Annotated in this window: 45 protein-coding genes and 1 tRNA gene (2 of these 46 cut by a window edge); 25 read left to right on the top strand and 21 right to left on the bottom strand. The window is 63.7% G+C overall.

Annotation, left to right across the window (positions count from 1 at the left end):
- Positions 1-109 carry the final stretch of a PocR ligand-binding domain-containing protein gene (locus KP004_RS05780; protein WP_239026959.1) on the top strand. 2,972 nt of this gene lie to the left of the window's left edge, so only the last 109 of its 3,081 coding nucleotides appear in the window; its start codon lies off the left edge, out of view; it ends in the stop codon at positions 107-109.
- Here KP004_RS05780 and KP004_RS05785 read toward each other — a convergent pair.
- Positions 87-458 carry a hypothetical protein gene (locus KP004_RS05785; RefSeq protein WP_216801413.1) on the bottom strand — a complete coding sequence of 124 codons (372 nt, stop codon included), beginning with the start codon at positions 456-458 and terminating at the stop codon, positions 87-89. The genes KP004_RS05780 and KP004_RS05785 overlap by 23 nt on opposite strands.
- Positions 459-502: 44 nt before the next feature.
- On the opposite strand from KP004_RS05785, the gene KP004_RS05790 reads away from it, so the two are divergent.
- The 4 genes from KP004_RS05790 (at position 503) to KP004_RS05805 (ending at position 3,304) form a co-directional block, all read left to right on the top strand.
- Complete coding sequence (locus KP004_RS05790; protein WP_216801414.1) at positions 503-1,852, top strand: hypothetical protein; 1,350 nt, start codon at positions 503-505, stop codon at positions 1,850-1,852.
- Between the two features lie 94 nt (positions 1,853-1,946).
- Entirely contained in the window at positions 1,947-2,132 is a 186-nt protein-coding gene (locus tag KP004_RS05795) for a hypothetical protein (protein ID WP_216801415.1), read from the top strand.
- 52 nt (positions 2,133-2,184) lie between these two features.
- Positions 2,185-2,946, top strand: a complete 762-nt coding sequence (locus KP004_RS05800; RefSeq protein WP_216801416.1) for a YkgJ family cysteine cluster protein — start codon at positions 2,185-2,187, stop codon at positions 2,944-2,946.
- Positions 2,947-2,953: 7 nt separating this feature from the next.
- Positions 2,954-3,304 (top strand): toxin, encoded by a 351-nt coding sequence (locus KP004_RS05805; RefSeq protein ID WP_216801417.1) that lies wholly within the window; start codon positions 2,954-2,956, stop codon positions 3,302-3,304.
- A gap of 51 nt (positions 3,305-3,355) precedes the next feature.
- Here the strand turns inward: KP004_RS05805 and KP004_RS05810 are convergent, their stop codons facing one another.
- Together KP004_RS05810 and KP004_RS21095 are read right to left on the bottom strand one after the other, a co-directional pair.
- Positions 3,356-5,974 carry a CHASE domain-containing protein gene (locus KP004_RS05810; RefSeq protein WP_216801418.1) on the bottom strand — a complete coding sequence of 873 codons (2,619 nt, stop codon included), beginning with the start codon at positions 5,972-5,974 and terminating at the stop codon, positions 3,356-3,358.
- Between the two features lie 144 nt (positions 5,975-6,118).
- Positions 6,119-8,686 carry a response regulator gene (locus tag KP004_RS21095; protein WP_239026960.1) on the bottom strand — a complete coding sequence of 856 codons (2,568 nt, stop codon included), beginning with the start codon at positions 8,684-8,686 and terminating at the stop codon, positions 6,119-6,121.
- A 439-nt stretch (positions 8,687-9,125) separates the two neighbouring features.
- Here KP004_RS21095 and KP004_RS05820 point away from each other — a divergent pair, with 439 nt between their 5' ends.
- From KP004_RS05820 to KP004_RS05830, 3 genes are all read left to right on the top strand, one after another.
- The gene (locus KP004_RS05820; RefSeq protein ID WP_216801419.1) at positions 9,126-9,608 is read left to right on the top strand and encodes a VOC family protein; all 483 of its coding nucleotides are present in this window, start codon (positions 9,126-9,128) and stop codon (positions 9,606-9,608) included.
- Positions 9,609-9,754: 146 nt separating this feature from the next.
- Positions 9,755-10,060 carry a hypothetical protein gene (locus tag KP004_RS05825; protein ID WP_216801420.1) on the top strand — a complete coding sequence of 102 codons (306 nt, stop codon included), beginning with the start codon at positions 9,755-9,757 and terminating at the stop codon, positions 10,058-10,060.
- Positions 10,061-10,098: 38 nt separating this feature from the next.
- Entirely contained in the window at positions 10,099-10,944 is an 846-nt protein-coding gene (locus KP004_RS05830; protein ID WP_216801421.1) for an SDR family NAD(P)-dependent oxidoreductase, read from the top strand.
- A gap of 39 nt (positions 10,945-10,983) precedes the next feature.
- Here KP004_RS05830 and KP004_RS05835 read toward each other — a convergent pair whose 3' ends face one another.
- The 8 genes from KP004_RS05835 to KP004_RS05870 form a co-directional block, all read right to left on the bottom strand.
- Positions 10,984-11,421: a phosphate-starvation-inducible PsiE family protein gene (locus KP004_RS05835; protein WP_216801422.1), complete on the bottom strand. Its 438-nt coding sequence runs from the start codon at positions 11,419-11,421 to the stop codon at positions 10,984-10,986.
- A 70-nt stretch (positions 11,422-11,491) separates the two neighbouring features.
- On the bottom strand, positions 11,492-11,998 hold the full coding sequence (locus KP004_RS05840; RefSeq protein WP_216801423.1) for a peroxiredoxin family protein: 507 nt from the start codon (positions 11,996-11,998) through the stop codon (positions 11,492-11,494).
- A gap of 138 nt (positions 11,999-12,136) precedes the next feature.
- Complete coding sequence (locus KP004_RS05845; RefSeq protein WP_216801424.1) at positions 12,137-12,718, bottom strand: PEP-CTERM sorting domain-containing protein; 582 nt, start codon at positions 12,716-12,718, stop codon at positions 12,137-12,139.
- Between the two features lie 302 nt (positions 12,719-13,020).
- A complete protein-coding gene (locus tag KP004_RS05850) occupies positions 13,021-14,445 on the bottom strand; it encodes a phytoene desaturase family protein (protein ID WP_216801425.1) in 1,425 nt (474 codons plus the stop codon).
- A gap of 272 nt (positions 14,446-14,717) precedes the next feature.
- Entirely contained in the window at positions 14,718-15,014 is a 297-nt protein-coding gene (locus KP004_RS05855; protein ID WP_216801426.1) for a MoaD/ThiS family protein, read from the bottom strand.
- Positions 15,015-15,312: 298 nt separating this feature from the next.
- Positions 15,313-18,210 (bottom strand): FAD-binding and (Fe-S)-binding domain-containing protein, encoded by a 2,898-nt coding sequence (locus tag KP004_RS05860; RefSeq protein WP_216801427.1) that lies wholly within the window; start codon positions 18,208-18,210, stop codon positions 15,313-15,315.
- A 19-nt stretch (positions 18,211-18,229) separates the two neighbouring features.
- Positions 18,230-19,318: an enolase C-terminal domain-like protein gene (locus KP004_RS05865; RefSeq protein ID WP_216801428.1), complete on the bottom strand. Its 1,089-nt coding sequence runs from the start codon at positions 19,316-19,318 to the stop codon at positions 18,230-18,232.
- Between the two features lie 73 nt (positions 19,319-19,391).
- A complete protein-coding gene (locus tag KP004_RS05870; RefSeq protein ID WP_216801429.1) occupies positions 19,392-22,001 on the bottom strand; it encodes a glycoside hydrolase family 15 protein in 2,610 nt (869 codons plus the stop codon).
- 413 nt (positions 22,002-22,414) lie between these two features.
- Between KP004_RS05870 and KP004_RS05875 the strand changes: the two genes are divergently transcribed.
- From KP004_RS05875 to KP004_RS05895, 5 genes are all read left to right on the top strand, one after another.
- Positions 22,415-23,095: a response regulator gene (locus tag KP004_RS05875; protein ID WP_216801430.1), complete on the top strand. Its 681-nt coding sequence runs from the start codon at positions 22,415-22,417 to the stop codon at positions 23,093-23,095.
- On the top strand, positions 23,092-24,843 hold the full coding sequence (gene pnpS / locus KP004_RS05880) for a two-component system histidine kinase PnpS (protein WP_216801431.1): 1,752 nt from the start codon (positions 23,092-23,094) through the stop codon (positions 24,841-24,843). Before KP004_RS05875 ends, pnpS begins: the two co-directional genes overlap by 4 nt.
- Before the next feature lie 131 nt (positions 24,844-24,974).
- Positions 24,975-27,803, top strand: coding sequence for a cation-translocating P-type ATPase (locus KP004_RS05885; RefSeq protein WP_216802411.1), 2,829 nt, complete (start codon positions 24,975-24,977; stop codon positions 27,801-27,803).
- Complete coding sequence (locus KP004_RS05890; protein ID WP_216801432.1) at positions 27,800-28,450, top strand: potassium channel family protein; 651 nt, start codon at positions 27,800-27,802, stop codon at positions 28,448-28,450. Before KP004_RS05885 ends, KP004_RS05890 begins: the two co-directional genes overlap by 4 nt.
- Before the next feature lie 9 nt (positions 28,451-28,459).
- Positions 28,460-29,134, top strand: coding sequence for a potassium channel family protein (locus KP004_RS05895; RefSeq protein WP_216801433.1), 675 nt, complete (start codon positions 28,460-28,462; stop codon positions 29,132-29,134).
- On the opposite strand, the gene KP004_RS05900 is transcribed toward KP004_RS05895, so the two are convergent.
- Positions 29,131-32,145 carry an ABC transporter substrate-binding protein gene (locus KP004_RS05900; protein WP_216801434.1) on the bottom strand — a complete coding sequence of 1,005 codons (3,015 nt, stop codon included), beginning with the start codon at positions 32,143-32,145 and terminating at the stop codon, positions 29,131-29,133. The two genes, KP004_RS05895 and KP004_RS05900, sit on opposite strands and share 4 nt — an antisense overlap.
- Positions 32,146-32,197: 52 nt before the next feature.
- Positions 32,198-32,590 (bottom strand): PilZ domain-containing protein, encoded by a 393-nt coding sequence (locus KP004_RS05905; RefSeq protein ID WP_216801435.1) that lies wholly within the window; start codon positions 32,588-32,590, stop codon positions 32,198-32,200.
- 496 nt (positions 32,591-33,086) lie between these two features.
- Between KP004_RS05905 and KP004_RS05910 the strand changes: the two genes are divergently transcribed.
- The 8 genes from KP004_RS05910 (at position 33,087) to KP004_RS05945 (ending at position 46,932) form a co-directional block, all read left to right on the top strand.
- Complete coding sequence (locus tag KP004_RS05910) at positions 33,087-33,401, top strand: DUF1294 domain-containing protein (RefSeq protein WP_239026961.1); 315 nt, start codon at positions 33,087-33,089, stop codon at positions 33,399-33,401.
- Between the two features lie 392 nt (positions 33,402-33,793).
- Complete coding sequence (locus KP004_RS05915) at positions 33,794-35,392, top strand: ammonia-forming cytochrome c nitrite reductase subunit c552 (protein WP_216801437.1); 1,599 nt, start codon at positions 33,794-33,796, stop codon at positions 35,390-35,392.
- Positions 35,393-35,701: 309 nt separating this feature from the next.
- Positions 35,702-36,310 (top strand): CheR family methyltransferase, encoded by a 609-nt coding sequence (locus KP004_RS05920; protein ID WP_216801438.1) that lies wholly within the window; start codon positions 35,702-35,704, stop codon positions 36,308-36,310.
- Positions 36,311-36,313: 3 nt separating this feature from the next.
- Positions 36,314-36,910 (top strand): MBL fold metallo-hydrolase, encoded by a 597-nt coding sequence (locus tag KP004_RS05925; protein WP_216801439.1) that lies wholly within the window; start codon positions 36,314-36,316, stop codon positions 36,908-36,910.
- A 74-nt stretch (positions 36,911-36,984) separates the two neighbouring features.
- Positions 36,985-40,413, top strand: a complete 3,429-nt coding sequence (locus KP004_RS05930) for an MCP four helix bundle domain-containing protein (RefSeq protein ID WP_216801440.1) — start codon at positions 36,985-36,987, stop codon at positions 40,411-40,413.
- 49 nt (positions 40,414-40,462) lie between these two features.
- A complete protein-coding gene (locus tag KP004_RS05935) occupies positions 40,463-40,825 on the top strand; it encodes an STAS domain-containing protein (protein ID WP_216801441.1) in 363 nt (120 codons plus the stop codon).
- Positions 40,822-42,933 carry a chemotaxis protein CheA gene (locus KP004_RS05940; RefSeq protein WP_216801442.1) on the top strand — a complete coding sequence of 704 codons (2,112 nt, stop codon included), beginning with the start codon at positions 40,822-40,824 and terminating at the stop codon, positions 42,931-42,933. The genes KP004_RS05935 and KP004_RS05940 overlap by 4 nt, the downstream gene beginning before the upstream one ends.
- A gap of 135 nt (positions 42,934-43,068) precedes the next feature.
- Complete coding sequence (locus KP004_RS05945; protein ID WP_239026962.1) at positions 43,069-46,932, top strand: PocR ligand-binding domain-containing protein; 3,864 nt, start codon at positions 43,069-43,071, stop codon at positions 46,930-46,932.
- A 163-nt stretch (positions 46,933-47,095) separates the two neighbouring features.
- On the opposite strand, the gene KP004_RS05950 is transcribed toward KP004_RS05945, so the two are convergent.
- Both KP004_RS05950 and KP004_RS05955 read right to left on the bottom strand, forming a co-directional pair.
- The gene (locus tag KP004_RS05950; protein ID WP_216801443.1) at positions 47,096-48,061 is read right to left on the bottom strand and encodes a Tim44 domain-containing protein; all 966 of its coding nucleotides are present in this window, start codon (positions 48,059-48,061) and stop codon (positions 47,096-47,098) included.
- A 27-nt stretch (positions 48,062-48,088) separates the two neighbouring features.
- Positions 48,089-48,364, bottom strand: a complete 276-nt coding sequence (locus KP004_RS05955) for a ribbon-helix-helix protein, CopG family (protein ID WP_216801444.1) — start codon at positions 48,362-48,364, stop codon at positions 48,089-48,091.
- A 415-nt stretch (positions 48,365-48,779) separates the two neighbouring features.
- Between KP004_RS05955 and KP004_RS05960 the strand changes: the two genes are divergently transcribed.
- The 4 genes from KP004_RS05960 (at position 48,780) to KP004_RS05975 (ending at position 50,441) form a co-directional block, all read left to right on the top strand.
- Positions 48,780-49,331, top strand: a complete 552-nt coding sequence (locus KP004_RS05960) for a class I SAM-dependent methyltransferase (RefSeq protein ID WP_216801445.1) — start codon at positions 48,780-48,782, stop codon at positions 49,329-49,331.
- An 89-nt stretch (positions 49,332-49,420) separates the two neighbouring features.
- The gene (locus tag KP004_RS05965) at positions 49,421-49,798 is read left to right on the top strand and encodes a response regulator (protein WP_216801446.1); all 378 of its coding nucleotides are present in this window, start codon (positions 49,421-49,423) and stop codon (positions 49,796-49,798) included.
- 148 nt (positions 49,799-49,946) lie between these two features.
- Positions 49,947-50,021 (top strand) — tRNA-Gly (locus KP004_RS05970).
- An 81-nt stretch (positions 50,022-50,102) separates the two neighbouring features.
- A complete protein-coding gene (locus KP004_RS05975; RefSeq protein WP_216801447.1) occupies positions 50,103-50,441 on the top strand; it encodes a zinc ribbon domain-containing protein YjdM in 339 nt (112 codons plus the stop codon).
- Positions 50,442-50,773: 332 nt separating this feature from the next.
- Here KP004_RS05975 and KP004_RS05980 read toward each other — a convergent pair whose 3' ends face one another.
- The 6 genes from KP004_RS05980 to KP004_RS06005 all read right to left on the bottom strand — a co-directional run.
- A complete protein-coding gene (locus KP004_RS05980; RefSeq protein ID WP_216801448.1) occupies positions 50,774-51,880 on the bottom strand; it encodes an ABC transporter ATP-binding protein in 1,107 nt (368 codons plus the stop codon).
- Positions 51,861-52,544: a molybdate ABC transporter permease subunit gene (gene modB, locus KP004_RS05985; protein WP_216801449.1), complete on the bottom strand. Its 684-nt coding sequence runs from the start codon at positions 52,542-52,544 to the stop codon at positions 51,861-51,863. Before modB ends, KP004_RS05980 begins: the two co-directional genes overlap by 20 nt.
- Complete coding sequence (modA, locus tag KP004_RS05990; protein WP_216801450.1) at positions 52,541-53,392, bottom strand: molybdate ABC transporter substrate-binding protein; 852 nt, start codon at positions 53,390-53,392, stop codon at positions 52,541-52,543. Before modA ends, modB begins: the two co-directional genes overlap by 4 nt.
- Positions 53,379-54,602 (bottom strand): molybdopterin molybdotransferase MoeA, encoded by a 1,224-nt coding sequence (locus tag KP004_RS05995; RefSeq protein ID WP_216801451.1) that lies wholly within the window; start codon positions 54,600-54,602, stop codon positions 53,379-53,381. Before KP004_RS05995 ends, modA begins: the two co-directional genes overlap by 14 nt.
- Positions 54,603-54,619: 17 nt before the next feature.
- Positions 54,620-55,000, bottom strand: a complete 381-nt coding sequence (locus KP004_RS06000) for a winged helix-turn-helix domain-containing protein (protein WP_239026963.1) — start codon at positions 54,998-55,000, stop codon at positions 54,620-54,622.
- A gap of 166 nt (positions 55,001-55,166) precedes the next feature.
- Positions 55,167-57,671, bottom strand: the 3' portion of a protein-coding gene (locus KP004_RS06005) for a DUF1566 domain-containing protein (protein WP_216801453.1). Its footprint extends 99 nt past the window's final position; the window shows 2,505 of its 2,604 coding nt (coding positions 100-2,604); its start codon lies off the right edge, out of view; it ends in the stop codon at positions 55,167-55,169.

The raw sequence follows: 57,671 nt of genomic DNA on the forward strand, positions 1-57,671 counted from the left end.
GGACTTCATCCAGAACAGGGGGGTGTCGGAAGAGGGGATCGAGCTGATCATGAAGCCGGTGCAGCCGATGGAGCTGCTGCGCAAGGTCAGGGAGATGCTGGACCGCTGAGGCGGGAGGGACGGCTGTCCGGTTCCGGGAACAAGGGGCGTCTTTGCGGCACGCTCTCCTGCTCTGCTGCGCGCCTGGCGGCGCGTGCCTTCAGCTGTTCCCTCTCTTTTTCGACCCGGGCGTCGTGAAGGCTCTCGTATCCGGTGACGCAGGTGTAATAACAGTTTGTCGAGCCGCCGTGCAGATAGACCTGCTTAAGCCTTTCATACTGATCCATCTTTGCCTTGATCTCCCCTATCGGCATGTTCATCAGTTGCTCGTACTCGAAAGGCTGGCAGTCGCAGTCGTCGGCACGTGCCGGGCCGTACGATATCAGCAGCAGCAACGCCGACAGTGCAAGCATTTTCATGGTGTACCTCCCATAGCGTAACGATCAACGGTTAGGATTGGCTAATGTTATCAGGCTGTGGGGGCTACGCAAGCAAAACCAGGCAAGCAAGCAAAAGCGGTTACGCAAAGACACGAAGTATCCGCTATGAACGCGAAGGAAAACTTTTGTCGGGAAAAACCGATCGGGTTCTCTTTGCGGTCATCGCGCATACTTTCCGTTCTTCGCGTAACCGCTTTTCAGTGAGTAAGTGGGACTGGGTTGAGCAAAAGCCGCCTCCTCACGCAAGCGAAGCGATTACGAAAGCAAAAGCGGTTACGCAAAGACACGAAGTATCCGCTATGAACGCGAAGGAAAACTTTTGTCGGGAAAAAACCGATCGGGTTCTCTTTGCGGTCATCGCGCATACTTTCCGTTCTTCGCGTAACCGCTTTTCAGTGAGTAAGTGGGACTGGGCTGAGCAAAAGCCGCCTCCTCACGCAAGCGAAGCGATTACGAAAGCAAAAGCGGTTACGCAAAGACACGAAGTATCCGCTATGAACGCGAAGGAAAACTTTTGTCGGGAAAAAACCGATCGGGTTCTCTTTGCGGTCATCGCGCATACTTTCCATTCTTCGCGTAACCGCTTTTCAGTGAGTAAGTGGGACTGGGCTGAGCAAAAGCCGCCTCCTCACGCAAGCGAAGCGATTACGAAAGCAAAAGCGGTTACGCAAAGACACGAAGTATCCGCTATGAACGCGAAGGAAAACTTTTGTCGGGAAAAAACCGATCGGGTTCTCTTTGCGGTCATCGCGCATACTTTCCATTCTTCGCGTAACCGCTTTTCAGTGAGTAAGTGGGACTGGGCTGAGCAAAAGCCGCCTCCTCACGCAAGCGAAGCGATTACGAAAGCAAAAGCGGTTACGCAAAGACACGAAGTATCCGCTATGAACGCGAAGGAAAACTTTTGTCGGGAAAAAACCGATCGGGTTCTCTTTGCGGTCATCGCGCATACTTTCCATTCTTCGCGTAACCGCTTTTCAGTGAGTAAGTGGGACTGGGCTGAGCAAAAGCCGCCTCCTCACGCAAGCGAAGCGATTACGAAAGCAAAAGCGGTTACGCAAAGACACGAAGTATCCGCTATGAACGCGAAGGAAAACTTTTGTCGGGAAAAAACCGATCGGGTTCTCTTTGCGGTCATCGCGCATACTTTCCATTCTTCGCGTAACCGCTTTTCAGTGAGTAAGTGGGACTGGGCTGAGCAAAAGCCGCCTCCTCACGCAAGCGAAGCGATTACGAAAGCAAAAGCGGTTACGCAAAGACACGAAGTATCCGCTATGAACGCGAAGGAAAACTTTTGTCGGGAAAAACCGATCGGGTTCTCTTTGCGGTCATCGCGCATACTTTCCGTTCTTCGCGTAACCGCTTTTCAGTGAGTAAGTGGCACGGGCTGAGCAAAAGCCGCCTCCTCACGCAAGCGAAGCGATTACGAAAGCAAAAGCGGTTACGCAAAGACACGAAGTATCCGCTATGAACGCGAAGGAAAACTTTTGTCGGGAAAAAACCGATCAGGTTCTCTTTGCGGTCATCGCGCATACTTTCCATTCTTCGCGTAACCGCTTTGCATCGTTTCTGGGTGGCAATGCCTTCGGCGAAGAGGTCGTGCTTGCCCTATCCGGCACGATATGCTATGAGCTGAATGCTTTGCGGGAATGACCGCGGCTAACGCTGAACCACGGCCGGTAACGGCGGCAATCTAAGGAACGCTATGACAGAAAACAGCGACACCTTGCAGCAACTGCTCGATCAGGCGAAACAACAACAGATGTTCCTGGAAATGTTCGTCCGCTCCTGGGTCGACGACTACCGCTCGGGCGGCGGCTCCATCTGCTGCGGCAAGGGATGCCGCAACTGCTGCAGCCTCGCGGTCCACACGGGTTTCGCCGAGGCGCTGGCGGTGGCAAGACACCTGGATGAGGAACAGGGGAGAGCGGTCGAAAGATACGCCACGACGTTGCGCGACCTGGTGCAGGGGATACAGCAACTGCCGCAGTACCTGCGCCTGCACCGGGATAGCATGGGCTTTTGTCCGCTGTTGAACGCCGAGGGCGCCTGCAGCGTCTACCCGGTCCGCCCCCTGACCTGCCGCTCGCTCATCTCCACCCGCGACAGTGTCTGGTGCGGCGCCGACTTTGCCAGGATCGCGCCGGAGGAGCGGGAGGCGTTTCTCGCCGGCCTGGACCAAAAGGTGGTCTCGTTTCCGAGTCACTACGTGGCGGTGCTCCAGGAAAGCGGCAAGGAACTGGAGGAAGCGGGGGCGCAGCAGATGCGGTCGCTGCTCGGCTTTTCACTCTACGGCAACCTCGGGGTGCTGGTGCACTTGTGCCGGGCTCATGATCTGGCCGGCGCCGCTTTGCAGGGACGCGCACAGGCCGAGCGCGTGATCGCCGAGGCCGGGTTCGATCATCCGCTTTTGGTGACGCAATCACACCAAACCACCCAAACTCCTGCAGACTTCCCCTGCAGGTGAGGAGACCATGCCTACCTTTTCCTTTTTCCCGACTCCCGGTTTCGCAGCCAAGATGGACAAGATCCAGAAGCATGACCCGCCGGGCCACCACCGGATTCTCGACGTTATCGACCGACTCCTGGACAACCCCGGCGACGCGGACGGCTGGATGCATGGGGAGTACCAGGGGAAGCTCAAAAAGTACGTCGGACGCCGCGACTACAGGCTCATCTACCACTGGTGCGAACAGTGCCGGAAGGAAGGGAAAAAGCTGGAGGATAAATGCGGTTTCTGCCGGGAGGTCGGGGACAACAGTGTGATCTTCTTCGATATCTATCACAAGAACGAGGCGAACCGGGTGAAGCACCACAGGGGGTGAGGCTGACAAGGTCACCGACAGCTGACTGCAGCATCCCCGGTCACTTTTGCACTACGAGGCTTTCCGCATCACTTCCCGCAACACTTTCAACGAGTAGGGCTTCTGGATGAAGCCGGCCAGGGCCTTGCCGTCAAACTTCTGCACTACGTCCTGTTCGCTGAACCCGCTGGACATGATCACCTGCACGCTCGGGTCGAGCTGTCGCAGCTCCCGAAACGCCTCCTCGCCATCCATCCCGGGCATGGTGAGGTCGAGCAGGACGGCTTTTATATCGGGATTGTCCCGGTACACGGACAAAGCTTCTGCACCGCTTGCGGCCGTCACCGGGGTGAAGCCCAGTTCCCGCAACATGCGGGTGCCGATGCTGCGCACGGTCTCTTCATCATCCACCAGCAGGATCTTCCCTTCTCCCCTCCAGTCATCCCGGACCGGTTCCGCTTCGACTTCTTTGGTGGCGTCGGCAGCCGGCAGCAGCACCTTGAAGGTGGTGCCCCGTCCCGGCTCGCTGTAGATCCTGATGCCACCCCGGTGCCCGCGGACGATGCCGTGCACAGCGGCGAGACCCAGTCCGCGACCGGTGAACTTGGTGGTGAAGAAGGGGTCGAAAACCTTCTTCAGCACTTCTTCGTCCATGCCGCAGCCCGTGTCGACCACTTCCAGGAAGACATAGCGCCCCTGCGCCATGTTCTCCCCCAGGATGAGGTTCTTGACACCCTCCGGGTCCAGCGTCACTGACCCGGTACGGATGGTGATCTCTCCCTTCTGGTCCGCTATGGCCTCGGTGGCGTTTTGTACCAGGTTCATCAGTATCTGGCGCATCTGGCTCAGGTCAGCCTCTACGACGGGAAGCGGACGCGCCAGGTCGAGCTTCAGTTCCGCGTTGGGGGCGGCTCCTTTCAGCATATGGTGCAGGTCTTGGATCAGCTGGTTCAGGTCCGCCTTCTCGATGATGAACCTTCCCTTGCCGGAATAGGCCAGCATCTGCTTGGCGAGGTAGGCGGCGCGGTTCGCGGCCGTCTCTATGTTGCGCAGGTTTTCCGCGACGGGGGACGCCTCGGGAAGCTTCATCAGGGAAAGGTCGACGTTGCCGATGATCGCCATGAGGATGTTGTTGAAGTCATGGGCGATGCCGCCGGCGAGGACGCCGAGGCTTTCCATCTTCTGGGCATGCCGCAGCTGCTGTTCGTAACGAACCCGGTCCTCTTCGGCCTTCTTGCGCTCGGTGATGTCCTGGCCCACCGCCTGTACCTCGGCGAGCCTTCCCTGTTCGTCGAAGGTCCCCCTGTTGGTCCATTGATGCCAGATGACCCCGCCGTCGGGGCCGATGAAGGCGAGCTCCCTGGTCTCGGTCGGGTGCTCCGGGGTGAGATCGTCGAGTGTGTCCCGTACCGGCGCGCGGTACTCCGGAAGCAGGAAGTCGAGGACGTTGCGCCCTTGCAGTTCCGCCTGGGGCCTGCGCGCATTTTGGGCGAGGGCGGGGTTCACGTAGGTGAGCGTGCCGTCGGGAAGGTAGGTGCAGATGAAGGCGGGGCTGTCCTCGGAGATCTTACGGTAGCGCTCCTGGCTTTCCCTCAGGGCCAGCGCCGCCCTGATGGCGCTGGTGTGGGCGCTGCGGAGCATGAAGGCGATCACGGTCAGAAGAACGCTGACGATGAGACCTGCGGCGAGGTAGCTGCGCGATTGGTTCTTGCCCTGTTCGAGGGCGAAGTTCGGGAGCGACTGGAAGGTGAAGAGCCACTCCCGGCCGAACTTTTTCACCTTGCGGCTGGCCTGGAAGTCGGGTCGGTAGTCCCTGGGGAGGTTCATCTTCCCGTCGGAGACGCTGTCGAAAAGCAGGGCGGAGGAGGTCGGCTTGCCTTCGGTGTAGATCCTGAAGCCGATGTCGTGCGGCGGCCTGGGGAAGGACGCCGACATGAAGTCCTTGATGCGGATCGGGCTGTAGGCGTACCCCACGAGTGCGTCCCTGCGCTGTTCCTGGGTGGCACTCGGCTGCATCCGGTCATAGACCGGGAGATACATCAGTACCCCTTTTTGGCGGTCCTTCTCCGTTTCCTGCACCAGGAACACGGGGTCGGTGAGGGCCGAATCCCCGGTGTCGCAGGCCTTGGCCATGGCATCATGGCGATTGGACTCGGAGAACATGTCGTAGCCGAAGGCGCGCTGGTTGCGCCAGTCGAACGGCTCAAGGTAGACGATAGCGGTGTAGATCGGCCGCTCTCCTGCGGGCCAGATCCGGTAATTGGGGAAACCTTCCGCCCGCATGCGCCGGATGTGGCGCTCCCTGTCCTTCGGCTGCACCACTTCCGAGTAGCCCAGTCCCTGCAGCCCGGGATAGTTTTTGTCCAGGGAAAGCGACATCGCGTAGCGGTGCCATTCGTCGCGGGTGACACTGTCGCTGGCGTTGAAAAGCCCCACCGCTCCGCGCAGGACCTGCTCGTCATCGATCATCCGGCTCAGGAAACGGTCGACGATCTCGGCACTTCTGTCCTCGAAGGCGGTCTGAAAGCGGGAGGTAAGGCTGCGGTCGTACTGGCGCCAGAGGAAAAGGGTCATGGCCAGGGACAGGGTCATGACCAGGTAGGGAAGCAGGTTGACGGCTTTGCTCCAGGGGGAAACGCCGGGAAGCGGTGCAGCGGTACCTTCTTTTTTCTGGAGGGTATCTCTGGGCATCTATGATTCCCCGGCTCCGTTGGCAGGTGGCTTTCCCTGCTTTCGGCTGGATGATTAACTTTACAGGAGCTTTACAGAAACTTTACAGGAGTTGCGGCGGAATTCAATGCGACGGCCGACATATGCCGCCATTAATCGCAGCCGTTACAAAGCTTTGACCCCGAGACCGGCCCCCTTGATGACGTCGCGCAACGAGGAGAGAGTGTAAGGTTTTTGGATCAGTCCCGCGAGTCCCTTGCCCAGGAATTTCTGCGACACCTCGTGTTCGCTGAAGCCGCTGGACATGACGACCCGGACCGCCGGATCCACCTGGCGCAGCTCGCGGAAACACTGCTCCCCATCCATGTGCGGCATGGTGAGATCCAAAAGCACCAGGACGATGTGCTCATGGCGGCGGTACATCTCCAGCGCCTCGCAGCCGTCCGCAGCGGTGATGACCTCGAAGCCGAGCTCGCGCAACAGGTCGCTGCAGGTGCTCCGGATGGTTTCCTCGTCGTCGACCAGGAGCACGACTCCCTCGCCCCGCCACAGGTCCGCTTTCGCTTCCACGACCCGCTCCGCACCCCCCTCTGCCGCTGCGGGGAGGAGCACCTTGAAGGTGGTGCCGTGGCCGGGCTCGCTGTAGACCTTGATGGCGCCCTTGTGGCTTCGGATGATGCCGAGTACCGCCGCCATGCCCAGGCCGCGGCCGGTGAACTTGGTGGTGAAGAAGGGATCGAAGATCCTGGCGAGGGTTTCCCTATTCATGCCGCAACCGGTATCGCAGACCTCGAGCGCGACGTAGGACCCTTCGGGAATCGGGTCTATGACCCAGGCATCTTTTAGGTACGCCTCCTTGCACTCCTGGCAGCCGGTTGAGACGGTGATGACGCCGTCATGGTCTCCGATGGCCTCGGAGGCGTTGATGACCAGGTTCATGACGATCTGACGGATCTGGGTCGCGTCCACCTCAATCGCCGGGAGTTCCGGGGAGAGGTTGAAGCGCAGCAGGGCCTTTTTGGAGATGGCGACCTGCAGCATGTGCCCCATTTCCTGGAGCAGGCGGTTCAGGTCGATGGACTCGATGACGAATTTGCCCTTGCCGGAGTAGGCTAGCATCTGCCGGGCCAGGTCCGCGGCCCGCACGGCGGACGCCGCGATGCGCTGCAGGTTCTCCGTTGCGGGAGATTGCGGGGGGAGCCTTAGCTGGGCCAGGTCGGCGTTGCCGATGATGGAGGTGAGGATGTTGTTGAAATCGTGGGCGATGCCGCCGGCCAGGACGCCGAGGCTTTCCAGTTTCTGGGCGTGCAGGAGCTGCTGTTCGAGCCGGATGCGCTCCTCCTCGGCCTTCTTGCGCTCCGAGATGTTGCGGGCCACACCGATTACGGCAGGTTGTCCCTGGAAATCGATGCGCCGGACCTTCACCTCCGCCGGAAAGGTGGTGCCGTCCTCGCGACGGTGCACGGTTTCGAAGATGACCGAGGAGGAAGGGGGGAAGCTGTCGATCTGGCAGGCGACCTTGCCGCCATCGTCGTTGACCGCGTCGAGGTCGCAGATCCTCTTCGCCAAGAGCTCTTCCCTGGGGTAGCCGAGCTCGCGGCAGGCCTGGTCGTTGGCGTCGAGGATCCTCCCTTCAGCATCGGCGATGTAGACGGGATCGGCCACGTTCTGGAACAGTTCCCGAAAGCGCAGTTCGCTGGCGGCTACGGCCTGCTCCGAACGGGTCCGTTCCGCGACCTCCCGTTCGAGGTCGGCGGTACGCTCGCGGACCCGGTCCTCGAGCTGCACCGACAGGGCCTTCAGCGCCTGCTGCGCCTTTTCCCGCTCCCGCAGTTCTTCCTGCAGGGATTGGGTGCGGCTGCGGACCACCTTCTTCAAGGCGTAGTTGGCGTATGCCGCGCCTGCCAGCAGCAGGGCGAGCAGCACCGCGACGCTGCCGACGATGAAGGTCCTGGTCGGGCGCCAGTGCATGTCGTCGACATAGATCCACTTCTGCAGGGCGCTGCTGCGCTCCTGTTTGCCAATCGCCGCGAGCCCCTTGTTGAGGATCCCCTGCAGTTCCGGCCAGTCCTTGCGGATCCCTATCCCCCAGCGGTATTCGAAATCGGTCTTGCCTGCCAGCTGCAGGTTGGTTATGCCCGCCTCCTGGGCATAGAAGGTGGCGTTGGCCATGTTCTCCACGTAGAAATCGACCATGCCCAGGGAGGTCTTGGCCAGGGCCGTCGACACGTCGGGAACCACTTCCAGCCTGATGTCCGGGAACCTCGTGCGCAGTATGTCGTGGGAAGCGTAATTCGATACGACGGCGACCTTTTTCCCCTTGAGGTCGGCGAGGGTGAGGTCGGTCCGCGAGCCGCTGCGGGCGAAGATGCCGCCCGGCACGGCGACCAGGGTGTCGGTGAATAGGGCGAACTTCTCGCGGTTGGGGGTCTTCACCATGGCTCCCAGGAGGTCCACCTGGTGTGCCTTGAATTTCTCCAGCACCTCGTCCCAGTTGTGCAGGTGGACGACGGTGATGGTGATGCCGAGCTTTTGTTCCAGGAGCCGGATCATGTCCGCGGCGGCGCCCTGGTACTGGCCGTTGTCGTCGAAGAACTCGATCGGTTTGAAGTCGGGGTCAGGGGCGAGTCTGATGACGGGATGACGCTGGAGCCACTGCTGCTCCTCGGCGCTCAGGTCGACGCTGGTCGCGCCCGGTTCGGCGGCGCCGGCAACGGCTGAGAGCAGTGTCACAAGCAGCAAACAAGCTGTTACAACCAATCGGATACAAGTCATTTCGCCATCCTTCATTGGGTGAAGACGCGTCAACTGAGCCGGGTAACAGTTAATCCCTTTTCGGCTGATACAGCTGAAAGCTTTACATGTGATTTACAGGTATAAAGGGGATTAAGGGGATTAAGGGGATAAAGGCAAAACAGGGATGAAAGCAACAGAGACGATGAAGGCATACAGGGATAGAGGGGATGAAGACGATAGTTTGGAGATAAAGGCGATAATGCCGGGGTGAAAGGATTTCGGGGCAACCCTGTTGCTTCAGGGCGGGGGCGCCGGCAACGACGGACGATGGCACTGTGTTCTGAACCTGCGGCTTCCGCTATTGACATCGCCTGGGCCGAATCCTATCCTGAGAGGGTCGGGCCGGTGCAAATGCCTGACAGATAGGAGGTTTATCATGACAAAACCCATTCCGGAAGGATTTCGCAGTGTCACACCGATGTTCATGTTCAAGGACTGCCGCAGGGCGATCGATTTTTACAGGAACGCCTTCGGCGCAATTGAGAGATACGCCATGCCGGGACCGGACGGGGAGGGAATCATGCACGCCGAACTCCTGGTCGGTGACTCGATCATCATGATGGGGGACGAGTACCCCGGCGAAAACTGCAAGAGCGCGGAAACCCTGGGAAGCTCCCCGATCAGCTTCTATCTCTACGTGGAGAACGTCGACGCGGCCTTCAGACGCGCGCTGGAAGCGGGAGCCATCGAGAAGATGGAGGTCCAGGAGATGTTCTGGGGAGACCGTGCCGGAGCGCTGCAGGATCCCTTCGGCTACAGCTGGATGCTGGCGACCCACACCAGGGACTTGAGCCCGGAAGAGATCAGGGAAGGCGCCAAAAAGGCTTTCGCACAGATGCCCAAGGAAATAAAGTCGTAACGGGGATGGCAGAAGGGACTGGCTCCGTCAGGTGCCAGTCCCTCTAAGCGGAACGCTCCTTTCAGCTACGCCTGTAAGGGGACGTAAGGGTAAGGGGGACAGGCACCTGGCGGAGCCAGTCCCCTCCACGGGAAAGGTCGACCATCATGAAGAGCATGTTACGCATCATCGCCATCACCGCGCTCATGGGAGCGCAACTGGCCGGCGCCGAAACGGAGTGGTACGTAGGGGACCAACAGTGCCGGCCACCGAAGAATGACGGCACTTATTCGGCGCCCTACGACGCCAAGGAGCACCCCGGCGAGTTCCCGACCTTCCCCGGCGCGGACAAGCCGGGATGGTTCTGCAGCTATCAGCGGGAGGACGGGGTCCTGGTCCAGCACGGCAACAGCCTGACGCCGCAGCAGCAGTGGCTGGCGGTCTGGGCGGCCGGAGCCAACGACATGAATTGAGAGCAGGAGGACAGTAGGCCTCAACGAGGAGGTCCGCCATGAAAGACCTGGAAGGATACGTCATATTGATTACCGGGGCGACCGACGGTCTGGGTGCAAAGGTCGCCACCGATTTCGCCGCCCTGGGGGCGACGCTGTTGTTGCACGGCAGGGATCCTGAGAAAGGACGCCGGGTGGTCGATGCCATCAAAGACACCACCGGCAGCGACCGGCTGCACTACTACAACGCGGACCTCTCTTCGCTTGCCGCGGTGGAGGCCTTGGCCGATTCCATTGCCGCCGACTGGCGCGGACTGGACGTCCTGATCAACAACGCGGGGTTGGGGGCAGGGCCGGAACCGAAGCGGCGCGAGCTGAGCGCCGACGGTTTCGAGCTCCGCTTCGCGGTCAACTACCTGGCGCCGTTTCTGCTCACCTACCGGCTGTTGCCGCTGCTGCGCCGTCGGGCCGAAGAGGTCGGCGCAGCCAGGGTGGTCAACGTGGCCTCGGTCGCACAGCAGGAGCTGGACTTCCAGGACGTGATGCTGGAGCACGGCTATGACGGCATGCGCGCCTACGCCCAGAGCAAGCTGGCGCTGATCATGTTCAGCTTCGACCTGGCGCACGAGCTGGCGGAAAGCGGCATCACCGTCAACGCGCTTCATCCTGCCTCGCTGATGGACACCAAGATGGTGCGGGAGTGGTTTGGTTCGGCGCGGACTACGGTCGAGGAGGGGGCGCGCTACCTGGAGCGGCTGGCGGTGGACGACGAGCTGCAGGGGAGGACCGGGCTCTATTTCGACCAGGGGAGGGCGACGCGGGCGGACGATCAGGCGTACGACGAGGAGGCGCGGCGCAGGCTCAGGGAATCGAGCCTGAAGTGGATCAGCCGGCCGCACCCTTGAGCAAAAGGCTGACGCTCCGGCATCTGTCTGCTCCCTGCGTCACAACTCCTTCCTCGATCCGGCCGGCGAAAACCTCACCGCGACGATCCGGATCAAGGCCAGGGAAAGCACCAGCGCGATGGTCATGGCGACCTCCTGCCAGTCGATGTCCTTGTACCAGAACGCCATTACCTCGGTGAGCACGGTGACGATCACGGTGTCGATGATGTAGGTCACCTTCACCCGTCCTTCCGTGGAATACGCCAGCGCGGTGCGCAGCACCTCGATGATGGCGAGCACGGTCAGCAGGTCCACCATGATCTGCTTAGACGCGCCGTGGAAGTCCTCTTGGAAAACCAGGCGCAGGTCGTAGACGGTGCACCCGACGCCGGCCACGATGGCCAGCAGGATGGCGATGATCAGCAGGCACAACACCGCGCGTGCGGACATCTCGTAGAACCGGTTCAGCTTCAGATCGACGCTGTTTTCTCTCCACATCAATCAATTCTCCTCTGTTATGTTTGCGGCAAACTTAACAGAGGAACGTTACAGGCTGTTGAGCGCATTTCTACAATTGCGTGACATCCCCTTCTTCCTGCAGTTCGGCCAGCCGCGCCAAAAGCTTTGCGGTATCGGGAAAACCGCGCTGGATATAGCGGATGACGCCCGTCTTGTCGATGACGAAGGTGGCGCGGCCGGCGCCGTAGAGTTTCTGAACATTTCCCTTATCATCGGCCAGCAGGGGGAAGGAGATGTCGTGCTCCCCGGCGAAATCCAGGTGTGTCGCCAACGCGTCGCTGCTCACGCCCAGGACCTGGGCGTCCTGCTTCTCAAAAAGCGGCAACTCCTTTTGAAAAGCCTGCATCTCGCTGGTTCAAACCGGGGTGAAATCGGCGTAGTAAAAGGCGAGCAGCACGTGTTTCTTTCCCGCGTAATCGGCAAGACTTACCGGCCCCTTGGTTGACTCCGCCTCGAACTGCGGCGCCTGTTCGTCCACCCTCGGCAGCCGCGAGCCCATGCTCCCAATGGCGGCGAGCGCCGAGGTTGCCATACTTCCCAAAATCGATCGTCTCATCTGAAAAATCCTCCCCGTGAAATGTCGGACGGCGCGCCGGCAACGGCGCGCCACCACGCGAGTGTACCAGAAAACACAAAAAAACCAGCTTCCCGGGCGGGACACTGGCTGAAAACAGCTTCAGTTTCGTTGCGACGGTCATCTCTGCGCGCGTTTCCTGCGCCACCAGGTGGCCCCGCACATCCCGGCAAAGCCTGCCGCCATCATCATCGCCGTTGCGGGCTCGGGGACGGGAGGGGGATCGCATTTCACGGAGACGGTCCAGGTTCCATCGTTGAAATTCCGGCCGAAGCCCGCACCGTTCATGCCGATGTCATAGGAGCCGTCGGGGGAGTTCTCGGAATAGACGGTGTTCCCGGTACCGTCGGGGGTGTTGGCGAGCCAGATCCACCAGCCGACCGGCGTTCCGTCAGACTTCAGGCCGTCGAAGATCTGCAGCTCGGAATAGCCCGCGCTGGTCATATTCATGGTCTGGTAGCCGTCCGACATGATGAAGGTGATCATCTCCGAGCTCTGGTTGTCGGCGAAGCCCCGCTCGCCGAAGCTTAAGGGATGGTCGGTAAGCAGCGAGATGGTGACGTGGTCGGTCGGGGTGTAGGCGGTGCCCTCGAACCAGTCGAAGGGAAGACCGACGTATTCGTAATCGTAGATATGGGCCTGCGAGGTTACCGGCAGAAACAACAGCATCAGCACTGCGGCGGCGAGAATCCTGGTCCTCATCGATTGACCTCCTTTGCTGCTGTCAGTCGTGCACCGATACTCTGATTATATTTTCCTCATAAAATTCAGGCAACGGCTAAGGTATTAAACGGCTGTCGGGGGGGCGTTAATAAGAGAGGGAGGGCGATGATGGGGCGCCGGTCAAACCCAGAAGCGGTTGCGCGAAGTACGCGGAGTATCCGCGAAACGCGCAGAGAGAAACCTTGTTGATAAACTGCAAAAAAACTGAAGCATTAAAATCCGATTGGCCTTCTTCGTGTCCTTCGCGCATACGTCGCGTTCTTCGCGTAACCGCTTTTGAGTTACTTCAAGTCCTTGAGTGCCAATGTGGCGGCGTGGTAGCCGCACATGCCGTGCACGCCTCCGCCGGGGGGCGTCCCGGAGGAACAGAGGTAGACGCCGGGAAGCGGGGTGCGATACGGCGCCAGGAGCGTGGGGCGGGCCAGGAACTGGCGCAGGTCCTGTACCCCGCCGTTGATGTCCCCTCCAATGATGTTGGCATTGTATCTTTCATACTGCAGACAGTTGCGGGTGTGGCGCGCAAGGATGAGGTCCCGGAATCCAGGCGCGAAGCGCTCAAGCTGGGATTCGATGCGGTCGGTCATGTCGACGGTGGAACCGTGGGGGACATGGCAGTAGGCCCAGGCGATCTGTTTTCCCCGCGGCGCGCGCGAGGGGTCCACCAGGGTGGGCTGCGCCACCAGCACGAAGGGGCGCTCGGGGTGTATCCCCTGCCAGATCTCCGCCTCGCCGCGGGCGACCTCGTCCTCGGTTCCGCCGACGTGCACGGTGGCGGAGCGGCGACAGCCGGCAGCGGTCCAGGGAATCGGCCCGTCCAGGGCCCAGTCGATCTTGAAGACGCCGGGGCCGTAGCGGTAGTGCTGCAGCGTGCGCCTGTAACCGGACGGGAGTCGATCTGCGGCGATCACCTCCAACTGGCGCGCGGTGACGTCGAGCAGGATGATGCGGGCGGCGGGGAGGTCGGCCAGACTTTTGATGTGGCAACCGGTGACGATCTCGCCCCCGAGCGAGGTGAGGTAGGAGGCCAGGGCGGCGGCGATGCTCCGCGAGCCCCCCTTGGCGACCGGCCAGCCTGCGGTATGGCCGAGCGTCCCGAGGATCAGGCCGAAGGCGCCGGAAAGCGGACGCTGCAACGGCAGGAAGGCGTGAGCGGACATGCCGGCGAAGAGGGCGCGGCCGGGGGCATCCTTGAAGGCAAGCCGGGCCAGCAGTTGGGCTGGGAGGAGCCCTTTCATGCCGAAAAGCGCGAAGGGGACCGGGTGCCGGGGAACGTGCAGGGGCGCCAGCAGGTCCGGGGCGAGGTCGTCCCAGCGCTCGACCAGCGGTGCGAACAGCCGGCGGTAGGAATGGCCGTCCTTCCCCAGAAGGGATGCGGTCTGTTCGAGGTCCCGGTACAGCAGGGCGGCCTCGCCGCCGGGAAGTGCGTGGGCGAGCTGCACTTCCGGGTACAGCCATTCCAGGCCGTATTCGGAGAGGGGAATCGATTTGAAGAAGGGGGAGGCGACACCGAGGGGATGGATGGCGGAGCAGACGTCGTGCAGGAATCCGGGGAGGGTGAGCTCTTCGCTGCGGGTCCCTCCGCCGATGCTGGCGGCACCCTCGACGACGGTGACCGAGAGGCCGGCCCTGGCCAGCGTCACGGCGGCGGCCAGGCCGTTCGGCCCGGAGCCCACCACCACGGCATCCATGTCGCTTCCCTTGGGCATATCGGCATCCTCATTCATTCAGAATCGAAAAACACGAGGTTCAAGTCTAGCAAACCGAAAACTATTGGCCACGGAGAAATTCTGAGGAAATCTGAGAGAAGCACGAGACGTTACAAAGGCGTCCAGTCGGGAGCAGATTCGGGGGGGACACGAGGAAGGCAGGAGAGACAAAAGAGTATTCCTGGAAGATCTTATTGAGGATCCCGGCCGCCCCTTTTGGCGAATCAGGGGCGGCCGGCTCATCGAAAATCTCAGGTGCGGGGGGGCAACTCCTACTTGGCCGGGGCGTGGCGGATGCCAAGCATCATGCGGCCGGGGCCGGGGACGCCGGTGGGAACGAAGGCTACCTGGTCGCCGGGATGCACTTCATGATCCAGGCTGTAGGCCTTGTGGTTCACGAAAACGGCCTCGATCTTCTCCATGGGAAGACCAAGGTCGCGGGCGATGGCCTCCGCGGGACAGCCCTCGTCGGGAACCGCCACCTCGGCCTGGGAAGGAAGACCGTGGTCTTTCCTGAAGGTGTGCAGCAGGCCGAACATCCTTACCGTCGTGTTTGCTTTTGAAGACATGACTTACTCCTCTCTTTGTTGTGACATTGCGGGCGGGTGCTTCACCTTTTCATGTTGCAACTGCCGGGAGTGAGGCATCTGTCCTTGGTTATCGAACGAACGTTCGGTAAAAAAGTTTACAGTATAAATTGATTAATGGGAAGCAGGGAATGATGGGAAAAATGGGAGGCATGGGGGGATGATTGGAAAGGAGGGGACGGGGTAACGGGTGGAGGAGCTGACGCTCAGGGACGGCCGGAGCGAAGGGGACAGGCACCTATCGGAGCCAGTCCCCCTTTTGTGCTCCTTGGTGCGGCTGTCAGTGATGACGGTTCAGGGCGAGCAGAAGCAACTCGGCCAGGTGCAGGGGCTTGCGCTTGGTCGCCTGCAATATCTGGGTACGACAACTGAAACCGTCGGCTACGATGTAGTCGCCGCAGCCGGCCTGCCTCACTACCGGGAGGAGCCCCATCTCACCGATGCGCATGGAGATGTCGTACTTTCCCTTCTCGAATCCGAAGGAACCCGCCATGCCGCAACACCCCTGCTGCGGCTCGACTACCGTTAGCCCCATCTGCCGGAACAGTTCATGGGCGGCCTCCGGGTTCAACAGCGCTTTCTGGTGACAGTGGGCCTGGTACACGATGCTCCCGGAAAGCTTCGGCGGGGTCAGGCTCTCCCTCTTCATGAATTCCGAGAGGGTTACGGTGAGGCTGGTGACCCTCTTGCCGTCTTCGTGCTGCGGGTAGAGTTCGGACAGCTCGTCCCGGAACACGGCGGCGCTGCTCGGCTCCAGGATGAGTACCGGGATGCCCTGGCGCACGTAGGGACTCAAGAGCTGCACGGCCTTGAGGATCTTCTTCCTGGCGTAGTCGAGCATGCCGTAGTCGATGGGGGGGCGCACCGCGGGGGGGCGCTTTTTCGGCACGATCACCTGGTAGCCGTAACGGGTCAGCACCTCGAAGGCGGCTTTCAGGGTCTCGGGAAAGAAGCAGTCGTTGAAGATGTCGGGGTAGAGGACGACGCGGCGCCCTTCGCTATGACCGCCATGCTTGCCGCTTTTGTACCAGGAGGTGAAGGTTTCGTCGGCGAAACGAGGCATGCTGCGCTGTCGGGCGATGCCGCCCAGGGCCTTGGTGATGTCGCGCAGCACCGGGGTCTGTCCCGCCAGGTTGGCGAGGGCCGGCACCCTGGCGCCGAGCGAGCCCCAGATGCCGAAGAGCCCCATGGAGTAGGCGGGGAGCGGACGGAGCCGGTGGCGGTAATGGTGGTGCAGAAACTCGGCCTTGTAGGTGGCCATGTCGACGTTGACCGGGCAGTCGGTCTTGCACCCCTTGCAGGATAGGCAGAATTCCAGGGATTCCAGCACCTCCTTGCTGTGCCAGCCGTCAGCCACGAAGTCGCCGCGGAACATCTCGAAGAGGAGGTGCGCCCGCCCCCGGGTGGTGTGCTTCTCCTCCAGGGTGGCCAGAAAGCTCGGGCACATGAAGGCGTCGTGGGTGCGGCGGCACTTGCCCACGCCGACGCAGCGCAGGATCGCACGCGGGAAACTGCCGTCGTCGTTGGGGAAGCGGAAACGGGTCTCCGGCTGCCAGGGGTTGTACTCGGGCCCCAGCCGCAGGTTCTGGTCGGGACGGAAGGGCTCCACGACCTTGCCGGGATTCATCTTCCACTCCGGGTCCCAGAGCTCCTTGAAACGCCGGAACGCCTCCAAAAGCTCGGGGCCGTACATCTTTTCCAGGTACATCGCCTTGGACTGGCCGTCGCCGTGCTCGGCGGAGAAGGAACCGCCGTAACGAACCACGAGGTCGGTGGCCTTGTCCAGGAAGGCCAGGTAGTTCTGCACCCCCTGGTGCGTGAACAGGTCGAAGGAGATGCGGCAGTGGATGCAGCCGTCGCCGAAGTGTCCGTAGAGCGAGGCGATCAGGCCGTGTTCCTTCAAAAGGGCATGGAAATCGCGCAGGTAGGAGCCTACCTTGTCGGGAGGCACGGCGGCGTCCTCCCATCCCGGCCAGCCCAGCGGCACGCCGGGGACGTTGGCGGTGGCACCGAGACCCGATTCCCGCACCTCCCAGACCATCTTCTCCTCCTTCTTGTCGGTAAATAGCTTCATGGAGGGCGGGTCGTGCCGTTTGCCGATCTTCTTCATGGCCTGGCGCGCCTTGCGGTCGGACTCTTCCTTGGTATCGCCGCCGAACTCGGCGAGGAGCCACCCGTTGCCCTTGGGGAGGAGCTCGACGTCCTCGGGGTGGAGTTTCTTCTTCTTCATGAACTTGATGAGGAGCTCGTCCAGCCCTTCCAGGCCGACCGGCTCGAACTCCATGAGGGCGCCGATGTCGTCGGCGGCGCTGTAGACGTCGGGGTAGCCCAGCACCAAAAGCGTGCGCGCGGGGGGGCTGTGCACCAGGCGTACGGTTGCCTCCAGTACGGTGATGCAGGTCCCCTCGGTCCCGACCAGGGCGCGCGCCACGTTGAAATCGTTCTCCGGCAGGAGGTCGTCCAGGTTGAAGCCGGAGACGCGGCGCGGGATCTTCGGATAACGGCGCCGGATGTCCCTGGCATAGCGGTCGCGGATCTCGCGCAGACCGGCGTAGATCTCGCCCCGCCTGCCGCCCGCGGCGATGATCCTGGTCAGTTCGTCTTCGCTGGTGGGGCCCACGGTCATGCGCACGCCGTCGTAGGTGACGACGTCTAGCTCGAGCACGTTGTCGGCGGTGCGCCCCGCCATCACCGAGTGGATGCCGCAGGAGTTGTTGCCGATCATGCCGCCGAAGGTGTTGTGGTCGTGGGTGGCGGGGTCGGGGCCGTAGGTCAGGTGGAATTTCTCGGTCTCGTCGCGCAACTGGTCCAGGACCACGCCGGGCTGCACGCGGGCGATCCTTTTTTGCGGGTCGATCTCAAGGATGCCGCGCAGGTACTTGGAGTGGTCGATGACCACGGCAACGTTGCAGGTCTGGCCGCACAGGGCGGTGCCGCCGCCGCGGGAGACCACCGGTACTCCGTGCCTGCGGCAGACTTCCAGGGTCTTGACGACGGCGTCGGTGGTCTTGGGGAGCACCACGCCGATCGGTACCTGCCGGTAGTTGGAGGCATCGGTCGCGTAGAGGGCGCGGCTGGTGCTGTCGAAACGGACTTCGCCATCCACCTCGGCGCGCAGGTCTGCCTCGAGCGCCTTCGCGTTCACCACTGCGCTTTCCTTTCTTTCTGCTTCGCTCATCGTTCCTCCTGTGTGGCTGTCAAATCAGGAACCTCTCGGCCTCCGCCATCCGGAGCGTAAGACCGTGACCGGGGCGCTCCAGGTCGGGTGCGAGCGTGCCGTGCCACGGCTCGGTGACCCCCTCGAAAAGCATCCGCTCGATGCGGACATGGTCGTGGAAATATTCGAGGTGACGGATCGGGGGGGCGGCGCAGCAAAGATGCAGGTGCAGCGCGGGGGCGCAGTGGGACGACATGGGGATGTCCCAGGCGCTGCATAAAGCGGCGGCCTCCATGAACCCGGTCACCCCGCAGCGGGTGGCGTCTGCCTGGAGCACGTCGACGCAGTCGCCCCGCAACAGGTCCAGGAAGTAGCGGAGGTTGAAACCGTACTCCCCGGAGGAGATCTCCATCCCCTCCGGCGCAAGGTCGCGCAGCAGGCGCAGCCCCTCCCGGTCCCGGTGCGGCACCGGCTCCTCGAACCAGGAAACCCCCTGGGCGGCAAAGCCCGCCGCCAGGGCGAGGGCCTGCTTGCGTGAGTAGCCTCCGTTGGCGTCCACCATGAGCTCCGCCTCCGGCCCGATCGCCTGCCGGGCCGCCCTGACCCGTTCGGGGTCCGCCTTGGCATCGCGCCCAACCTTCATCTTGACCCGCGGAATCCCCTGTCCCACCCAGCCGGAGAGCTGCCGCTGCAGCTTGTCGACCGGGTACGAGGTGAAGCCGCCGCTGCCGTAGACCGGCACCCGCTCGCGCGACTCGCCCAGCAGGGAGACCAGCGGCACCCCGAGCAGCCGGGCCTTCAGGTCCCACAGGGCGGCGTCGAGTGCCGAGACCGCCAGCATGCCGATACCGGATTCGCCCAGGTTGCGCAGGGCGCCGGTCAGCACCACCCAGCATGCAGCGATATCCAGCGCGTTGCGCCCGCGCAGCAGGTCGGCCAGCTTGTCCTTGATCAGGGTAGCCGCGGCGGGGGTTGCGTAACTGTAGCCGAAGCCCTTCTCTCCACCGGAGTAGAGGTGGGTCGCGACCATGACCGTATCCTCCCACCGGTAGGTTCCGTCGGATTCGCGCTCCTCGGTGGGGATGCGATAGCACTGCACCTCGATCCGTTCCACGCTGGCCTGTTTCATGCCGTTTCCTCCGCTGTCGTGCTTTCTGTGCCCTGGCCGCACCGCGAGCTCCTGTTCACCTCACACGGCGCCTTCACCGCCGTGGTTCCGCCTGGAGCCGCCAGTCGTACTCCGCGTACTCGATGGCGAACGATTCCGGGTGCTCCCTGATCTCCCGGGCCGTCCTGTCGTCAGTGTAGTCGGCCACGAAGACCGCGACGTCGTGCGCCGTCCGGCCCGGGGCGTCGAACCACTTGAAGATGCGCGGCAGCACGAGTTTCCTGGTGGCGAGGTCGAGCCGCGCTTGATGCGCGAGGTAGTGCCGCACGGCTTCGGTGAGGTCGGCATCGAGGGTGTCCGGGGCGAGCACGGTAAGAGGAGGGGACGAGACGGTACCGGTATAAACCGCGAAGAGGACTCGGGCGTCGCTCGGGCGCAGGGAGCGGCGCAGACGCGGGTCGCCGGGGGGAAGCGGCGGCAGGAGCCACCCCGGTGCGGGGCGGTTGCCGCGCAGGATGCCGTGCAGGATCGCCTCCGCGCTGAACTCCTCCCTGCCGATGCGGCACCCCGCCTTGCGGTAGAACTTGGGCACCTCTTTCACCGATACCTGCAGCTTGAGCAAAAGGACGGCGTGGAGCACCACGAGGCTGTGCAGGTTGCACCAGAAGCTCACCTTTTCGGGGGTCTCCTTCAGGTCGTCCAGGTCGAAGCTCTCCAGCGATGCCAGGGCCTGTGCGAGCCGCTCCCGCATCCCGGCGGCGGCGAGCCTTGGGTAGTCGGGATGCCCCTCCCCGGCGTAACCGCGTGCCACCTCGGACAGCAGGGCCGCCAGATCCTCCGGGGTGGCGGGGGCAGGGCCATGGGGCGCTACCGGCAGGATCAACTCGGTCGAGGTGGGCTTGCGCAGTTCATCGGCCCTCGCGTTGGCGAGCGAGGTGGCGGCGACGATGTAGGCCTCGTGGCTGAACGCCTGCGGGAAGTTCCCCAGCTGTTCCTGCCACACGGGATCGTACTCCTCGGCCAGGAGGTGCAGGTGTCCCCCCACCTGGTCCACCCGTCCCAGAAGAAGGTCCGCCTCCTCGATCTCACCCTGTTTGGCGAGGTTGGTGATCAGCCAGAGCGTGCAGGCGAGGAAGGTGCCGTCGCGCCCGGGCAAACCGTCGTCGGCGCGGTAGCGGTACAGGAAGCCGTCCTCGGCGAGGTCCATGCGCAGCGCCTCCACCGTGGCGAGCATGCGGGGATGGTCGAAGGGGATGAAGTCGCTGATCGACATGAGGAGCGAGCTGCCGTCCAGCGTGTCGGAGTCGTAGCACATGGTGAAGGCCTGCCGTGCCTCGCTCCAGCCGCGCGAGTGCACCTCGCGTTCGATGTCGCCGCGCGCTGAATCCCACCCGTCGCCCGGTGGCAGCCCCAGGTGCCGGGCGATGCGCAGGCCGCGGTCCAGGGTGACCCAGCACATCACCTTGGAGTGGACGTAGTGCCGCGGCTCGCCGCGTATCTCCCAGATGCTCCAGTCGGCCTCGCGCCAGTGGTCCCGCGCGAAGTCACACATGAGGCGCAGCCCCTGCCACATCTGGGGGGCGCTGTCGCGGTTGCGGCTGAGCGCGAGGTGGGCCGCGATCAGGACATGGCCGTAGATGCTGAACTGCTTCTGGTTGGAGGCCTGGTTGCCGATGCGCACCGGGCGGGAGCCACGGTATCCCTCAAGCTGCGGCAGCTCCCACTCGTGCAGGTCGCCGGAGCCGTCCATGCGGTACATCACCTGCAGCTCGTTGCGTCTGCTCTTCAGGATCACCTCTTCAAGCCAGCCCAGGTAGCTCTGCACCTCGTCGAAGTGCCCGACCTCGAAGAGCGCGGTGAGCGCCATGGCGGTGTCGCGAACCCAGGAGTAGCGGTAGTCCCAGTTGCGCACCCCGCCGATCGTCTCGGGGAGCGACGTGGTGGCCGCCGCGGCCATGGTTCCCTGCGGCTCGAAGCAGAGGAGCTTCAGCACCAAAAGGGAGCGGGTCACCGGGACCCGGTGCGGGCCGAGCTCGTTGAAAAAGCCGGTGCCGCTTTTGTGCAGCCAGTCGCGCCAGAAGGAGAGGGTTTGCACCAGGAGGTGTTCGGCGCGTCCTTCGGCGAGCGGATCGGGCTCTTTGGCCCCGAAGTGCAGCCTGAGCACCGCCCGTTCCCCCTCCCGCAGTTCCCAGGTCCCTTCGGCGTCACCGCCGCTGACGGCGAGGGCGCCGGTGCAGGAGAGGGCGAGCACGTTGTCGCCGCCGCGGGCGACCACGCCGCGTCCGGGGTGCAGGGTGAGCTCCGGAGTGACGCGGCCGTAGTCGAACCTGGGGGAGAAGCGGACCCGGAGCCTGATGCGCCCGCTGTCGACCTTGATGAGGCGCAGCAGCACGAAGTCGCGCAGGCCGTCCTTTCCCTTGGGCTCGGGGAGGGTGAGGAAGTCGGTGAGGGTGCAGCTGCCGTTTCTGGTGCGGAAGTGTGCGGTGAGGACGTTACTGTCGTCGAGATAGGAAAGGGTGGAATCCCATTCCCCTTCGGGGGTGATCGAGAAGGTGCCGCCCCGCTCATGGTCGAGGAGGGCGGCGAAGACGCTGGGGGAGTCGAGGTGCGGCAGGCAGAGCCAGTCGATGGCGCCGTTGCGCCCGACCAGGGCTACCGACTGGAGGTTGCCGATTATGCCGTAATCGCTGATGCTGTTGGTCATCTCTCGCCCCTTGGCACTCATGTGTGCCCCGGCTGTTGCAGGCACATTGGTGGAGTATAACGGAGTAAAATTAAAAATCACCAATTTAACTGCGCGCGCCGGAGTCTCATGTGAAAACCAAAAGCTTCAACGCGAAGACGCAGAGGGACGGAGACAAAACCCAAAAGCTTCAACGCGAAGACGCAGAGGCGCGGAGACAAAAAACCAAAAGCTTCAACGCAAAGACACAGGGGCGCGGAGACGCTAGAAAAACCTTTAAAAGCTTTTGAATGGTCTACCCCTTGCGCCTCTGCGGCTCCGCGCCTTTGCGTTAAGGGTTTACCCCCTATCAACGCATAATCGTTGACATCCCACTCGGAGTCGTTAAATATGCTGCTGTCCGCAATTCACATGAGAGACGAAAGGAACCCCGCATGCCGACGGTACTGGTGATAGAGGATGAAAGGGACCTGGCCGAACTGGTGGCCTTCCACCTGGAACAGGAGGGATACAACTGCCTGATCGCCGGCGACGGCAACTCCGGCCTCAACGAGGCTCGCCGCCACCGCCCCGACCTGATCCTGCTCGACCTGATGCTCCCGGGTATGCTGGGAACCGAGGTCTGCCGCCTGCTCAAGGGAGGGGAGCAGACCAGCTCCATCCCGGTTATCATGCTCACGGCGAAAGGGGAGGAGATCGACCGGGTGGTCGGTTTCGAGATGGGCGCGGACGACTACGTGGTGAAACCGTTCTCCACCCGCGAACTGATGCTCAGGGTGCGCGCCGTGCTGCGCCGCAGCAGCGAACAGGCGCCCAAGTCCACGCAGCTCACGCTGGGCTCGCTCCACATCGACACCGAGGGACACCGGGTGGAGGTGGCGGGCGAGGAGGTGCAACTCACCTCCACAGAATTCAAGCTCCTCATGAACCTCGCCGAGCGGCTGGGGAGGGTGCAGAGCCGGGAGATACTGCTGCAGAACGTCTGGGGCTACAACTACCTGGGCGACACCCGCACCGTCGACACCCACATGACCCGCCTGCGCACGAAGCTCGGGGCGGCCGGCGAGATGATCAAGACCGTGCGCGGCTTCGGCTACAAGCTGGAGGAGGCATGAAAGGGAGCTTCCGCTGGAAGCTGATGGCCTCCTACCTGGCCCTGGTGCTCTTCCTGGGCGCCGGACTCTACCTCTACCTCTCCGGGAGCCTCGAGCGCTCCATGACCAGGGACACCCGGGAACACCTCCAGGACCAGGCGCGCGTGGCGTCGCTCATGGCGCTCAAGGAGATCCGCGACCTCGACCGCGACGCGCCGGTCCTGACCGCATCCCTGGCCAAGGCGATCCGCTCCCGCGTCACGGTGATCGCAAGGGACGGGCGCGTGGCGGCCGATTCCGGGCTCGAGTCCTCCCAGTGGTCGAAGCTTGAGAACCACGGACACCGCCCCGAGGTGATGGCGGCGTTGCGGGAAGGAATCGGCAGCGCGGTGCGCTACTCCGCGACCCTGCACACCGACATGCTCTACGTGGCCGCCTCCTTCGGTGACCAGGGGGTGATCCGCCTGGCGCTGCCGCTCTCCGAGCTGGAGGCGGCCAAGGCACGCCTGAGAAAGAGCCTGGGGGCGACCCTGGCGGTGGCGCTTTTCGCCTCTTTGCTCTTCTCCTATTTCCTCTCCAACATCAACTCCAGAAAGCTCACCAAGCTCGCCGCCGGCGCGAACCGCATCGGACACGGCGAGTTCGGTACCCGGATCGCCATCAGCAGCAACGACGAGCTGGGCGAACTGGCGCGGGTCATGAACGAGATGTCGGGCAAAATCAGGCAGCAGCTGGAGCAGATCTCCTCGGAGAAGGGGCGCCTGGACGCGATCCTCGAGGGGATGGGGGAGGGGGTCATGGTGACCGACCAGGATGCGGTGGTGACCCTGGTGAACCCCGCCTTCCGCGCCCTGTTCGGCACGGCGGAGCAGGTGCAGGGGCGCCCGCTTCTGGAGATCAGCCGGCATCCGGACCTGTACGCCGCCTGCCGCGAGGTCCTCGCCGAGCGCCGGGAGCGGCACCAGGAGATCTCGCTCCCCGGCGGCAGGGAAACCCTGGTGCACTGGGTGCCGCTGCTCGACGAGGGGGAACTCTCCGGCGCGGTGGCGGTCTTCCACGACATCAGCGCACTGAAGCGGGTCGAGCGGATCCGCCGCGACTTCGTGGCCAACGTCTCGCACGAGCTGAGAACACCGGTCACGGTGATCAAGGGGTACGCCGAGACACTCCTCTCGGGTGCCCTGGCGCACGACCCGGCGCGGGGCGAGCGCTTCCTGCAGATCATCCTGAACCACGCCGAGCGGCTCTCCGGCCTGGTGCGCGACCTACTGGCGCTCTCCGAGCTCGAAAGCGGGGAGGTGGGGCTCAAGCCGGAAAAGATCGCGGTGGCGGACGCGGCGCGGCACGCCCTGCTCCTCGTGGCGCAGCGCGGCGAGGAAAAAAAGATCGGGCTTTCCTACCTGGACGACGGGGAGGGGCTGCAGGTGCAGGCGGACCGCGCCCGGCTGGAGCAGGTGCTCATCAACCTCCTGGACAACGCCATCAAGTACAGCGAGGCGGGGGGGAAGGTGGAACTCTCCGCCAGGCCCGAGGGGGCGCTGGTGCGGATATCGGTGCGCGACAGCGGCATCGGCATCCCGGAAAAGGATCTGCCGCGCCTGTTCGAGCGCTTCTACCGGGTGGACGAGGCGAGAAGCCGCGACAACGGCGGCACCGGTCTCGGCCTCTCCATCGTGAAGCACATCGTGCAGGCCCACGGCGGCACGGTGCGGGTGGAGAGCGAGCCGGGGCAGGGTTCCGTGTTCAGCTTCACCCTCCCGGCGGCCTGACCGCGTCCCTGCACCTTCCCATGAGTCCCGGTTTGACTCCTTTCTAATTGCCATTACAGTTGAAGCGTCCGGTTTGTGCTGACATGTCCCTGTGATTTCGGCCCGCAACCCGCGGTGGCCGGCGCGTGACCATGAACGCCCCTTACGACCCGCTTCCCGACAACCTCCCCTGGCACGAGCTCCCTGTGTCGGAACTCTATGCCGCCCTGGGGACTTCCGCCGCCGGGCTCTCCTCGTCCGAGGCCGCGGCGCGGCTCAACCGCTTCGGCCCCAACACCATCCGCGCCGCCGCGGGGAAACCCCTCTACCTGAAGCTGCTCGCCGACTTCAGCCACCCGATGGCGCTCCTGCTCTGGGGGGGCGGTGCCATGGCCTACCTCGGCGGCACCCCGCAGCTCGCCTGTGCCATCTGGTCGGTCATCTTCATCAACGCGCTCTTTTCCTTCTGGCAGGAGTACCGCGCCGAGCAGGCGGTCGAGGCGCTTAAGAGGCTCCTGCCGGCCCAGGCGACCGTGCTGCGCGACGGGGTGGAGCGGCAGGTCCCGGCGCAGGAGCTGGTTCCGGGCGACCTGGTGCGGGTCAATCCCGGCGACCGCATCTGCGCCGACGCGAGGGTGGTCTCCGAGTGGGACCTGCGCGTGGACCAGTCCACCCTCTCCGGAGAGGCCCACCCCGCCAGGAAGACCGCCGACCCGCTCACCGGGCAGCCCCTTTCCCGGACCGAACTCCCCAACCTCGTCTTCGCCGGCACCTCCGCCGTCGCCGGGACCGGCTCCGCCGTGGTCTGCGCCACCGGGATGCGCACCGAGTTCGGCCGCATCGCCCACCTCGCCACCGCCACCTCGGAAACCCCTTCGCCGCTGCAGCTCGAGATCGACCGGATGACCCGGGTGGTCACCGCGCTGGCCCTGGCCGTCGGCACGCTGTTCTTCGTGCTCTCGGTGGCGGTGCTGGAGCGCGAGCTGCACATGGGCTTCATCTTCGCGGTCGGCATGGTGGTCGCCTTCGTGCCGGAAGGTCTGCTCCCCACGGTCTCCCTGGCCCTCGCCATGGCCGTGCAGAGGATGGCGCAGCGAAACGCCCTGGTGAAGAAACTATCCTCGGTGGAGGCGCTTGGCTGCTGCACCGTGATCTGCACCGACAAGACCGGGACGCTCACCCAGAACGAGATGACCGTGCGTGAAATCTGGGTGGACGGCGCCGCGCAGGAGGTCTCCGGCGTCGGTTACGCCCCCCGCGGCAAGATCGGGGCGGGCGGCGCCCCTTCCACCGGGGTTGCCCGCCTGCTCACCGCCGCAGCCCTGTGCAACGACGCGCGCCTGGTGCAACCCACGGGGGCGTCCGAGCCGTGGCGCATCATCGGCGACCCCACCGAGGGGGCGCTCATCGTGGCCGCGTCGAAGGGCGGGGTCGATGCCGAGGCTCAGGGGACGCTGCTCCCCCGGCTGCGCGAGATCCCCTTCGACTCGGTGCGCAAGAGGATGACCAGTGTGCACCGCGAGGGGGAGGGGGAGACAGCCTTCGTGAAGGGTGCGCCGGCCGAGGTGGCGGCCCTGTGCGCCGCGCAGATCCGGGACGGGGCGACGATCCCCCTGGAGCCTTCCCTGTTGCGGGAGGTGCTCGGGCAGGTGGACGCCTACGCGCGCCAGGGGTACCGCGTGCTGGCCATCGCCGAGCGGAGCCTGCCGCGGGACATGGCGGAGTACACGGCGCAGAGCGTGGAGCGGGAGCTCACCCTGCTGGGGCTCGTGGCGATGAACGATCCCCCCCGGCCCGAGGTGGCGAGCGCGGTGCAGAAGTGCAAAAGCGCCGGGATCAGGGTGGTCATGGTGACCGGCGACTACGGCCTCACCGCCGAGAGCGTGGCGCGGCGCATCGGTGTCCTCAACCCGGAGGACCCCTGCCGCGTGGTGAGCGGCGCCGAACTCGACGCCATGGACGCCGACGCACTGGACGAGGCACTCACCGGAGAGGTGATCTTCGCCCGCGTCTCCCCCGAGCACAAGCTGCGCGTGGTGAGCGCGCTGCAGCGAAAGGGAGAGATCGTGGCGGTGACCGGCGACGGCGTCAACGACGCGCCAGCCCTGAAAAAGGCCGACATCGGCGTGGCCATGGGGCTCTCCGGGACCGACGTCGCCAAGGAGGCGGCCGACATGATCCTGCTCGACGACAACTTCGCCTCCATCGTCAACACCATCGAGGAGGGGCGCGCCGTCTACGCCAACATCAGGAAGTTCGTCACCTACATCTTCACCAGCAACATGGCCGAGGCGTGGCCCTTCATCCTGCAGATCACGCTCAACGTGCCCCTTGCCCTCACCGTGATGCAGGTGCTCGCCATCGACCTCGGGGCCGACATCCTCCCGGCCCTCGCCCTCGGCACCGAGCCCCCCGAGCCGGGGATCATGGAGCGCCCGCCGCGCCCCCGCAGCGAGCGGCTGGTGAACCGGGCGCTGCTGGTGCGGGCCCTGGTCTGGCTCGGGTCGCTGATGGCGCTTTGCTGCCTGTTCGGCTTCTTCCTCGTCTACCGGGAGTACGGCTACCCTGACCTGCGCCACCTGCCGCGTCTCGATCTCGTCCCCTACCAAGAGCGCCTGCTCTCCGCCGACGGCAGGGTCTATATCCTGGCCGGCACCATGTTCTTCGCGGGCGTGATCGGGGCACAGGCGGGAAACGCCTACTGCTGCCGCAGCGAGCGGTTCTCCGTGTTGCGCATCGGCCTTTTCGGCAACCGCTTCCTCGTGGCGGGCATCGCGTTCCAGCTTCTGTTCTGTCTCGCCCTCATCTACCTTCCCCCGCTGCAGCGCCTCTTCGAGGTGGCGCCCCTGCCCCCACGCTTCTGGGGGGTGATCGCCTGTTACCCCGTGCTGATCCTCCTCGCCGAGGAGGGGCGCAAACGGTGGCTAACGAGCAGGGAGGCGCGGCGCACGGCTGCGGGAACACCCGGAGGTGCAACATGAAAGTGATAGTGATCGGCTGCGGCAGGCTCGGCAGCGCGCTCGCCGAGGCGCTGTCCCGGCGCGGCGTGGAGGTGGCGGTGGTGGACCGGGACGAGGCGGCATTCGAGCGGCTTTCCCCCTCGTTCAACGGGATCCGGGTGGCCGGGATGGGGTTCGACCACGAGGTACTGCTGCACGCCGGGATCGAGGGCGCCGACGCGGTGGCCGCGCTCACGGCGAGCGACGAGGTGAACGCGGTGAGCGCGCGGGCGGCCAGGCTTGTGTTCAAGGTGCCCCGGGTGGTGGCCAGGCTCTACGAGCCGGGGAAGGCCGAGGCGTACCGGCGCCTGGGGATTCCCACCATCTCGCACGTCACCTGGGGGGTGGGGCGCATCGTCGAGCTTTTATGCTATTCGCCGGTGGAACAGGTGCAGAGCCTGGGGGGAGGGGAGGTGGAACTGGTGCGGGTCGATCTCCCCCCCCTTCTCGCCGGCCGCAGCGTCCAGGAACTGACCCTCATCGGGGAGATCCAGGTGGTCGCGGTCGCCAGGCAGGGGCGGACCCTGATCCCGACGCCGGGGACCCTGTTCCAGCAGGGAGACCAGGTTTACCTAGCCCTGCTCACCTCGTCTGCGGAGCGGCTGAAGCACCTGCTCGGCCTGCCATAGGAGGACGCCATGGTCGTGATCATCGTGGGGGGAGGCAAGGTGGGGGCGCACCTGGCCCGGCTCTTGTCCCGGGGGGGGAGGAGCATCCGGCTCATCGAGGAGGGGCGCGGGCGTTGTGCTGAGCTTTGCGCCGCGCTGGGCGGGGTGCAGGTGGTGGCCGGCAGCGGCTGCGACCCGCGCATCCTGGAACAGGCGGGGGTGCGCGAGGCGGACGCGGTGGCGGCGGTGACCGGCTCGGACGAGGCGAACCTGGTGGTGGCGGGGCTCGCCCGCGCCGAGTTCGGGGTGCGGCGCGTCATCGCGCGGGTGAACGATCCCAACAACCTCTGGCTGTTCACCCCGAAGCTCGGGGTGGACGTGGCGCTGAACCAGGCCGACCTCCTCTCCCACCTGATCGCCGAGGAGATGTCGCTGGGCGAGATGATGACGTTGCTCAAGCTGAGAAAGGGGGAATACTCGCTGGTGGAGGAGAAGGTGCACCCCCACTCCGGTGCGGCGGGGCAGCCCATCGCGGCGCTCCCGCTGCCGGCCGAGTGCGTGATCGCCGCGGTGATCCGGGGGGGGAAGCTGATCGTGCCGCGCGGGAAGCTGGTGCTCGAGCCGGGGGACGAGGTGCTGGCCCTGGTGCACGCCCGCGAGATGCGCATGCTCTCGGCGCTGTTGGGGGCGCCGCAGGAGGGCTAGCGCACGGGGAGGACGCCCCCCAGCACGCGCGCGATCTCCCGCACCGTGTAGGGTTTCTCCAGGGTGGCGCGGAAGCCGTGCTTTTTGTAGTCGGACATGATCGGATCGTTGGAGTAGCCGCTGGACACGATCAGGCGGGCGTCCGGGTCCAGTTCCAGGATCTGCTGCGCCGCCTCCTTTCCCCCCATCCCGCCCGGGATGGTGAGGTCCATGATCACCGCGTCGTAGCGCTCCCCCTGCTCCCGCGCCGCCCGGTACAGTGCCACGGCCTCGGCGCCGTCGCAGCAGGCGGTGGCATTGTAGCCGAGCTGGACCAGCATGGCGCAGGCGAGATCGCGGATCAGTTCCTCGTCGTCCATCACCACCACGCTCCCCCCTCCGGCGGGACTCGCGCCCGGTTCCTGCTCCCGGACCAGCTCCGCGGCACCCTCTCCCAGCGAAGGGAGGTAGATGGTGAAGGCGGTGCCCCGTCCCGGGGTGGAGTCGACCAGGATCAGCCCGCCGTGCCGGGTGACGATGGAGTGGGTAGAGGCGAGGCCGAGGCCGGTGCCGCTGGCCTTGGTGGTGAAGTAGGGGTCGAAGATCTTCTTCAGGTCGCTCTCCGAGATGCCGCACCCCTCGTCCCTGAAGTCCAGCCGCACGTAGTGTCCAGGCGCGAGCCCCAGCCTGTTCTCCGGCTCCAGGAGCTCGTTTCTACCGGTTATGGTCATGGTGCCGCCGCCGGGCATGGCGTGCACCGCGTTGATGATGATGTTGTTGAAGGCCTGGTTCAGCTGCCCTTCGTCCGCCTCGACGAGGTCGAGCGTGTCCGGTATCTCGATCCTCCCCTTGACGTTGGTCCCCCGCAGCACCAGGGAGAGCGATTCGCCGGCCAACTGCTTCACCGAGAAGACCTTCTTGATGGGCTGCCCGCCGCGGGCGAAGGTGAGGAGCTGCCCCGCCAGTTCCGCCGCCCTCTGGCACGCCTTCTCCGCCTTGTTGAGCGGCCCCTTCGCCTTGTGCGCCTGCTCCAGCACCATCTGGGCGAAACTTATGTTCCCCACGATGCCGGTGAGGATGTTGTTGAAGTCGTGGGCGATGCCGCCGGCCAGGACCCCCAGGCTCTCCAGCTTCTGCATGTTGAGCATCTGGGCCTCGATGCGCTTGTTCTCGCGGTCCAGGCGTTTCTCCTCGGTGATGTCCTGCACCATCACCAGCAGGTGCGACCTCTCCTCGACATGGAATCGGCTCAGGTAGCTGCGCAGGGTGAGCTCCTTGCCGAATGTCGATTGCAGTTCCCGCTCGAGGGCCCGCGGCGTGCCGTCGGCTAGAACCAGCCCCGCCTGCTCCAGCATCCCCCCCTCCCCGCGCCAGGAGGGGAGTTGCTTGAAGTTCTGCCCCAGCAACTCGGCCACGCTCCCCCCGATGATGTCGGCCGCCGCCTGGTTCGCCCTGATGCAGTTGCCGCTGTCACCGTCGAAAACGATGATCCCCATCGGGGACTGGGCCAAGAGCGTCTCCACCAGCATGAGTGCCTTGCCGCGCGCCTGCTCCGCCTCGATCCGGTCGGTGATGTCGGAGATGATCCCCACCAGGGCCCTGAGCGAGCCGTCCGGCGCCTCGAGCCTCCTGCCGGAGAGGTAGCCCCAGAAGTGCCCGCCGCTGCCGCTCAGGTAGTGGCGCTCGGTGCTGGCGTGACTGACCTCGCCGGTCATGAGGCGACGCATCAGTTCGCTCCCCGTCTCCAACTGGTCCGGGTTGAGATGGCTCGTGTAGCTGGAGCCGATCAGCTGTTCCATGCTGCAGCCGAACATCTCGGCCATGCGGTTGTTGGCGAAGCGGATGATCCCTTGCGGGTCCACCATGACGATGCCGGCCTGCAGGGTCTCGAAGGTCACCCGCAGTTGCTGCTCGCTCTCCTTGAGGGCCGCCTCGGCCGCCTTGCGCTCGCCGATTTCGGCCTGGAGCACGCTGTTGAGCTGCCGGAACTTCATGACGATGACACAGAGGATCGCGATCACGGCGGCGCAGATGAGCAGCGCGCCCAAAAGGAACCGGTAGTTTCCGCCGGGTCGGGGATCGTAGATGATGCCCGAGGGATCGAACCCTTCCGGGAGCATCCCCATGCCGGAGAAGGTGTCGGCGATGTGGCGCCAGCGGGTGGGGCTTTGGTAGCCCAGCTCCACCAGGGTGGGCTGGATCAGCGATTCCATCTGGTTCGCCTCGAACAGGAGCCAGTCGCGGCTGCGCTCGCGGGAGTACTTGGCGAGGATGAGGTCGGCGATCTCCTCCTTGTGGGACAGCGCGTAGCGCCACCCCTTGAGGGTCGCCTCCCGGAAGGCCTTGACCAGGGCGGGGCGGGAGGTGATGGTGGCGCGGGTGGTGAAGAAGTTGTCGCCGTAGAAGTCGATGCCGTAGGTGAGCGGGGAGAAGGCGAGGTAGGGTTCGCCCGCCTGCTCCAGGATGTAGGGTTCGTTGAAGCTGTAGGCCATCATGACGTCGGCCTTGCCGGCGATGAGGTCGCGGGCGTCGCCGCGATGCTCCACCTTGGCGATGTCCTTCTCCTCGATGGCGTTCTTCTTGAGCAGGGCGAGCATGTCGCCGTGCTGGTTGGAGTACATGAAGCGGCGGCCCTTCATGTCGGCCACCTTCTGGATGCCGGTCTTGCGCGGGGTGAGCAGGATGGCGGGGGAATGCTGGAAGATCTGACCCAGCACCACGAGGTCGTCGCCGTGGGCCCGGTGCAGCAACAGCGCCGAGGTCCCCACGCCGAAATCGGCGCGCCCGGAGGTCACCGCGTTCTCGACCTCGACGTCGGGTCCCCCCTCGCGTATGGCGACGTCGAGCCCCGCGTCGCGGTAGAACCCCTTGTCGAGGGCGGCGTAGTAGCCGGCGAACTGGAAGTGGTGCAGCCACTTGAGCTGGAGGGTGACGCGCTCGTTGGCCAGGGCGGGGTGCACGAGCGCCAGGGATAATGCCAGGGTGAGCAGGGCGGCCCACCCCTTGTGCCTTGCACGTTGGGCAGGTCTCATGGTGCGGTCCTCGTCGAGCACGGAAGCGGTCGTTGGCGCATTGGGCGTGCCATCAGGGGGTATTGCAGTAGTCGGCCAGGTAGCCGCGGATGCGATCTACGTCGTCCTGGTCCTGGTCGGGTTCTTCGCGCATCAACTCCATCAGGAGCGCGATGCAGCCGCTGCCGTCCACGTCGTGGTCCACGAACTTCACGCCCAGCAGCTTGTCGTTAACGTGCACCACCTCGCTCCAGATCTGCAGCGGGGGGCGAAGGTCGGGGTCTGCGTCGAGATGGATGCGCAAGAGGCAGCCGGTCCCGCCAGGAAGAGCCGTGGTGCGGCGCAGGTGGAGCAGGGCGCCGTTGAAGGAGATGTTTTCCAGGATGCCGCTGAGGCTCTCGCCGTGGTGTACCAACTCTATCTTCTTCGTCGATGGTGCCCGATAAAACTGTCGCAGCTCTGTCATAGGGTGCAGACCTTTGGCAAACAGGATGAAGTGCGTGGTTTCATCATCGGAAAGAACGCTCCAGCTCTTGAGAACTTTTCGCGGGAGTCACTTTCGGCATCTGTGAGAGCTTCGGGTACAACAACCGGCTGGATGTGGGGTGCTATTATGCCATGCGTTGGAGTTTTTTAGCTATCGTATTTTTATGTAACGCGGGCCAGCGACTCTTTCTTTCCCCCTTCGTCTCCATTCTCCCTGATGAAGAACTCCGGCAATAGTCCTTGAAACCGGTGCTGTCGTTTTGTATAACTAGCGCGGCCTGTCTGTCTCTTATGGAGCGAGGCTGGCTCCTCTTTGTTCCCCACTTGGTCCGACGCAACTACTTCGGACGCCTTATGACAACCGATCGAAAACGGCGCCGTCGCAGCCGCGGCCGTCGCCGGGAGCACCGTCTATGGGATACCTCGAGACACGGGAACACCAAAAGCCCCCCTCCTACCTGTGGGGTCCCTCCTTTATGCTGCTGCTCGTTGCCCTGGCCGGTCTGGACCTTATCCCGGTACCGCTTCTCTGCGCCTACCTGCTGACGAGCCTGGCCGCCTTTTTGTTGTACGCCTTCGACAAGAGTGCCGCCGTGCGGGGAGCGCGCAGGATCTCCGAGCGCACCCTGCACCTGGCCGGGCTGTGCGGCGGGTGGCCGGGCGCGCTCCTGGCGCAACGCGCGCTGCACCACAAGTCGCAAAAACGATCCTTCCAACTGGTGTTCCGCTTCACGGTGCTGGTCAACTCCGCGGCGGTCGCCCTTTACGCCTTCGGGCGGTGGGACGGGTGAACCTGCCGTCTGCCGTTTCACCCGGCGCCGCCGGTCTTCCGATCAGATCCACTTCCGCTTTCCCATCTCTGTCTCATTTCAGCCCCTTGCATGCAACAATTTGCAGGCTACACTCATAGCGCCTCACCTTTTCTCATTCATTGCCGCAGGCAAAGTTTGAAATTTGTTCTTGTGAACTCTTTGGCGGATTTTCTGCCAATGCGGACACTGTCTGTTAAGTGAAGCTAACCTTTAAACAGGGCGGTGGAAGCAATCTGAAGAAATTTGACTTCCGTCAAATATTTTCCCGACCACTTCGTGCATGAATGAGGCGTGTTTTTGCGGGGCCAGGCTATGAGGATGTAATCGGTGCAATAGGCCGGAAACCCATACACTACTGAAGGAGGAAAACGATGCTCAAGAAAAATGTGGCTGTGACTGCGGCAATCGCCGGGGCGATCGCGCTCTTGTCGATCCCCGCCCTGACAACCGCGGCGAAGACCAAGCCGGTGCAGCTCGCCAACGACGGCAGGGCCAAGTGCTACGACTGTCACGACGAGGTGAAGGCGCTCAAGGAAGGGTCCAAGCACGCGAAGCTCTCCTGCAAGGTGTGCCACGACAAGCTGGACGCCCACATGAGCGACCCGGAGAAGAACAAGCCGGTCACCGTCATCGACCAGGCGCTGTGCGGCAAGTGCCACAAGGCACAGTACGACAGCTTCTTCGAGGTGAACTACGAGGCCCCGGCCAGGAAGGAGAAAGGGAGCCCGACCGGGCGCTCGCCGATGCAGGACAAGCTCCTGGCCGGCCACGGCTTCACCTTCGAGCACGATGAGCCGCGCGGCCATGCCTTCATGGTCATCGACCAGTTCGCCGTGGACCGCTTCCAGGGCGGCCGCTTCCAGTTCAAGAAGGGGTGGCAGGGGGTGACCTCCACCGGCAAGACCTGGGACGTCCTGACCGATACCGGCAAGAAACTCCCGGAAACCGCCATGGCCGGCAACCCGACCTGCATCCAGTGCAAGACCTCCGACCACCTGCTGAAATGGAAGTTCATGGGTGACAAGGATCCCAAGGCGAAGTGGGACCGTACCTCGAACATCGTCGACGTGGCGAAGGACACCAACAACCCGCTGGGCTGCGTACACTGTCACGACCCGCACGGTACCCAGCCGCGCGTGGTGCGCGACGCGCTGATTCAGGCCATCGAGAAGGACCCCAAGGGGAACATCTTCGCCAAAAACGGCGCCACCGACCTGAAGGTGATCGACTTCCGCGGCTTCAGGAAGATCGGCATCATGCAAAAGACCGACTCCAGGATGATGTGCGCCCAGTGCCACGTGGAGTACAACTGCAACGCCGGCACCCAGTGGAGCGACGGCAAGCCGGTGAAGTACGACGACCTGCGCACCAACCACTTCCCGCTCAAGAACTCGCTGCAGCTTTTAAAGCACTACCAGGAGCTGAACTTCTTCGACTTCAAGCATGCGATCACCGGCGCGCGCCTGATCAAGTTCCAGCACCCGGAGACCGAGACCTACGCGGGAAGCGTCCACGACAAGGCGGGTGTTCAGTGCCACCAGTGCCACATGCCGCAGCACAAGGGTAAGGACGGCAAGAAGTTCTCCACCCACGGCGTGATCCGTCCCAAGAACCACGTCAAGGAAGCCTGCCTTGGCTGCCACCCCAAAGACAGCGTGGCCAAGAAGTCTTACGAGATCGATGCGGTGCAGAACTACGTGAAGGGCAAGATGCGCAAGGCCGAGTACTGGCTCGGGCAGCTGATCGACACCTACGCCGCGGCGCAGCGCATGGGGGTTGCCCCGACCGTCCTGGACGAGGCGCGCGCGAAACATGAAGAGGCGCACGTCTTGTGGGAATACTGGACCGCAGAGAACTCGGACGGCTTCCACAACCCGGACCTCGCCCGCGAGTCCCTGACCGGCTCCATCGCCGCCTCCAAGGCGGGCGTCAAGATCCTCACCGACGCCATGGCGGTAGCCAAGAAGTAAGAGCCCAGAAATAGCGGCGCCCGCGACCGCTGCACACACAAAAAGCCCCGTCTCCCTCATGGAGACGGGGCTTTTTTCGTTTTTCCCGGTTCAGGTCGTGCAGACGCAGTCACAGCGGAGTTCTTGTTTCACACAGGTGCGCGGCTGCACTGGCAGAACCGACTGTCTTTTTTGTCTTATTAAAACAAAATAATCCATAAAATGTAAACAGAACATTCAAGGATCAGGATGAGGCTCCGATAAAGGTCACAAATGGGAGTTCTGGAAGTGGTCGTTTCGCTAACCGCCTGTTATTGTCAGGAGTGTTCTATGGCTTTCACGTTCTTTATGCGGGACCAGCCCACACTGGAGTACGCGGCCGACCACATGATCGGCTACGCGATGGGCCGAAGCCGCATCAAGATCTGGGATGCCGGCTGCGCCCTGGGGCAGGAAACCTATACCATAGCCATGATCTTCGCCCAGAAGATGAACTCCTTCGGCTTCAAGAACCTGCGCATCGACGCCACCGACTACGACAGTGCCAACAACTTCGGCGAGGTGGTCAAGGCGGCCACCTATCCCTACGAAGAACTGCAACGCACCCCCTCCGAACTTTTCCAGAAGTATTTCGAACCTGCGGACCAGCCCGGCCAGTTCCGGGTGGTGCAGCTTTTGCGCGACCGGGTCAACTTCCAGTACCACGACCTCCTCTCGCTGAAAGCGCCCGGCGGCGACTACTGCCTGGTGGTGTGCAAGAACGTGCTGCTCCATTTCCAGTACCGGGAGCGGGTCGAGGTCTTCAGGATGTTCCACGAAGCCCTCGCCCCCGGCGGCTACCTCGCCACCGAAAATACCCAGAAACTCCCCCAGGAGATCGCCCATCTCTTCGAACAGGTGGTGCCCGACGCCCAGCTGTTCAAAAAGATCGGCGGCTAGGCCATGAAGATCGTGCCCCTGAAGAAGAGCCCTGCGACCTACAGCTGCAACTCGTACCTCATCCTCGGGGACTGGAACCGGATCGAAGACGTCAATACCCTGATCGACCCCGGGGTTGACGATTTCATCCTGGCCGAGATCCGGGAACTCTCGACAGGGTTCGGCAAGGAACCGGTGCAGCAGGTGGTGCTCACCCACAACCACTTCGACCACACGGCCGGCGTTGCTGCTCTCAAGGAGGCCTTCGGCTGCAGGGTTTTCGCCTACGACAACGGTCGTTTGGTCGACGAGACGCTGCACGACCGGCAGTTCATCAAAGCCGGCGACGACTTCCTCGAGGTGCTGCACACCCCCGGCCACTCGGGCGACTCGGTATGTCTGTACGCCCCCTCGCTGCAGGTGCTCTTCTCCGGCGACACCCAGGTCCGGGTGCTGGCCGCGGGAGGGAGCTACTGCCCGGCGTATGTTGAGGCGCTCAAGAGGCTGTGCACGCTTAAGATCCAGAGCGTTTACTCCGGCCATGACCAACCCGTGTTGCACGGCGCACGCGAGATGTTGCAGCAGAGCCTGGACTTCGTGCTCTCTGCGCAGATCAGGTGAAACGGCAGGTTGATAGATACAGATCGGCTCGGACTGCGGACAACTGTTCAATAACGTGAGGCAAGGAGGCAGGTATGAAGTGGTTTTATGATTTGAAGCTGGGTGCGAAGCTGATGACCGGATTTATCGCGGTCGCCATCGTAGCAGGGGTGGTCGGGTATTTCGGCATCAGGGAGATTCATGTAATCGAGGCCGCCGACAACAAATTGTACGAGAAGGTCACCATTCCCATCGCGCAGTTGCAGGACATCTCCACCTCCTTCCAGAGGATGCGGGTGAACCTTCGTGACATGATGGACACGACCGGGGCTGAGCAGCAGGAGAAGATGGGCCGGATCGTGAAGTTCCGCGAGGACATCAACACCGCCGCAGCCGAGTTTGAGAAGACCATCATGACCGACGAGGGGCGCAAACTCTTCGCGGAATTCAAACGGACCCGCGGGGTCTATGGCCCGTTGGTGGACCAGATGATCGCGCTGGCGAAGGCCGGCAAGATTTCCGAGGCCCAGGCGATCATGAGGGGGGCGGGAAGCAAGGCCTCCCGTGAGGAGCAAAATTCCATCGAGGCCCTGGTGGACGCCAAGCTCAAGCAGGCGAAACTGACCGCCGCGGGTAACGAAGAGGTGGCCAAGACGGCTACCACCACCATGCTGATACTGATCGCCGTCGGCGCGCTGCTCGCCATCGGCTTGGGGCTCTTCATCACCAGGATCGTGCAGCGCCAGCTGGGCGCCGATCCCAAGGAGGTGGGCGAGGTGGCCAACCGCGTGGCGGCCGGTGACATGAGCGTCGCCATCGAGGTGAACGCCAAGCACGGCGACAGCGTCATGGCAGCCATGCAGAAGATGGTCGAGTCCATCAAGGCCCTGGTCGCGGATGCCAACATGCTCTCCGACGCGGCCATCGCAGGGAAGCTCGCCACCCGTGCCGACGCCTCCAAGCACCAGGGCGACTTCCAGAAGGTGGTGGCCGGTGTCAACGATACCCTGGACGCGGTGATCGGCCCCCTGAACGTGGCTGCCGAGTACGTGGACCGTATCTCCAAGGGTGATGTGCCGCCCAGGATCACCGACAGCTACAACGGCGATTTCAACGAGATCAAGAACAACCTGAACGTCTGCATCGATGCCGTGAATGCGCTAGTTGCCGACGCGGGCATGCTGTCGCAGGCTGCGGTGGACGGCAAGCTCGCCACCCGCGCCGACGCCACCAGGCACCAGGGCGACTTCAAAAAGATCGTCACCGGTGTTAACGACACCCTGGACGCGGTGATCGGGCCGCTGAACGTGGCGGCCGAGTACGTCGACCGCATCTCGAAGGGGGACATCCCCCCCAGGATCACCGACAGCTACAACGGCGACTTCAACGAGATCAAGAACAACCTGAACGTCTGCATCGACACCCTGGAAGCCCTGATCGCGGACATGAACAACATGTCGACCCAGCACGACCTGGGCGACATCGACGTGCAGATCGCCGCGGCGAACTACCAGGGTGTCTACCGGCAGATGGCGGCAGGCGTCAACAACATGGTCAACGGCCACATCTCCGTGAAGAAGAAGGCGATGGCCTGTATCGCCGAGTTCGGCCGCGGCAACTTCGAGGCGGAGCTGGAGCAGTTCCCGGGCAAGAAGGCCTTCATCAACAACACCATCGAGCAGGTGCGCGACAACCTGAAGGCGCTTATCGCCGACGCGGACATGCTGGTGCAGGCGGCGGTTGCGGGGAAACTCGCCACCCGCGCCGACGCCTCCAAGCACCAGGGGGACTTCCGGAAGATCGTCGCCGGCGTGAACGAGACCCTGGATGCGGTGATCGGCCCCTTGAACGTGGCCGCCGAGTACGTGGACCGCATCTCCAAGGGGGACATCCCGCCGCGCATCACCGACAACTACAACGGCGACTTCAACGAGATCAAGCTGAACCTGAACAACTGCATCGACATCATGAACAACCTCCTCATGGAGGCGGACAAGGTGGTCAAGGCGGCGGCCGACGGGCAGCTTGACCAGCGCGCCAACCCCGATCTCTTCGTCGGCGGCTGGAAGGAACTGGTGGTGGGTGTCAACAACATCGTCACCAACATCGTGAACCCGCTCATGGTGACCGCGGACTACGTGGACAAGGTCGCCAAGGGGGTCATCCCGCCCGCCATCGTCACCGAGTACAAGGGGCAGTACAACATCATCAAGGACAACCTGAACGCGGTGGTCAAGATGATGAACGAGCTCCTCGAGCAGACCGACATCATCATCAAGGCCGCGGCTGACGGCGAGCTGGACAAGCGTGCCGACGCCTCCCTCTTCGTGGGGGGGTGGAACAAACTGGTCTCCGGCGTCAACGACACGGTGACCAACATCGTGAACCCGCTCATGGTGACCGCGGACTACGTGGACCGCATCGCCAAAGGTGACATGCCGCCGACCATCGTCACCGAGTACAAGGGGCAATACAACCTGATCAAGACCAACCTGAACGTGCTGATCGAAGCGATCAACAAGATCACCGATGCGGCCAAGGAGGTCTCCAACGGCAACCTGATGGTCTCCCTGAAGGAGCGCAGCGCCCAGGACGAGTTGATCCACGCGCTCTCTGCCATGGTCGGCAAGATCACCGAGGTGGTCACCGAGGTCAAGGTGGCGGCGGACAACGTCGCTTCCGGCAGCGTCCAGCTCTCCGCCAACGCCCAGTCCATGTCGCAGGGCGCCTCCCAGCAGGCGGCCGCTGCCGAAGAGGCTTCCTCCTCCATGGAGGAGATGAGCGCCAACATCAGGCAGAACGCCGACAACGCACAGCAGACCGAGAAGATCGCGGTGAAGTCGGCCGATGATGCCAAGGAAGGTGGCAAGGCGGTGGCCGAGACCGTGCAGGCCATGAAGGACATCGCCGGCAAGATCTCCATCATCGAGGAGATCGCGCGTCAGACCAACATGCTGGCCCTGAACGCGGCCATCGAGGCGGCCCGCGCCGGGGAGCACGGCAAGGGCTTCGCGGTGGTGGCTTCCGAAGTGAGAAAGCTCGCCGAACGGAGCCAGGTGGCCGCGGGCGAGATCTCCGAGCTGTCGATAACCAGTGTCGAGGTCGCCGAGCGGGCCGGGGAGATGCTCTCCGCCATCCTGCCCGATATCCAGAAGACCGCCGAGCTGGTGCAGGAGATCAACGCCTCCAGCAAGGAGCAGGATACCGGCGCCCAGCAGATCAACAAGGCGATCCAGCAACTGGACCAGGTGATCCAGCAGAACGCATCGGCCAGCGAGGAGATGGCATCGACCGCCGAGGAACTCTCCTCGCAGTCGGAGCAGCTGCAGTCGACCATCTCCTTCTTCAGGGTCGACATGGCGGCGCGCGAGCACCGCGGAGCACCAAAGCAGCTGACCAAGTCGGTCTCCAAAAACGAGGTGAAGCAGCTGAAGCAGAGGTCGGCCGCACCGGCCAAGAAGGCCATGGGACACGACCTGGTCCTGGCCGATACGGACGGCGACAGCGACTTCGAGAGGTTCTAACAGCAAGGCACGGGGCGGCCCGCAGGGCCGCCCCCAAAGGTGAGGACGTATGGACGCGGCAGACGTGAAGGTTTCCAAGAAGAAGGAGCGCACCCTGGTCACCTTCTCCGGGGAGATGACCATAGCCAACGTGGGAGAACTCAGGCTGAGCCTTTTGCAGGCTTTTGCCGTGGGCAAGCCGGTGGAACTCTCCCTGGCGGGTCTCACCGGCATCGACGTGACCGGGTTGCAGCTTCTGTGCAGCTGCCACAGGACGTCGGTCGACAAGGGGGTCCCCTGCACGGTTACCGGCCGCAACGAGGTACTGGCGGCCATGGCGGAAACGGCGGGGATGCCACGGTTCAAAGGATGCGCCGAGGACGTGGCGCAGACGTGCATGTGGCGGGTCGAGACTGAGAGGGCGACGCCATGAGTGATGCTTTTGCCCAGGCGTTCAAGGACGAGGCCAGGGAGCTTTTGGCGGATCTGGAAGAGGCGCTGCTCGAGATGGAGGAGAACCCGGCAGACCTCGGCCTCGTAGGCCGGGTGTTCCGGACCATGCATACCATCAAGGGATCCGGGGCCATGTTCGGCTTCGACGATATCGCCTCGTTCACCCATAATGTGGAGACGGTGTACGACCTGGTGCGCAACGGCGAACTGGCGGTGAGCAAGGAACTGGTCAACCTGAGCCTTGCGGCGCGGGACCGCATCCTCGCCATGCTGGAGGCTGCCGAAGGGGGGGCACCGGCGGATGCGCAGCAAAACGAAGAGGTGATCCGGGGCTTCCGTGCCCTGGTGCCCGGGCAGGAGGTGGGCGGGCACCCGCAGACCGCGCCGGATGCGCCGGAAGAGGATGCCGACCGGTCGGCACCCATGGTCACCTACCGGATCCGCTTCAAGCCGGAAGCCGGCGTATTCGCCAGCGGCGTTAATCCCTTGAGCCTATTGCGCGAGCTGCAGGACCTGGGGCCATGCCATATCGTCGCCAACACCTGCGAGATGCAGACTCTGGACGCGCTCGACCCGGAGCTCTGCTACCTGTACTGGGACATCATCCTCAGTACCAGCGCGGGGAGAGAGGCGGTCGACGACGTTTTCATCTTCGTGGTCGATTCCTGCGAGCTGAGTATTACGGTCGTGGACGACGGCATGGCCGATGATGTCGGCGGCGGTTACAAGAAACTTGGCGAGATCCTGATCGAGCGCGGCGATCTGACACAGCAGCAGATGGACGAACTGCTGGGCAGACAGAAGAAATTCGGTGAGTTGGCGGTGGAGGCGGGGCTGGTCAATGCCGCCTCCATCACCTCGGCACTGGTCGAACAGCAGCACGTAAAAGAGATGCGCCAGGAGCGGCAGACCCAGACCCAGACCCAGGAGGCCGCCTCCAGCATCCGGGTCAGCGCCGACAAGCTGGACCTTTTGGTGAACCTGGTGGGCGAGCTGGTCACGGTGCAGGCCCGCCTTTCCCTGGTGGCCCAGGAACTGAAGCGCCATGCCGAGCTGGTTTCGGTGGCCGAGGAGGTGGAGCGGCTCACCAACGATCTCAGGGACAACGCCCTCGACATCAGGATGCTCCCCATCGGCGCCACCTTCTCCAAGTTCAAGCGGCTGGTCCGCGACCTTTCCGCCGAGCTGGGCAAGGAGATCGAGCTCACCACTGAGGGTGCCGACACCGAGCTCGACAAGACCGTGATCGAGAAGCTGAACGATCCCCTGGTGCACATCATCCGCAACAGCATCGACCACGGCGTGGAGACGCCGGAGGCCCGTCTGGCCAAGGGGAAACAAAGGACCGGCAGCCTCCACCTCGCCGCGGTGCACTCAGGCGACAGCGTGCTGATAACCATTCGCGACGACGGGGCCGGGCTGAACGTCGACGCGATCCGGGCCAAGGCGATAGAGCGCAAGATCATCCCCGCCGGCGCGGAGCTGTCCGACCGGGAGGTCTGGCAGCTCATCTTCGCCCCCGGCTTTTCGACGGCGGCCAAGGTCACCAGCGTCTCGGGGCGCGGCGTCGGCATGGACGTGGTCAAACAGGCCATCGAGGGGCTGCGCGGCAGCATCGACGTGAAGAGCGAGCCGGACCGGGGCACCAGCATCACGCTGAAGATCCCGCTTACCCTGGCCATCATCGAGAGCCTACTGGTGCAGATCGGCAAGGACCGCTTCGTCATGCCCCTGGCCATGGTGGACGAGTGCATCCTGCTCACCGAGAAGGAGATCGAGCAGGGGCACGGACGCGACATACTGCTCGTGCGCGAGAAGCTGGTCCCCTACGTGCCGCTCAGAAAGATGTTCCACATCGAAGGGAAGGGACCCGCGATCCAGCAGGTGGTGATCTGCCAGTTGGAGGGGAAACGGGTGGGGCTCGTGGTGGACTGGGTGATCGGCGAGCACCAGACGGTGATCAAGTCCCTGGGGCGGATGTACCAGCAGGTTGAGGGGATGTCCGGCGCCACCATCCTGGGTGACGGTTCGGTGGCCCTCATCCTCGACGTCCCGGCCATCTTCAAGGCGGCAGAAGGTGCGGCCTGACGGCGGAGAGCCCAGGAGATTGGAGTACTTGCGGCTGGACAAATCAACGGGTGTCGGTGTACTATGGGCGGCATTCTTGTGTGCATGCTCCCGGTTTTCCCCAGTGTCCAGGCAAATCTTTTCTGGAGTCTCTGCGTGAAGCGCATTACCGGACCTCTTTTGATCCTGCTTGCCGTGCTCTGGCTCGGTTTGCTCGACCTCCCCTGTTCCCCCGCCTGCGCCGCCCAGCAGACGGTGCGCGTCGCCGCGTTCAACTTCTACCCCGGTATCTTCAAGGCCAAGGACGGCAGCATCCAAGGCTTCTACGTCGACACCCTCGCCGAGATCGCGCGCCGGGAGGGATGGCGCATCCAGTACGTCTACGGCGACTGGACCGACGGCATTTCCCGCATCAAAAACGGTGAAGTGGACCTGTTGACCAGCGTGGCCTGGACCAGTGAACGGACCCAGTTCCTCGACTACGGGAAGGTGCCGCTGCTCACCGTCTGGGGTGAGCTCTACGTCCCGCGCAAGGCGAACCTTAACAGCATCAAGGGTGTCGAGGGGAAGCGGGTCGGCGTGATGAAGCGGGACTTCAACGGCGCGAGCTTCCGCAACATGGTGGAGAAGTTCGGCATCAACTGCCGCTTCGTGGAATACGGCAACTTCGAGGAGATCTTCCAGGCGGTCGCTGCCGGGCGGGTCGACGCCGGCGTGGTGAACAACACCTTCGGCGCCGCCAAGCAGTACCAGTACGGACTGGTCTCCTCCGGCATCATCTTCAACCCCTTCGACATCTTCCTCGCCACCGGCAAGGGGCGCAACCCGCAACTCATCGCCACCCTGGACCGCTACCTGGAAGGCTGGCGCGGTACCGAGGATTCCCCCTACCACAAGGCCCTGGAGCGCTGGTCCCACGGCGCCGCCGCCTCTCTCCACGTCGTGCCCCCCTGGCTGGCCCCGACCCTGGCCGGGTTGGTGCTGTTTCTGGCCGGCGCCGGCGTCTTCATCGTGCTGCTGCGCATCCAGGTGCGGAAGAACACCGCCGAGCTCGTCCAGCAGGCGGCGGACCGCAAGCTCATCGAAGAGACTCTCTTTTTCATCAACGAATGCGGCGCCAGGTATCGTGCCGACGAGCTCCTCTACGGCATCAACCGTTACCTCGCCGGCGCCCTCGATGTCGACTACGCCTTCGTGGCCCAGCTCACCCAGGATGGGCGCTCCGCCCGGACCCACGGCTTTTACACCAGGTCGGGAGGGGGAAGCGACATCACCTACCGCCTGGTCGGCACCCCCTGTGACAACGTGATGGGGAAAAGCGTCTGCGTCTACCCCCAGGGTGTCACGGCGCTGTTCCCCGAAGATGACATCCTGCGTGACATGGAGGTGGACGGGTACGCCGCGGTGCCGCTTTGGGACGCCCAGGGGGCGGGGATCGGCCTGCTCGGTGTCATGAGCCGCACGCCGCTGCACAATCCCGCACTGATCGAGACGCTGCTCGGTATCGCCAGTTCCCGTGCCGCTCAGGAACTGGAGGCGATGAACCATCTCGCCGTGCTGGACCTCAAGAAGTTCGCCATGGACAACATGAAGGACGCAGCGTACTGGATCCGTCCCGACGGCACGATCAGCGACGTCAACGGAGCCGCATGCGCCATGCTGGGGTATAGCGAGGATGAGTTCCGCTCCATGTGGATCGGGCAGTTGCGCCCCGGGTGCGACGAGGAGTGCTGGCGGCAAACCTGGGAGTCGCTCAAGGAACAGGGAAGTCTCCAGTTCGAGGCGACGCACCTCTCCCGCGACGGCCGCCTGGTGCCGGTCGAGATCACGGCAAATTACTTCAGCTATGCCGGGACCGAGTACGACTATGCCGTCGTGCGCGACATCACCGAGCGCAAGAAGATGGAGGAGACGCTCGAGCACCGGCTGGCCGTGCTCACCGACCCGATGGTGCACTTGGAAGCGGTCAGGATGGAGGATCTCTTCGACCTGGATGAACTGCAGGGGATCCAGGATGCCTTCGCGCAGGCTTCGGGCGTCGCCTCGATCATCACCGATGCTGCCGGGCGGCCGGTCACCCGTCCGAGCAACTTCAGTTACCTGTGCAGCGAGATCGTCCGCAAGACCGAGCGCGGCCTTGCCAACTGCATGCGCTCCAGCAGTTATCTCGGCAACCTCAGTCAAGGAGGCCTCGGGATGCAGCCCTGCCTGAGTGCCGGGTTGTGGGACGGCTGCGCTACCATCACCGTCGGTGGGCGTCACGTCGGCAACTGGCTCGTGGGTCAGGTGCTGGACGAGGACGCGGACCTGGATCGGATGACCGCTTACGCCGACGAGATCGGGGTCGATCGCACCGCTTACAGGGAGGCGCTCGGCAAGGTGAACCGGATGTCCCGGGAGCAGTTCAGGAAGGTCTGCGAGGCGCTGCACCAGATCGCCGGCCAGCTTTCCCGCATGGCCGTGCAGAACGTGCAACAGGCGCAGCACATCTCGGAGAGGAAGCGCACCGAAGAGCGACTGCTGGAGTACCTGAAGGTGATCGAGTGCTCCCGCGACCTCGTCTGCGTACTCGACCGCGACTACCGTTACCGCATGGTCAACGGCGCATTCCTGCGCTACCGCAACCTGACCACGGAGCAGGTGGTGGGGCGGACCGTGGCCGAGGTCGTCGGAGAGGAGCATTTCGCCCAGATAAAGCACCACCTGGACGCCTGCCTGGCCGGGCAGTCGGTACGTTTAGAGATGGAGCAGGCATTCCCGGAACGCGGGGTCCGCGCGGTGACGGTGACCTATACCCCGGTCGAGGACCAGGGGGGCAACACCAGGATCGCCTGCGTGATCAGCGACCAGACCGACAAGAAGCACCTCGAGGAGCAGCTCAGGCAGTCCCAGAAGATGGAGGCGGTCGGGCACCTCGCCGGTGGGATCGCCCACGACTTCAACAACATCCTCACCGTCATCGTGGGATACGGCAACTTCCTCGGGATGGACGGTTCGCTCTCCCAGCACCAGCACGAGCAGGTGGACCAGATCATCGCCGCCGCCGAGCGCGGCTCGCAACTCACCCGCGGGCTGCTCACCTTCAGCCGGAAGCAGGTCATGAACCCGCGCATCCTGGACCTGAACGCGCTGGTGGCGCAGGTGCAGACGTTCCTGCTGCGCATCATCGGGGAGGACATCGAGCTAAAGTTCAACCCGGCACAGGAGCAGTTGAACGTCTATGCCGACGCAAGCCAACTGGAACAGGTCCTGATGAACCTTGCCACCAACGCCCGTGACGCCATGCCCGACGGGGGGATGCTCACCATCCAGACCGGCTGGCAGCAGGTGGACGAGGCATACGCCAGGTCCCAGGGGTACGGCGATCCGGGACGGTACGCCTGCATCATCGTGTCCGATTCGGGCAGCGGTATGGACCGGGCCACGCGCGAGAGGATCTTCGAGCCCTTCTTCTCCACCAAGGCGGTCGGCAAGGGGACCGGCCTCGGCATGTCCATCGTGTACGGCATCGTCAAGCAGCACAAGGGGTTCATCAACGTCTACAGCGAACCGGGAGAGGGGACCACGTTCAAGATCTATCTGCCACAGGCCGCTGCCGAGGCGGGGGCGCACGCCCCCGAGGCGGACCGTGCCGCACCTGTGCCCGGAACCGAGACGGTTCTCGTGGCGGAGGATGACGTGAACGTCAGGGGGCTGGTCGAGTCGCTGCTGAAGAAGTACGGGTACCAGGTGGTGCTGGCGGTGGACGGCAGCGACTGCGTGCAGAAGTATCTGGAACACCGCGGCAAGATTGACCTGATCCTGATGGATGTCATCATGCCGGGGAAAAACGGCAAGGAAGCCTTCGACGAGATCAGGCGGATCGACCCGTCCGCCAAGGTCCTCTACTCAAGCGGATATACCGCCGACTTCATGAAAACGCGCGGCGTCTTCGACGACAACATCGACCTCATCATGAAACCGGTGCAGCCGATGACGCTGCTGCACAAGATCAGGGAGGTGCTGGATAGAAAGGCGTAGAAAGGCAGTATGAGGCTGAAAGGCAGGTTGAGGTTGAGGTTGAGAAAGGCACGTAGCAAAAAACGGGCACCCCGGAGACGGGTGCCCGTTTTTTTCGTTTTCGCCGAAGCGTTACGGTGTCAGGTTCAGGTTTTTTGCTCAACCTCAACCTTGACATCGTTTTTCAGCCTCTCTGGTTTATCGCAGCCAGGCGCCAGGCGTTGTTGCCCACCGGCCTGGTGAAGGTCCAGTATTCCTCGAATTTGACCGGCTCGGTCTTGCTCCCCTCGATGACCGTGCCGCGCTCGTCGGTGGTGTAGTCGAGCAGGTTGGCGTAGATGAGGGCGGTTACGTAGTCCTGCCCCGCTTCCTGCCATACCTCGGCAAGCTCCACGCTGCGCACCGCGATGTTCTCCAGCCGGTTCACCCGCCCCTCGCGCAGCAGGCGCTCGATGTCCTCGCGGAACACCCCCTGCATCTCGGAGGTGAGCAGCGGGGAGAGCGCCTGCAGGTCGCGGTTCATCCATCCCCCCTGGATCCTGAAGAAGTTGTCCATCACCTGGTCCTTGAAGCGGGCCTCGTCGAAACCGGGGTCCATCTGGCGCAGGTGCGACAGCCCGGTCTGGACGTCGTCCCGGACCGGTTCCTCCACGCGGTAGGAGGCCGGGACGCTCTGCTGGTAGGTGTCGTACCCCTGCGAGCCGTAGCCGGTCGAGACGCTCTGCAGCGGGGTGGTGCTGCGCCGCCTGCGCACCATGCGGTAGATCATGTAGCCGATGCCGGCAAGAAGGATGATTTCGAAGAGCCCGATGCCACCGCCGCCGTAGCCCGCCCCGCCTGCGCCGGCGAGCCCCCTGAAGAGCATGCCTCCCAGGAGGCCGCCCGCGATGCCGCCGGCCATGCTGCGCAGGAAGCCGCCCCCGGCGGAGGGCTGTTGCATCTGCGGCTGCCCCATGGGTGAGGGCGCCGGCTGCTGGTAGGGGGTGGACTGGCGGTACGCGGTCCCCGGCGTCGAGTAGCTGCGGGAGCCGCGGCTGCCGATGGAGCGTCCTCCGGCGGCACGGGCATGGGCGCTGGTTTCCAGCACCGTGGCACTCAGCATCAAGACTGCGGCGAAGAGTGCGAAAGCTTTGGCGAAGTTGCGTTTCATGTGGTTGTCTCCTGTGTGGTTGTAGGTTCAGTTACCGGCCAGTTGCAGCGGCTGCACCGGGATCCTTCCCGTGGTGCTGCGGATGCGTCCCTTGCGGAGCCCCTTGGCGAGCCAGAAGCCGATCGCCTCGCGCACCAGGTCCGACACGTTGAGCGAGGTCGCCTTGGTCAGGCGCTCCAGCAGTCGCTTCTCCTGGTCGCTCACCCTGAGCGACACGACGTTCTTCAGTACCGGCTCCCTGGTCTCCTTTTTCTTTCTGGCGGGTTTTTTCTTCACCTGGGTCATGTATTGTTTCTGTTCCATATTTTCCTCTCCTTTCGGGTGGTTACCCGTTCGCAAAGGGCGCCGTCACAGCAGGACGGCGCCTGTGACGGTAAAAAAAAAGACCTTTACCCGGGGCGACTGCTCGCTACAGGTAAAGGTCTTGCTGTTAAAAGAATTAACCTCGGGTCCGGGTGTTGCCACCGTCTTGACGAACCAAAGGTCGGCCATTTCTCCGGCCGATAGCTACTCCCCTTTACAGGGCATGATAATAATAACGCCCCGTCCGGCTGTCAACCCATTTTTGAAAAAAATCGTAAACGCCCCGTCATCAAATTAATATGTGAAACGGTTAATCTATTGCCGGATTGCTATACAATTGACCGGTTGCAAAAACCGATACCGGCCGCGCAGGCCGAAGGCATTTCGGCAACTCCGTTTAGTTCCGGGGGGCGACATGATCAGACCCGCCAGCAGCGTGATCCGTTACGCGCGATTCTTCAGGCTCGCCAAGGTGTGCACGGTGCTCGATTACGGCGCCGGACTTTTGCGTAACGCGCTTTACCTCACCGAGGAAGGGTTCCAGGTTTACGCGGCCGAACTTCCTGAGCAGGTGAAGGCGCTCGCCTCCCATCCGGAGGCGGGCAGGCTGGCCGGGATCCTGACGGTCGGGGAACTGCCGCGGGCCGGGTTGTGCGTGGACCTGGTGGTTTGCACCTTCGTCTTCAATATCCTCGCCACGCGCAACCGGAGAAAACAGTGTCTGGACAACGTGGCGGGCAACCTGCGCGACGGAGGTTATTTCCTCGTTGAAGTTAACAGCAGGCACGACGACAACGTTCCTTGTGGATCGGTGCTGCAGCACTACTACAGCTGTGACGGCAACGCAAAGAGCTATACCCATATCGATCTCGACAGAGAGTTGGCGCCGTTTGGCTTCGAGCGCATCTGTCATTATTACAGCAGTCATGCCTTGGCGGCCTTGTACCGGCTGAAAGTGTTAAAATAAGTGAGACACGATTTTGACTTTTAACTTTAAAAAAGTATAAGAGGATGCTAAATAGAAGTGGCTGTGGAATCAGCGTGTGAGGAGGTTGCATGGCTTTGAAGGACGTAAGGATACTCATCGTCGACGATGAGATTTTTTTCCGGCAGGTGTTGCGCGCCACGCTGGAGAAGATCGGCTTCACCGTAGTCGGGGAGGCCGGCGATGGTGCCGAGGCCTTGGAGAGATACCGCGTACTACGCCCGCACATCGTGATCATGGACATCTACATGCCCGACAAAAACGGCATCGATGCCACCAAGGACCTGCTGGCCCTGGACCCCAACGCCCGGGTCCTGGTAGCCAGCGCCTCCGATTTCGATAGCGACACCCAGGCCGCCCTCGACGCAGGAGCGAAGGGGAACCTCATGAAGCCCTTCGTTCCCAAGGAGATCTACGAAAGCATCCGCAGGGTGCTCACCGGCACCTAACGCGAACCGCGAAGCCGCCAGGAGAGCCTATCCGCGGAACTGTTCGACGCAGCGACCCTTTTTCGGGCCGGCAAAAAAAAGTGGTTCCGGATGGCAATTTTGGGTTGACGGCGCAAACCGGTTTTGCTATAAAGCTGATCTCTGCTGAGCGGGAATAACTCAGTGGTAGAGTGCAACCTTGCCAAGGTTGAAGTCGCGGGTTCGAACCCCGTTTCCCGCTCCAAAAATTCAGACCCCGGTGGCCACACGGCTGCCGGGGTTTTTCGTTTCTGCATCTATATTTCACGTCGCACAAGGAGTCTCCATGAGCACCCTCCCCAAATGTCCCTCCTGCAGTTCCGCATACACCTACGAAGACGGCGCGCTCTATGTCTGCCCCGAGTGCGGCCACGAGTGGCCCCAGGCGGCGCCGGAGGAAGCGCCGGCCGACAACGTCGTGCGTGACGCGTTCGGCAACCAGCTCCAGGACGGCGATTCCGTCACAGTCATCAAGGATCTGAAGATCAAGGGCTCTTCCCTGGTGGTCAAGGTCGGCACCAAGGTCAGGAACATCCGACTGGTCGACGGCGACCACGACATCGACTGCAAGATCGACGGCATCGGCGCCATGCAGCTGAAGTCGGAGTACGTCAAGAAGGCGTGAGCGACGGATAGGATCATCGCCGTCTCCGGCGCAAAACGAAACGAAACCCCGGTTGCCTGAGCAGCCGGGGTTTCGCGTTTTCGGGTCACACCCTGCATCCGGGAATTCCGGGGACATCTCTCCGAATGGAGTCCCCCCTCCCTTGACGGGAGGGGGACGGGGGGTGGGTGAAGCTGCAAGCTGTGGAAAGGATGGCTAGTTCCCCCACCCCCTAACCCCCTCCCGCAAGGGGAGGGGGGATCCAAAGCGGTTCTCACCGGAATTACCCGATGCACCAGTTACAAAGGGGGCAGAAAGGGGGACAGGCACCTGCGGAGCCAGTCCCCTTAACGTCACGATGTGAAGATGTGGATTTCACGCTCGCCAAGGACCGCATCGGTCGGAATTCCGGGAGACAACGACAGCTGTTGCGCGAGACGCAGGGGAACCTGCAGGTGCAACGGGTCCTCGATGCCGGGGAGCAGGGCGGTGACCCGGCATTCCTCGCCGAGGGGAAGAACGGTTTTCACGGTGATACTGAGACGGTTCACTCCGGCCGCAAGATCCCCCCTGGCCCGCGCGCGCAGGCGCACGGCGCTTCCGGGCACCATCCACCGCACCCGGCTCCCGAGGGGCAAGGCTTCCACCAGTCTACCGGCGATTTCACCGGCACCGGCTTTCAGCCAGGTGAGCCCCGCCGCCGGGTCGTGACGCAGTACTTCGCCGTCGAAGAGGTTGCGGATGCCGAGGAGCCGGGCGGCGGTCTCGCTTACCGGGCGCGCCAGCACCTGGCGCGGGTGGCCGCTTTGCAGCGTCTGCCCGCGCGTCAGGAGGGTCATGCGGTCCGCCAGCAGCAGGGCTTCGTTGAGGTCGTGGGTGACCATGATGATGGGGGGCGCCAGTTCGCGCTTCAGCTCGGCAAGTTCCACGTAGAGGGTTTCACGCGTGGCGCGGTCCACGGCGGAAAAGGGCTCGTCCAGAAGGACGATGGCGGGCTCGCGGGCCAGCGCCCGCGCCAGGGCGACCCGTTGCTGCTGGCCGCCGGAGAGCTCCGCCGGCCGGCGCTGCTCCAGGCCGCTCAGATGCACCTTCGACAGCCACCCCGCAGCCTTCTCCCTGCGCAGCTGCGCCGGCAGATGGGTGAGGCCGGCCATGACGTTGTGCAGCGCGGTCATGTGGGGAAAGAGCCCGTAGTGCTGCGGCACGAAGCCGATGTGACGGCGCTGGGGGGGGAGGTTGATCCCTTTTTCGTGGTCGAACCAGCACTCGTCGCCGCAGGCGATGCGTCCCTGCGCCGGCCGGTACAGCCCCGCGATGGCGCGCAGCAGCGTCGACTTGCCGCTTCCCGATGGCCCGACCAGCGCCAGCAACTCGCCCCCCTGGCAGGAAACCTCGGCGTCCAGGGAGATGGGCCCCGCCTGGCGCACGCTGAGGGCGAAGTCAGAACCTGCGCAGGTCATGCCGCCTCCCGAAGCCGCGGCCCAGGCCGCCGGCAAGCCCCAGCACCAGAACCGAAAGCAGCAGCAGGAACAGCGACATCTGTCCCGCCGAGGTGAAGTCGAAGGCCTGCACGCTGTCGTAGATGGCGATGGCCATGGTCTTGGTTTCGCCGGGGATGTTGCCGCCGACCATCAGCACCACGCCGAACTCCCCGATGGTGTGGGCGAAGCTCAGCACCAGCGCGGTCAGTACGCCGGGCCATGCCAGCGGGAGCTCGACCGTCAGCAGCGCGCGCCAGTAACCGATGCCGCAGCAGGCCGCCGCGTCCCGCACATCCTGCGGGATCGCTTCGAAGGCCCGCTGCATGGGCTGGACCGCGAAGGGGATGTTGACGACGATGGAGGCGAGCACGAGGCCCGTGAAGTTGAATACCAGCTGTTGTCCGAACAGCCGCTCCATGGTGCTTCCGATCCAGGAGCGTCCGCCGAGACCGACCAGGAGGTAGTATCCCACCACGGTGGGAGGGAGCACGAGTGGCACCGTCAGGAGAGCTTCCAGAAGCGGCTTTCCCCAGAAACGCCGGTAGGCGAGGGAGCGCGCCGCGAACAGGGCTGCCGGTATCAGCAGCAGCACGGTCATCCCCCCAAGCTTCATCGACAAAAGCAGCGCGGACCAATCCATCATTTCACCTCGCCGGGAAGCTCGAAGCCGTAGCGCCGCATCACGGCACGCGCCGCCGGGGTCTGCAGGTAGGAGTAAAAGGAGTGCGCGGTGGGGCCGGCGTTTTTCAACAGGACCATGCGCTGCCTCAGCGGCGAGTGCCACTGCGTGGGGATGACGGCGTAGGTTGCCGACTTGGCCAACCGTGGCGATTTTGCCAGGGAAAGGGCGACGATGCCCCCCTCGGCCGAGCCGCAGGTGGCGAACTGGGCAGCCTGCGCGACGTTTTCCCCAAGCACCAGCTTGGAGCGGATCCGCGTCCAGAGCCCCGCCTTGCGCAGCGCCTCCTCGGCGCACCGGCCGTAGGGAGCGTGTTCAGGGTTGGCTATGGCGAAGCGTTTGATTCCCCCCTTTGCGAGCCGGGCCGCGACCCCTTGCAAGGTGGGATCGACCGGGAGACTGGACGAGGACGGGGCGATCAGGACGATGCGCCCGAGGGCGTAGAGGGCGCCGGTATCGCGGGTGAAACCGTCGGCGTGAAGATCGGTCACGTATTTCTCGTCGGCGGAGAGGTAGAGCTGGAACGGCGCGCCGTTGCGGATCTGGGCCGCGAAGGTGCCGGACGAGCCGAAGATGAGCTTGACGGATTTGCCGGTATCCCTCTTGAAGGCGAGGGCGATCTCATCGAGGGCAAACTTCAGATCGGCTGCAGCGGCGACGACGGGCTCGTCGGCATTTGGACGGGAAGCGGGGGCATTGCCGGAAGATAAGGCGGCGCCCGGTGCGGCGAGGAGAAGCAGTATCGCCGCCCATAGCGCGATGGAGCGGGCGCTTGAAGCGCCTTTGGAGTTCAGACGATCAAAGAGCGGCATCGTGCATCTCTTCCATCTCGAAGCCGCGGTCCAGGAGGATGACCTCGACCTCGGTCCCGGCTGCGTAGGCCGTTTCCGGCGCCAGTTTCATCAGGGCGTTGCCCAGGACCAGCGAGGACAGGCGCCCCGAGCTCTGGTTGCCGGTGCTGGTGACCTGGTAGCGCTCTGCGTTTCGGGAGACGATGCCGCGCACGAGATGCGGGCGTCCCCCCTTGTTGGCGGTATCGTCCAGCAGAGTCGCCTTGACCCGTGGGCGGAAAACCCGGCGGTGCCCCGTGGCTTTGAGGATGCAGGGGCGCACGAAGAGCTCGAAAGAGACCATGGCGGCGACGGGGTTCCCCGGCAGGGCGAAGATCGGAGTACCGTTCAGCATGGCGAACGCGAGCGGTTTGCCCGGCTTCATGTCGACCTTCCAGAAGCTGACCTCGCCCCCGAGCCGCTCGATGGCTGCCTTTACGTAATCCCGGTCCCCCACCGAAACGCCCCCGCTGATCACCAGCAGGTCGCACTCCAGGCCCTGCTTGATCTTCTCGCAGGTCGCCTCGAGGTTGTCGGCGGCGATCCCCAACAGGAGCGGGTCACCCCCCGCGTCGAGCACCTGGGCGGCGAGGCTGTAGCTGTTGCTGTTGATGAGCTTGCCCGGCACCGGCGTGGAGCCGGGTTCCAGGAGTTCGTCGCCGGTGGAGAGTATGGCGACGCGTGCGCTGCGGTGCACCGCCACCGAGGTGTTCCCCATGGCCGAGAGCATGCCGATCTCCTGCGGACGCAGTACGGAACCGGCCCCGATCACGACCTGGCCGCGGCTGATGTCCTCGCCGCGCCTGCGCACGTGGCTCCCCGCCTTGACCGGACCGCGCAGCCGGATCAGTTCGCCCCGGTCCTCCACGTCCTCGATGGGGACGACGGCATCGCACCCGGGGGGGAGGGGGGCGCCGGTCATGATCTTGATCGCCTCACCCGGCGGCACCGGCGTCTCGTGCACTTCCCCCGCCGGCAGGAATCCGGTCACCTTCAGGGTGTCGTCGACGAGTCCGGCATGGCAGAAGGCAAAGCCGTCCATGGCCGAGTTGTCGGCGGGAGGAATGTCCCACGGGGCGATATGGTCCTCGGTCGTCACCCGGTTCAGCCCCTGGAAGCAGGAGACCTTTTCCGTCTGCAATGGCTCGATCCGACCAAGAATGATGCGTTGTGCTTCCTCGATGCTGATCATCTGCCACTCCTTTTTCTCTAGAATCCCAGTTCCAGGAACTTCCCGTTCACCTGTTCGTTGAAACCCGCCTGCAGCAGGTCGAACTTGTGCAGAAGCGCCAAGGCTTCGGGAGTGAGGGAGGACGCGCCTCCGCCCGCTCCACCCTTCAAGCGGGTCACCAGGGCGAACCCCAGCCTCTTCTCCATGGCGTCGATGTAGGTCCACGCCTTGCGGTAGGGGATTCCCATCTCCTTGGCCGCGGCGTTGATGGAGCCGGTGGCCTTTACCAGGCGCAACAGCCTTTCCCGCCCCTGCCCGAACACGGGCTCTCCGTCGATCTCCAGCCAGATCTTGGAGCGAACCTGCAGCCGTGATTCCGGACGGCTCGTTGGAACTGCCTGTTCTTCGTTCTGCGTCAACATTCCTCTCCTGTGCCGGCGACCTTACTCGGGCGCTCAGCTGCGTAAAGTTACCGTAACTAGATCAGTTTTAATGGTAGGGTTATACCAAAGCCGCATAACGGTCGCAACCAAAAAAGGGAAACCCCGGTAGTATCCGCCGCCGGGGTTTCCCTTTCTGACTTGCCTACCAGGTCACCGCCCCCACCACCTGCCGCAGCAGGATGATCAGGTCGGCGACGTCGACCACGCCGTCGGGGGCGGGCCTGCCGTCACCTCCCAAGGGGGCGATGTCGAAGAGGCCCCGGTCGGCGTCGGAAAGCTGCGCCTGCCCGAGCACTGACCTGTAGGCCGCCTGCACCTGGACGATGGTGTAGCTGTTGGTCGCGAAGCCGGCCGCCACCGTGTGGGCGGCGGTGATGCCGGCAATGGTATAGCTGCTGTTGGCCACCGACGGGAGGCAGTCGCTGCCGTTGTCGGTGAGAAAGGCGAGGTGAAAGCCCGCCTTGGCTGCCAGGGCGCAACTGGCAGTCCCGCCGTGAACGGCCTCGGCGGTGCAGTTGATCGTGCCCCTGTCGTCGGCGCAGGTGCCGGTTATCGGATAGAAAATGGCGGCGAAGCCGGCGCTGACCGGGCAGTCCGCTGTGACGGGGGCGGTGGTGTAGGTCGTGCCGTTCAGGACGCCGGCACAACCGCTTGCGGAAACGATGCGATAGCCGGTGTCGGGGGTCAGGTTGAAGCTGGCCGCGGAGCCGTAGTTCACGGTTTGCACCGCTGCGGGCGTGATGACGCCGTGACTGGCTGCCTGCGGGGTCACCTGGTGGGTGTCGATGCCGAAGCCCGCCGTGAACGCCATGCTGCCGGTGACGCCGTCGACCACCAGCGGGTTGGCTGCCGAGGTGAAGGTGTTGCTCCCGGTCCAGCCCAGGAAATGGTACCCCGTAGCCGGGACGGCGGTGACCGCCGTGGTGCTGCCGCCATGGGGGACGCTCTGCTGAGCCGCTCCGGTAAGGGTGCCGTTGTTCCCGGCGGTGAAGATGACGTCGTAGCTGTTGACCGCGAACACGGCTTGCATGTCATGGTTGGCGCTCACCGCCGTGAAGGGATACGTGAACGAGGTCGGATCGCTCAGGACCATGTGTGCGCCGTCGACCGAGACAGCGACGATGTGGTAGCCGCTGTCGGCATGCGCGGTACAGGAAACGGTCCCGTTGTAGGTGACCGATGCACCGGGCGCGCAGTCGATCCTCCCGCCGCTGCTGCTGGTGGTGACGACGGCATAGGTGAGCGGTGCGAAAGAGACGGTCACCGTGCAGTCCGCGGTTACGGCACCGGTGGTGTAGGTGGCGCCGTTGAGCGTGCCGCCGCATCCGGTTGCCGTCGCAACCCGATAGCCGGTGTCGGGGACGAGGGAGAAGGCGGTCACGCCCTGGTACTCGACCGTCTGGGGCAGGGAAGGGGCGATGCTGCCGTTGGCCGCGCTGGCGGGGGTGACCAGATGGGTATCTATGGCGAAATGGGCCGTCACGGTGAGCGCTGTCGTCACGTTGGCGATGGTGAGCGGATTGGCTGTCGTCGTCATGAAGCCGCCGTCACCGGTCCAGTTCACGAAATGGTAGCCGGGTGCGGCTACGGCACCGACCGCCGAGGAGGTCCCGTTTTGGCCTACGGCCTGGTTGGTCTTGCCGGTGAGGCTGCCGTTACCTGCCGTGGTGAAGGTGAGGGTGTAGCTGTTCGCGGCGAATGCCGCAGTCATGGTGTGGTCTGCGGTTATCGGTCCGAAGGAATAGGTGAAGCTGTTCCTGCCGGCGGCACCCTGGTCTGCGCCGTCGACGGTCACGGCATCGAGATGGCTGTCCGGTGTCGCGGCAGCGCTGCAGGAGACGTCCGTGCCGTAACCGACCGCGGAGGAAGGGACGCAGGTGATGGCGCCGCTGCCGGTAGCCGAGGTGGCGATGAGGTAGGTCAGTGGGGAGAAGAAGAAATTGACCGAGCAATCGGCGGTGGCGACCCCGAGGTCGTAGACGTTGCCCACAAACGAGCCGGGCTGGCAGGTACCGGCGGCGCTGGTATCCAGTCGGTAACCTGGGGCGGCCACGGCGGTGAACGTCGCTGCCGCGCCGTATGCCACGGTCAGCGGGTTGGGGGAGGTGACGTCGCCGCTGCCGCCTGCGGTGGTGGCGGTCAGGGTGACCTGTGCCGGGTTTCGCACCGGCATCACCAGCCGTCCGCCGATGGGGAGGTTCCAGCTTTCCGGGTATGCTGCGCCCACGGGATGGACCATCCACCTTTCCCCGACGTATTTCAGGTCGGTGTCCGAGGTCCAGTAGTAGGTATGCAGCCCGTTCACGAACCCCTGGCTGTTCAGCCACGCTCCGCCGTCGGAGACGTTCTGGCTGCTGATGCTCAGCAGTTCCTTGCGGTTGGGCAGCCGCCACTGTCCGGCAGCCGAGCCGTCGGTAAGGCCGCACGAGCCGCTGGCAAGGGCGTTGGCCGCGTCGAGGGCCTGTTGCCAGGCGAGCGTTCCGAAACAGTTGGCATTCTTGAGCCACACCAGGCCGGTCATGGTGTCGGTCAGGGTGCCGTTGCCGTTGTCCGAGAATCGTGGCGACGGCCAGTCCCTGCCCAACTGGGTCTCCCCGTCGTGCCCTGTGCCGGCGCAGTCTATGATGGTGCCGGCGATGTCCCAGCA

Origin of the sequence: Geomonas oryzisoli (assembly GCF_018986915.1) — a bacterium.
Classification (GTDB): domain Bacteria; phylum Desulfobacterota; class Desulfuromonadia; order Geobacterales; family Geobacteraceae; genus Geomonas; species Geomonas oryzisoli.

Bases quoted from the DNA above. Each gene is read 5' to 3' on its own strand.
- KP004_RS05785 (WP_216801413.1), bottom strand. From the start codon at position 458: ATGAAAATGCTTGCACTGTCGGCGTTGCTGCTGCTGATATCGTACGGC.
- KP004_RS05790 (WP_216801414.1), top strand. From the start codon at position 503: ATGTTATCAGGCTGTGGGGGCTACGCAAGCAAAACCAGGCAAGCAAGC.
- KP004_RS05795 (WP_216801415.1), top strand. From the start codon at position 1,947: ATGAACGCGAAGGAAAACTTTTGTCGGGAAAAAACCGATCAGGTTCTC.
- KP004_RS05800 (WP_216801416.1), top strand. From the start codon at position 2,185: ATGACAGAAAACAGCGACACCTTGCAGCAACTGCTCGATCAGGCGAAA.
- KP004_RS05805 (WP_216801417.1), top strand. From the start codon at position 2,954: ATGCCTACCTTTTCCTTTTTCCCGACTCCCGGTTTCGCAGCCAAGATG.
- KP004_RS05810 (WP_216801418.1), bottom strand. From the start codon at position 5,974: ATGCCCAGAGATACCCTCCAGAAAAAAGAAGGTACCGCTGCACCGCTT.
- KP004_RS05820 (WP_216801419.1), top strand. From the start codon at position 9,126: ATGACAAAACCCATTCCGGAAGGATTTCGCAGTGTCACACCGATGTTC.
- KP004_RS05825 (WP_216801420.1), top strand. From the start codon at position 9,755: ATGAAGAGCATGTTACGCATCATCGCCATCACCGCGCTCATGGGAGCG.
- KP004_RS05830 (WP_216801421.1), top strand. From the start codon at position 10,099: ATGAAAGACCTGGAAGGATACGTCATATTGATTACCGGGGCGACCGAC.
- KP004_RS05835 (WP_216801422.1), bottom strand. From the start codon at position 11,421: ATGTGGAGAGAAAACAGCGTCGATCTGAAGCTGAACCGGTTCTACGAG.
- KP004_RS05845 (WP_216801424.1), bottom strand. From the start codon at position 12,718: ATGAGGACCAGGATTCTCGCCGCCGCAGTGCTGATGCTGTTGTTTCTG.
- KP004_RS05850 (WP_216801425.1), bottom strand. From the start codon at position 14,445: ATGCCCAAGGGAAGCGACATGGATGCCGTGGTGGTGGGCTCCGGGCCG.
- KP004_RS05855 (WP_216801426.1), bottom strand. From the start codon at position 15,014: ATGTCTTCAAAAGCAAACACGACGGTAAGGATGTTCGGCCTGCTGCAC.
- KP004_RS05860 (WP_216801427.1), bottom strand. From the start codon at position 18,210: ATGAGCGAAGCAGAAAGAAAGGAAAGCGCAGTGGTGAACGCGAAGGCG.
- KP004_RS05865 (WP_216801428.1), bottom strand. From the start codon at position 19,318: ATGAAACAGGCCAGCGTGGAACGGATCGAGGTGCAGTGCTATCGCATC.
- KP004_RS05870 (WP_216801429.1), bottom strand. From the start codon at position 22,001: ATGACCAACAGCATCAGCGATTACGGCATAATCGGCAACCTCCAGTCG.
- KP004_RS05875 (WP_216801430.1), top strand. From the start codon at position 22,415: ATGCCGACGGTACTGGTGATAGAGGATGAAAGGGACCTGGCCGAACTG.
- pnpS (WP_216801431.1), top strand. From the start codon at position 23,092: ATGAAAGGGAGCTTCCGCTGGAAGCTGATGGCCTCCTACCTGGCCCTG.
- KP004_RS05885 (WP_216802411.1), top strand. From the start codon at position 24,975: ATGAACGCCCCTTACGACCCGCTTCCCGACAACCTCCCCTGGCACGAG.
- KP004_RS05890 (WP_216801432.1), top strand. From the start codon at position 27,800: ATGAAAGTGATAGTGATCGGCTGCGGCAGGCTCGGCAGCGCGCTCGCC.
- KP004_RS05895 (WP_216801433.1), top strand. From the start codon at position 28,460: ATGGTCGTGATCATCGTGGGGGGAGGCAAGGTGGGGGCGCACCTGGCC.
- KP004_RS05900 (WP_216801434.1), bottom strand. From the start codon at position 32,145: ATGAGACCTGCCCAACGTGCAAGGCACAAGGGGTGGGCCGCCCTGCTC.
- KP004_RS05905 (WP_216801435.1), bottom strand. From the start codon at position 32,590: ATGACAGAGCTGCGACAGTTTTATCGGGCACCATCGACGAAGAAGATA.
- KP004_RS05910 (WP_239026961.1), top strand. From the start codon at position 33,087: ATGCTGCTGCTCGTTGCCCTGGCCGGTCTGGACCTTATCCCGGTACCG.
- KP004_RS05915 (WP_216801437.1), top strand. From the start codon at position 33,794: ATGCTCAAGAAAAATGTGGCTGTGACTGCGGCAATCGCCGGGGCGATC.
- KP004_RS05920 (WP_216801438.1), top strand. From the start codon at position 35,702: ATGGCTTTCACGTTCTTTATGCGGGACCAGCCCACACTGGAGTACGCG.
- KP004_RS05925 (WP_216801439.1), top strand. From the start codon at position 36,314: ATGAAGATCGTGCCCCTGAAGAAGAGCCCTGCGACCTACAGCTGCAAC.
- KP004_RS05930 (WP_216801440.1), top strand. From the start codon at position 36,985: ATGAAGTGGTTTTATGATTTGAAGCTGGGTGCGAAGCTGATGACCGGA.
- KP004_RS05935 (WP_216801441.1), top strand. From the start codon at position 40,463: ATGGACGCGGCAGACGTGAAGGTTTCCAAGAAGAAGGAGCGCACCCTG.
- KP004_RS05940 (WP_216801442.1), top strand. From the start codon at position 40,822: ATGAGTGATGCTTTTGCCCAGGCGTTCAAGGACGAGGCCAGGGAGCTT.
- KP004_RS05950 (WP_216801443.1), bottom strand. From the start codon at position 48,061: ATGAAACGCAACTTCGCCAAAGCTTTCGCACTCTTCGCCGCAGTCTTG.
- KP004_RS05955 (WP_216801444.1), bottom strand. From the start codon at position 48,364: ATGGAACAGAAACAATACATGACCCAGGTGAAGAAAAAACCCGCCAGA.
- KP004_RS05960 (WP_216801445.1), top strand. From the start codon at position 48,780: ATGATCAGACCCGCCAGCAGCGTGATCCGTTACGCGCGATTCTTCAGG.
- KP004_RS05965 (WP_216801446.1), top strand. From the start codon at position 49,421: ATGGCTTTGAAGGACGTAAGGATACTCATCGTCGACGATGAGATTTTT.
- KP004_RS05975 (WP_216801447.1), top strand. From the start codon at position 50,103: ATGAGCACCCTCCCCAAATGTCCCTCCTGCAGTTCCGCATACACCTAC.
- KP004_RS05980 (WP_216801448.1), bottom strand. From the start codon at position 51,880: ATGACCTGCGCAGGTTCTGACTTCGCCCTCAGCGTGCGCCAGGCGGGG.
- modB (WP_216801449.1), bottom strand. From the start codon at position 52,544: ATGATGGATTGGTCCGCGCTGCTTTTGTCGATGAAGCTTGGGGGGATG.
- modA (WP_216801450.1), bottom strand. From the start codon at position 53,392: ATGCCGCTCTTTGATCGTCTGAACTCCAAAGGCGCTTCAAGCGCCCGC.
- KP004_RS05995 (WP_216801451.1), bottom strand. From the start codon at position 54,602: ATGATCAGCATCGAGGAAGCACAACGCATCATTCTTGGTCGGATCGAG.